This is a genomic window from Bradyrhizobium sp. JYMT SZCCT0428 (genome assembly GCF_018131075.1).
Classification (GTDB): domain Bacteria; phylum Pseudomonadota; class Alphaproteobacteria; order Rhizobiales; family Xanthobacteraceae; genus Bradyrhizobium.
Window position 1 is genome coordinate 150,172 of record NZ_JAFCLS010000011.1, and the last position, 54,107, is coordinate 204,278.

Annotated in this window: 55 protein-coding genes and 1 pseudogene (1 of these 56 running past the window's edge); 23 read left to right on the forward strand and 33 right to left on the reverse strand. The window is 61.1% G+C overall.

Going from position 1 to position 54,107, the window contains the following annotated elements; genetic code table 11:
• Together JQ575_RS13730 and JQ575_RS13735 are read right to left on the reverse strand one after the other, a co-directional pair.
• A protein-coding gene (locus JQ575_RS13730) for an AAA family ATPase (RefSeq protein ID WP_312015935.1) crosses the window boundary here: on the reverse strand, positions 1-117 show its 5' end (the start). 1,500 nt of this gene lie to the left of the window's left edge; the window shows 117 of its 1,617 coding nt (coding positions 1-117); its start codon is at positions 115-117; the stop codon falls past the left edge of the window.
• Positions 114-1,097, reverse strand: coding sequence for a zinc-dependent alcohol dehydrogenase family protein (locus tag JQ575_RS13735; protein WP_212033764.1), 984 nt, complete (start codon positions 1,095-1,097; stop codon positions 114-116). Before JQ575_RS13735 ends, JQ575_RS13730 begins: the two co-directional genes overlap by 4 nt.
• Before the next feature lie 132 nt (positions 1,098-1,229).
• On the opposite strand from JQ575_RS13735, the gene JQ575_RS13740 reads away from it, so the two are divergent.
• From JQ575_RS13740 to JQ575_RS13765, 6 genes are all read left to right on the forward strand, one after another.
• On the forward strand, positions 1,230-1,700 hold the full coding sequence (locus JQ575_RS13740) for an Hsp20/alpha crystallin family protein (protein WP_212033717.1): 471 nt from the start codon (positions 1,230-1,232) through the stop codon (positions 1,698-1,700).
• A gap of 73 nt (positions 1,701-1,773) precedes the next feature.
• Positions 1,774-2,523, forward strand: coding sequence for a CBS domain-containing protein (locus tag JQ575_RS13745; protein ID WP_212033718.1), 750 nt, complete (start codon positions 1,774-1,776; stop codon positions 2,521-2,523).
• 28 nt (positions 2,524-2,551) lie between these two features.
• Positions 2,552-2,719, forward strand: coding sequence for a hypothetical protein (locus tag JQ575_RS13750; RefSeq protein ID WP_212033719.1), 168 nt, complete (start codon positions 2,552-2,554; stop codon positions 2,717-2,719).
• A 127-nt stretch (positions 2,720-2,846) separates the two neighbouring features.
• Positions 2,847-5,264: a phosphoketolase gene (locus JQ575_RS13755; RefSeq protein ID WP_212033720.1), complete on the forward strand. Its 2,418-nt coding sequence runs from the start codon at positions 2,847-2,849 to the stop codon at positions 5,262-5,264.
• A 35-nt stretch (positions 5,265-5,299) separates the two neighbouring features.
• Positions 5,300-6,481 (forward strand): acetate/propionate family kinase, encoded by a 1,182-nt coding sequence (locus JQ575_RS13760; protein WP_212033721.1) that lies wholly within the window; start codon positions 5,300-5,302, stop codon positions 6,479-6,481.
• A 234-nt stretch (positions 6,482-6,715) separates the two neighbouring features.
• A complete protein-coding gene (locus JQ575_RS13765) occupies positions 6,716-7,921 on the forward strand; it encodes an OpgC domain-containing protein (RefSeq protein ID WP_212033722.1) in 1,206 nt (401 codons plus the stop codon).
• Positions 7,922-8,466: 545 nt separating this feature from the next.
• On the opposite strand, the gene JQ575_RS13770 is transcribed toward JQ575_RS13765, so the two are convergent.
• The gene (locus JQ575_RS13770) at positions 8,467-9,981 is read right to left on the reverse strand and encodes a hypothetical protein (RefSeq protein WP_249166640.1); all 1,515 of its coding nucleotides are present in this window, start codon (positions 9,979-9,981) and stop codon (positions 8,467-8,469) included.
• Between the two features lie 465 nt (positions 9,982-10,446).
• Positions 10,447-13,140, reverse strand: a complete 2,694-nt coding sequence (locus tag JQ575_RS13775; RefSeq protein ID WP_212033723.1) for a bifunctional acetate--CoA ligase family protein/GNAT family N-acetyltransferase — start codon at positions 13,138-13,140, stop codon at positions 10,447-10,449.
• A gap of 225 nt (positions 13,141-13,365) precedes the next feature.
• Here JQ575_RS13775 and JQ575_RS13780 point away from each other — a divergent pair, with 225 nt between their 5' ends.
• Positions 13,366-13,572 (forward strand): DUF2892 domain-containing protein, encoded by a 207-nt coding sequence (locus tag JQ575_RS13780; RefSeq protein WP_212033724.1) that lies wholly within the window; start codon positions 13,366-13,368, stop codon positions 13,570-13,572.
• Between the two features lie 54 nt (positions 13,573-13,626).
• Here JQ575_RS13780 and JQ575_RS13785 read toward each other — a convergent pair whose 3' ends face one another.
• Positions 13,627-13,998 carry a hypothetical protein gene (locus JQ575_RS13785; protein WP_249166641.1) on the reverse strand — a complete coding sequence of 124 codons (372 nt, stop codon included), beginning with the start codon at positions 13,996-13,998 and terminating at the stop codon, positions 13,627-13,629.
• A gap of 117 nt (positions 13,999-14,115) precedes the next feature.
• Entirely contained in the window at positions 14,116-14,952 is an 837-nt protein-coding gene (locus JQ575_RS13790) for a universal stress protein (protein WP_212033725.1), read from the reverse strand.
• A gap of 273 nt (positions 14,953-15,225) precedes the next feature.
• Between JQ575_RS13790 and JQ575_RS13795 the strand changes: the two genes are divergently transcribed.
• Positions 15,226-15,984, forward strand: coding sequence for a CBS domain-containing protein (locus tag JQ575_RS13795; protein ID WP_212033726.1), 759 nt, complete (start codon positions 15,226-15,228; stop codon positions 15,982-15,984).
• A 21-nt stretch (positions 15,985-16,005) separates the two neighbouring features.
• Here JQ575_RS13795 and JQ575_RS13800 read toward each other — a convergent pair whose 3' ends face one another.
• On the reverse strand, positions 16,006-16,434 hold the full coding sequence (locus JQ575_RS13800) for an HPP family protein (protein WP_212033727.1): 429 nt from the start codon (positions 16,432-16,434) through the stop codon (positions 16,006-16,008).
• A gap of 27 nt (positions 16,435-16,461) precedes the next feature.
• Complete coding sequence (locus JQ575_RS13805) at positions 16,462-17,289, reverse strand: universal stress protein (protein WP_212033728.1); 828 nt, start codon at positions 17,287-17,289, stop codon at positions 16,462-16,464.
• Between the two features lie 271 nt (positions 17,290-17,560).
• On the opposite strand from JQ575_RS13805, the gene fixL reads away from it, so the two are divergent.
• The 7 genes from fixL to JQ575_RS13840 all read left to right on the forward strand — a co-directional run bounded on the left by fixL (position 17,561) and on the right by JQ575_RS13840 (position 22,849).
• Positions 17,561-19,102, forward strand: coding sequence for a sensor protein FixL (gene fixL, locus JQ575_RS13810; RefSeq protein ID WP_212033729.1), 1,542 nt, complete (start codon positions 17,561-17,563; stop codon positions 19,100-19,102).
• Entirely contained in the window at positions 19,086-19,709 is a 624-nt protein-coding gene (fixJ, locus tag JQ575_RS13815) for a response regulator FixJ (RefSeq protein WP_212033730.1), read from the forward strand. Before fixL ends, fixJ begins: the two co-directional genes overlap by 17 nt.
• A 43-nt stretch (positions 19,710-19,752) precedes the next feature.
• On the forward strand, positions 19,753-20,187 hold the full coding sequence (locus JQ575_RS13820; RefSeq protein ID WP_212033731.1) for a response regulator: 435 nt from the start codon (positions 19,753-19,755) through the stop codon (positions 20,185-20,187).
• Between the two features lie 120 nt (positions 20,188-20,307).
• Positions 20,308-21,003 carry a helix-turn-helix domain-containing protein gene (locus tag JQ575_RS13825; protein ID WP_212033732.1) on the forward strand — a complete coding sequence of 232 codons (696 nt, stop codon included), beginning with the start codon at positions 20,308-20,310 and terminating at the stop codon, positions 21,001-21,003.
• Between the two features lie 69 nt (positions 21,004-21,072).
• Positions 21,073-21,330 carry a hypothetical protein gene (locus JQ575_RS13830; RefSeq protein ID WP_212033733.1) on the forward strand — a complete coding sequence of 86 codons (258 nt, stop codon included), beginning with the start codon at positions 21,073-21,075 and terminating at the stop codon, positions 21,328-21,330.
• A 12-nt stretch (positions 21,331-21,342) separates the two neighbouring features.
• Positions 21,343-22,191, forward strand: coding sequence for a LysE family translocator (locus JQ575_RS13835; RefSeq protein WP_212033734.1), 849 nt, complete (start codon positions 21,343-21,345; stop codon positions 22,189-22,191).
• Between the two features lie 250 nt (positions 22,192-22,441).
• Positions 22,442-22,849 carry a DUF6455 family protein gene (locus JQ575_RS13840; RefSeq protein WP_212033735.1) on the forward strand — a complete coding sequence of 136 codons (408 nt, stop codon included), beginning with the start codon at positions 22,442-22,444 and terminating at the stop codon, positions 22,847-22,849.
• A 592-nt stretch (positions 22,850-23,441) separates the two neighbouring features.
• Here JQ575_RS13840 and JQ575_RS13845 read toward each other — a convergent pair.
• A complete protein-coding gene (locus JQ575_RS13845; RefSeq protein WP_212033736.1) occupies positions 23,442-23,870 on the reverse strand; it encodes a hypothetical protein in 429 nt (142 codons plus the stop codon).
• 430 nt (positions 23,871-24,300) lie between these two features.
• Between JQ575_RS13845 and JQ575_RS13850 the strand changes: the two genes are divergently transcribed.
• Positions 24,301-24,906 carry a recombinase family protein gene (locus JQ575_RS13850; protein WP_212033737.1) on the forward strand — a complete coding sequence of 202 codons (606 nt, stop codon included), beginning with the start codon at positions 24,301-24,303 and terminating at the stop codon, positions 24,904-24,906.
• Here JQ575_RS13850 and JQ575_RS13855 read toward each other — a convergent pair.
• The gene (locus tag JQ575_RS13855; protein WP_212033738.1) at positions 24,903-25,391 is read right to left on the reverse strand and encodes a hypothetical protein; all 489 of its coding nucleotides are present in this window, start codon (positions 25,389-25,391) and stop codon (positions 24,903-24,905) included. The genes JQ575_RS13850 and JQ575_RS13855 overlap by 4 nt on opposite strands.
• 459 nt (positions 25,392-25,850) lie before the next feature.
• Positions 25,851-29,906 carry a hypothetical protein gene (locus tag JQ575_RS13860; protein WP_212033739.1) on the reverse strand — a complete coding sequence of 1,352 codons (4,056 nt, stop codon included), beginning with the start codon at positions 29,904-29,906 and terminating at the stop codon, positions 25,851-25,853.
• Positions 29,907-30,077: 171 nt separating this feature from the next.
• Between JQ575_RS13860 and JQ575_RS13865 the strand changes: the two genes are divergently transcribed.
• Positions 30,078-30,272, forward strand: coding sequence for a hypothetical protein (locus tag JQ575_RS13865; protein WP_212033740.1), 195 nt, complete (start codon positions 30,078-30,080; stop codon positions 30,270-30,272).
• A gap of 9 nt (positions 30,273-30,281) precedes the next feature.
• Entirely contained in the window at positions 30,282-30,866 is a 585-nt protein-coding gene (locus tag JQ575_RS13870) for a hypothetical protein (RefSeq protein ID WP_212033741.1), read from the forward strand.
• Positions 30,867-31,106: 240 nt separating this feature from the next.
• Here JQ575_RS13870 and JQ575_RS13875 read toward each other — a convergent pair whose 3' ends face one another.
• The 5 genes from JQ575_RS13875 to JQ575_RS13895 all read right to left on the reverse strand — a co-directional run bounded on the left by JQ575_RS13875 (position 31,107) and on the right by JQ575_RS13895 (position 35,629).
• Positions 31,107-31,337 (reverse strand): hypothetical protein, encoded by a 231-nt coding sequence (locus JQ575_RS13875; protein WP_212033742.1) that lies wholly within the window; start codon positions 31,335-31,337, stop codon positions 31,107-31,109.
• 157 nt (positions 31,338-31,494) lie between these two features.
• On the reverse strand, positions 31,495-32,058 hold the full coding sequence (locus JQ575_RS13880; protein WP_212033743.1) for a hypothetical protein: 564 nt from the start codon (positions 32,056-32,058) through the stop codon (positions 31,495-31,497).
• Between the two features lie 3 nt (positions 32,059-32,061).
• On the reverse strand, positions 32,062-33,309 hold the full coding sequence (locus JQ575_RS13885; RefSeq protein ID WP_212033744.1) for a site-specific integrase: 1,248 nt from the start codon (positions 33,307-33,309) through the stop codon (positions 32,062-32,064).
• 657 nt (positions 33,310-33,966) lie between these two features.
• Positions 33,967-34,377, reverse strand: coding sequence for a hypothetical protein (locus JQ575_RS13890; protein ID WP_192737180.1), 411 nt, complete (start codon positions 34,375-34,377; stop codon positions 33,967-33,969).
• A 79-nt stretch (positions 34,378-34,456) separates the two neighbouring features.
• Positions 34,457-35,629, reverse strand: a complete 1,173-nt coding sequence (locus tag JQ575_RS13895) for a hypothetical protein (protein ID WP_212033745.1) — start codon at positions 35,627-35,629, stop codon at positions 34,457-34,459.
• 153 nt (positions 35,630-35,782) lie between these two features.
• Here JQ575_RS13895 and JQ575_RS13900 point away from each other — a divergent pair, with 153 nt between their 5' ends.
• The 3 genes and pseudogenes from JQ575_RS13900 to JQ575_RS13910 form a co-directional block, all read left to right on the forward strand.
• Positions 35,783-36,829, forward strand: a complete 1,047-nt coding sequence (locus JQ575_RS13900) for a low specificity L-threonine aldolase (RefSeq protein WP_212033746.1) — start codon at positions 35,783-35,785, stop codon at positions 36,827-36,829.
• A gap of 224 nt (positions 36,830-37,053) precedes the next feature.
• Positions 37,054-37,371, forward strand: a complete 318-nt coding sequence (locus JQ575_RS46420; RefSeq protein ID WP_212033767.1) for an energy transducer TonB — start codon at positions 37,054-37,056, stop codon at positions 37,369-37,371.
• Between the two features lie 186 nt (positions 37,372-37,557).
• Positions 37,558-37,839: pseudogene (locus JQ575_RS13910) on the forward strand (energy transducer TonB); the annotation flags it as partial.
• A 112-nt stretch (positions 37,840-37,951) separates the two neighbouring features.
• Here JQ575_RS13910 and JQ575_RS13915 read toward each other — a convergent pair.
• Positions 37,952-38,758, reverse strand: a complete 807-nt coding sequence (locus JQ575_RS13915) for a response regulator (RefSeq protein WP_192737177.1) — start codon at positions 38,756-38,758, stop codon at positions 37,952-37,954.
• Between the two features lie 284 nt (positions 38,759-39,042).
• Here JQ575_RS13915 and JQ575_RS13920 point away from each other — a divergent pair, with 284 nt between their 5' ends.
• Positions 39,043-39,249, forward strand: coding sequence for a NepR family anti-sigma factor (locus JQ575_RS13920; RefSeq protein ID WP_212033769.1), 207 nt, complete (start codon positions 39,043-39,045; stop codon positions 39,247-39,249).
• Positions 39,249-39,794, forward strand: coding sequence for a sigma-70 family RNA polymerase sigma factor (locus JQ575_RS13925; RefSeq protein WP_211999750.1), 546 nt, complete (start codon positions 39,249-39,251; stop codon positions 39,792-39,794). The genes JQ575_RS13920 and JQ575_RS13925 overlap by 1 nt, the downstream gene beginning before the upstream one ends.
• 394 nt (positions 39,795-40,188) lie before the next feature.
• Here JQ575_RS13925 and JQ575_RS13930 read toward each other — a convergent pair whose 3' ends face one another.
• The 16 genes from JQ575_RS13930 to JQ575_RS14005 all read right to left on the reverse strand — a co-directional run.
• On the reverse strand, positions 40,189-41,847 hold the full coding sequence (locus tag JQ575_RS13930; RefSeq protein WP_212033747.1) for an HWE histidine kinase domain-containing protein: 1,659 nt from the start codon (positions 41,845-41,847) through the stop codon (positions 40,189-40,191).
• Positions 41,848-42,230: 383 nt separating this feature from the next.
• Complete coding sequence (gene ureG, locus JQ575_RS13935; RefSeq protein WP_212033748.1) at positions 42,231-42,869, reverse strand: urease accessory protein UreG; 639 nt, start codon at positions 42,867-42,869, stop codon at positions 42,231-42,233.
• A 171-nt stretch (positions 42,870-43,040) separates the two neighbouring features.
• Positions 43,041-43,769 carry an urease accessory protein UreF gene (locus tag JQ575_RS13940; protein WP_212033770.1) on the reverse strand — a complete coding sequence of 243 codons (729 nt, stop codon included), beginning with the start codon at positions 43,767-43,769 and terminating at the stop codon, positions 43,041-43,043.
• Entirely contained in the window at positions 43,750-44,376 is a 627-nt protein-coding gene (gene ureE / locus JQ575_RS13945; protein WP_212033749.1) for an urease accessory protein UreE, read from the reverse strand. Before ureE ends, JQ575_RS13940 begins: the two co-directional genes overlap by 20 nt.
• 5 nt (positions 44,377-44,381) lie before the next feature.
• Positions 44,382-44,681, reverse strand: a complete 300-nt coding sequence (locus JQ575_RS13950; protein ID WP_212033750.1) for a putative quinol monooxygenase — start codon at positions 44,679-44,681, stop codon at positions 44,382-44,384.
• Between the two features lie 25 nt (positions 44,682-44,706).
• Positions 44,707-45,006 (reverse strand): putative quinol monooxygenase, encoded by a 300-nt coding sequence (locus JQ575_RS13955; RefSeq protein WP_192737171.1) that lies wholly within the window; start codon positions 45,004-45,006, stop codon positions 44,707-44,709.
• 50 nt (positions 45,007-45,056) lie between these two features.
• A complete protein-coding gene (gene ureC, locus JQ575_RS13960) occupies positions 45,057-46,769 on the reverse strand; it encodes an urease subunit alpha (RefSeq protein ID WP_212033751.1) in 1,713 nt (570 codons plus the stop codon).
• Positions 46,770-46,898: 129 nt separating this feature from the next.
• On the reverse strand, positions 46,899-47,345 hold the full coding sequence (locus JQ575_RS13965; protein WP_212033752.1) for an endonuclease domain-containing protein: 447 nt from the start codon (positions 47,343-47,345) through the stop codon (positions 46,899-46,901).
• Positions 47,346-47,428: 83 nt separating this feature from the next.
• Positions 47,429-47,734, reverse strand: coding sequence for an urease subunit beta (locus JQ575_RS13970; protein WP_212033771.1), 306 nt, complete (start codon positions 47,732-47,734; stop codon positions 47,429-47,431).
• Positions 47,735-47,864: 130 nt separating this feature from the next.
• Entirely contained in the window at positions 47,865-48,167 is a 303-nt protein-coding gene (locus tag JQ575_RS13975) for an urease subunit gamma (protein ID WP_192737167.1), read from the reverse strand.
• 63 nt (positions 48,168-48,230) lie between these two features.
• Positions 48,231-49,067: an urease accessory protein UreD gene (locus JQ575_RS13980; protein ID WP_212033753.1), complete on the reverse strand. Its 837-nt coding sequence runs from the start codon at positions 49,065-49,067 to the stop codon at positions 48,231-48,233.
• 43 nt (positions 49,068-49,110) lie between these two features.
• Positions 49,111-49,806, reverse strand: coding sequence for an urea ABC transporter ATP-binding subunit UrtE (urtE, locus tag JQ575_RS13985; protein WP_212033754.1), 696 nt, complete (start codon positions 49,804-49,806; stop codon positions 49,111-49,113).
• A gap of 4 nt (positions 49,807-49,810) precedes the next feature.
• Positions 49,811-50,572 (reverse strand): urea ABC transporter ATP-binding protein UrtD, encoded by a 762-nt coding sequence (gene urtD / locus JQ575_RS13990; protein ID WP_192737164.1) that lies wholly within the window; start codon positions 50,570-50,572, stop codon positions 49,811-49,813.
• Between the two features lie 4 nt (positions 50,573-50,576).
• The gene (gene urtC / locus JQ575_RS13995) at positions 50,577-51,740 is read right to left on the reverse strand and encodes an urea ABC transporter permease subunit UrtC (protein WP_212033755.1); all 1,164 of its coding nucleotides are present in this window, start codon (positions 51,738-51,740) and stop codon (positions 50,577-50,579) included.
• The gene (gene urtB / locus JQ575_RS14000; protein WP_212033756.1) at positions 51,737-53,350 is read right to left on the reverse strand and encodes an urea ABC transporter permease subunit UrtB; all 1,614 of its coding nucleotides are present in this window, start codon (positions 53,348-53,350) and stop codon (positions 51,737-51,739) included. Before urtB ends, urtC begins: the two co-directional genes overlap by 4 nt.
• A 130-nt stretch (positions 53,351-53,480) precedes the next feature.
• Positions 53,481-54,107: transporter substrate-binding protein (locus JQ575_RS14005; RefSeq protein WP_212033757.1), on the reverse strand; the 627-nt coding region annotated here is incomplete at its 5' end.

The following is a 54,107-nucleotide window of genomic DNA, read 5'->3' on the forward strand; positions in this document are numbered from 1 at the left end:
GATACGCTTGCCACCCTTTACTGGGCCGAAGCTGGAGTTCTCGAGAAAATCCAGCACACGACCTTGGAGCTGGCTCTCGGAGTCCGTCGCGATATCGCTGGGTCGTATCAGAGTCACGGCTGTAGCACGGCAGCGCCAGTGATTTGTCCCGAGCGCAACTTCGACAGAACCTCATTGGCTTCCCGCAATGGAAATGCCGTCGTATGGGTCTTGATGCCCGCCTGGGCAGCGACCTTGAAGAACTCGATCCCGTCATTGCGCGTGAGATTGGCGACGGAGAGCAACTGCCGCTCTTCCCAGAGTATGCTGTAGGGAAACGAAGGAATATCCGACATGTGAATGCCGGCGCAGACCACCCGCCCGCCTTTGCCCACCGCGCGGAGTGCCAGTGGGACCAGCGCGCCTACCGGCGCATAGATGATGGCAGCATCGAGTGGCATCGGCGGCCTCTGCTCCGATTCCCCGACCCAGTCCACGCCGAGAGATTTCGCCAGCCCTTGCGCCTCGACATCGCCCGCACGCGTGAACGCGTAGACGGAACGTCCCTGCCAGCGGGCCACCTGCGCAATGATATGGCCGGCGGCGCCGAAGCCATAGATGCCGAGATGCCTTCCTTCGCCCGCGATCACCAGGGAGCGCCAACCGATCAGACCCGCGCACAGCAAAGGTGCAATGGCAACGTCGTTGCCGACCTCGCCGAGTGGAAAGCAATAACGCGCGTCTGCAACGAGATGCGTGGCAAAGCCTCCGTCACGGGTGTAGCCGGTGAAACCCGGACGATCGCACAGATTTTCTCGACCCTCCCGGCAATAGCTGCATTCCTGGCATGTGTAGCCGAGCCAGGGAACACCGACGCGCGCTCCGATTTCAAGCGCAGTTACGCCGTCGCCAAGTGCCTCCACCCGGCCGACCACCTCGTGGCCGGGGATGATGGGATAGGCAATATCCGGCAATTCTCGATCCACCACATGCAGATCCGTGCGGCACACGCCGCAAGCGCTAATCTTGACGCACACAGCGCCCGGCCCGGGAACCGGACCGTCCCTCTCTTGAAACTGGAGCGGCGCGCCGGGCGCCGTCAAAACCATCGCTCGCATCTCGTGGCCATCCTCGCATTGGCGTGTGTACCGTATCCAACGTTGCATGGTCGAAGTTTGATCCTCGTCAAAGGGTTCGTAGCCGCCCTCGCTAACATGGTCGTGCCAGTTTGGCTTAACCAGGAGGTCCATATGAATACGAAGTCCGTGATCCCGGTTGGAACCCAGCGTGCCGTCACCCGCCGCGATACCAACCCCTTCTCGTTCCTGCAGCAAGAAATCGACCGGCTGTTCGACGGTGTCTCGCGCAATATCCCAGGGCTCGCCAGCACTGTCCTGCCCAGCATGGACATCAGCGAGACCGACAAGGCGATCGAGATTACCGCCGAACTACCGGGGTTGGAGAAGAAAGATGTCGAGCTCAATGTCACCGACAATCTTCTGACCATTCGCGGCGAGAAGAAGAACGAGCGTGAAGAAAAGAACAAGGACTGTCACCTTGTTGAGCGCAGCTACGGCTCGTTCGCGCGATCGGTCGAACTGCCCTCCGGTGTCAAGATCGAAGACATTTCCGCCGAGATCGCCAATGGCGTGCTGAAGGTCACGATACCGAAGCCGGCACCGAAGCAAGCCAAGCAAATCGAAATCAAGACAGCCGCGTGAGGTGGCCAACAGAGCGCGGCGTCATTCCGCTGCGCTCTGCCCTTTCAGGAAGAATGGAGCAGGAGATCCAGAAATGCGCGCCCATCAGATCATGACAAAAGACGTTATGACCGTAACGCCTCATACATCGATTCAAGACGCGGCAAACATCATGCTGCGGTGTCATCTTAGTGGCCTACCCGTCGTAGATGACGATGGCTCCCTGATGGGAATAGTCTCCGAGAGTGATTTTCTGCGACGGGTCGAAACTGGCACCGCGCGCAAGCGATCGACCATCCTCCAGTTCTTTGCGAGCGCCGGAAAATTGGCCAACGAGTATGTCCACGAGCGGGGTCGCAAAGTGGAAGATGTCATGACACGAGATGCCATTACGGTGAGCGAGCAAACACCGCTGAGCGAGCTTGTAGAACTCATGGAAAAACACGGCATCAAGCGCTTGCCCGTTCTGAGTGGCAAGGTCTTGGTCGGGATTGTCACCCGTTCAAATCTCTTACAAGCCGTGGCCAGCATGGCGCACGACGTTCCTGACCCAACTGCGGACGACGACCACATCCGCAATCGTATTATGCGGGCGGTTCATGCGGCAGATTGGCGCCCTGCCGGATTTCAGGTTACCGTTCGGAACGGGATCGTTCACCTCCACGGAATCATCTTCGACGATCACGTACGCCATGCAACAATCGTCGCGGCCGAAAATATATCGAGCGTAAAAGAGGTCCACGATCACCTCTGCTACGTAGATACTTATTCAGGCTTCTACGTGGAATCCCCCGAAGACCGAAAAGCCGCAGAACCGCCAGAGGGAATGAAGGCCGCAAGCTGACGCCATTGCCTCACGGAAAGGCTTGCAAATGGCTTGGCTCCTTCGTCTCCTCTCGGTCGTTGCCGCGGCGATCACCTCGCTGTTCGTCGCGCGCGACGCTTTGAATTTTGGTATCATGCAAACCTTGCTGATGATGACGTTGATCATCGGTGCCGCAGCTATCGCTGTCGCATGGAAAGCGCGACGCGAGCTCTAGATGGAGCACGCCAACCACGTCCAGCTCTGCTCGCCGCACCGACCGTCAATGCGGATCTTTTGCCTGACGGGACGGATCGATCGGCCTTCGATCTGGTTGATATGCAGGCCGGCCCGGAGGGATCGAGATGGCGACGACAAGAGCGAATGATGAGCTGGCGAATACCGACGACCTGAACCTGGTAGACCGTTATTGGCGCGCGGCCAACTACCTGTCGGTCGGCCAGATTTATCTGCTCGATAATCCGCTGCTCCAGGAACCGCTACGGTCAGAGCACGTCAAACCGCGCCTGCTGGGACATTGGGGCACGACGCCCGGGCTCAACTTTATTTATGCTCACCTCAATCGGGCTATCCGGGCCCTGGATCTCAATGTCATTTACGTCTGCGGGCCCGGCCATGGCGGCCCCGGCGTCGTCGCCAATACCTATCTGGAAGGCTCCTACAGCGAGATCTATCCCGAGATCAGTCGGGATACCGATGGTCTGCGACGTTTGTTCCGGCAGTTCTCCTTCCCGGGCGGCATCCCCAGTCACGCCGCTCCGGAGACGCCGGGGTCGATCCACGAGGGCGGCGAACTCGGCTACGCGCTGGTGCACGCCTATGGTGCGGCTTTCGACAACCCTGACCTGATCGTTGCTTGCGTAATAGGCGACGGCGAGGCTGAGACCGGACCACTGGCGGCCTCATGGCATTCCAACAAGTTCCTGAGCCCCGTCCGTGACGGCGCGGTTCTCCCGATCCTTCATCTTAACGGCTACAAGATCGCCAACCCGACCGTGCTCGGCCGGATGAATGACGACGAGATCCGTCAGCTCTTTACCGGCTATGGTCACGAACCCCTGTTCGTTGAAGGTGACGACCCCAAGGTGATGCATCGGCAGATGGCCGACGTCTTGAAGCAGGCAATCGAGAGCATTCGTGCGATCCAGCGCACTGCGCGCGACGGTCGCAAGACGAGCGACCGCCCGAAATGGCCGATGATCGTGCTCCGCAGCCCCAAGGGGTGGACTGGCCCCAAGGAAGTCGATGGCTTAAAAGTCGAAGGCTTCTGGCGCGCGCATCAAGTCCCGATCGCGAATCCCCGCGGAAATCCCAAGCATCTTGAACTGCTCGAGCGGTGGATGCGCAGCTACCAACCCGAAACGCTGTTCGATGACACGGGCCGCCTGCTCCCGGAATTGCAGGCTCTCGCGCCAACCGGCGAGCGGCGAATGGGAGCCAATCCGCATGCCAACGGTGGATTGCTGAAACGCGACCTTAAACTGCCGAACCCTAACGATTATGCCATTGTTGTGCCCCAGCCCGGAGGCGTCAAAGCCGAGGCGACGCGCACGATGGGACGCTTCCTCCGCGACGTCTTCCGCCTGAACGCCGAGGCGCGGAACTTTCGGATCATGGGACCGGATGAAACCGCCTCAAACCGCCTTGACGCAGTGTTCGAGGCGACCGAACGGGTCTGGATGGAGAGCACCGAGCCTTACGATGTTCACTTGGCTCAGGATGGTCGTGTGATGGAGGTCTTGAGCGAGCATCTCTGCCAGGGTTGGCTGGAGGGATATTTGCTCACCGGCCGCCACGGCCTCTTCTCTTGCTACGAAGCCTTCATCCACATCGTGGATTCCATGTTCAACCAGCACGCCAAGTGGCTGAAGGTTTCGCGCAGCCTGCCCTGGCGACGTCCAATCGCCTCGCTCAACTATCTCCTTACCTCGCACGTCTGGCAGCAGGATCACAACGGCTTCAGCCACCAGGACCCGGGCTTCGTCGATCTTGTCGCCAACAAGAAGGCCGACATCGTGCGCATTTACCTCCCGCCTGACGCCAACACGTTGCTCTGGATCACCGATCATTGCCTGCGAACCTACGACAGGATCAATGTGATTGTCGCCGGCAAACAGGTCTCGCCGCAGTGGCTGACCATGCAGCAGGCGGCGACGCATTGCGCCGCGGGCATCGGAGTCTGGAGATGGGCCGGTAGCGAAACCGAAGACTCCGAACCGGATGTCGTGATGGCCTGTGCCGGCGACGTTCCGACGCTCGAAACCCTGGCTGCGGTAGACCTGCTTCGAAACTCCCTGCCCGAGCTTAAAATTCGCGTCGTCAACGTCGTCGATCTCATGACGTTGCAGCCGAAGGAACAGCATCCGCACGGCCTCAGCGAGCGCGATTTTGACGGTCTCTTCACCCGCGACCGGCCGGTGATTTTTGCCTATCACGGCTATCCCTACCTGATTCACCGCCTGACCTATAACCGGACCAACCACGCCGGAATGCACGTCCGCGGCTTTGAGGAAGAAGGCACCACAACGACCCCGTTCGACATGCTGGTGCTGAACGAGCTTGACCGGTTTCATCTGGCGATCGAGGTCATCGAACGCGTTCCCGGCCTCGGCGTCGCTGCCGCCCATTTCAAGCAGCAATTTCGCGATGCCTTGATCGAACATTCGCACTACGTCCGCGAACACGGCGAAGACATGCCGCAAGTTCGTAACTGGGTCTGGCCAAACAATCCTCGGCAAACTTCCGTCCCAGCCGTGGGCTGACGATTGTCTCGGCTGCCCTGTCAGGAACATCGATAATGTCCGACGCCGTCCTGGTCCTGAATGCAGGCTCCTCCAGCATCAAGTTCGGATTGTTCGATATTTCCGGGGCTGAGCCGCGCTTGCTCTGCAAAGGCCTGCTCGACGAACACGAGGCCAAGCCAGGCTTCACCGTGACCGACGCCGCCGGCAATCATTTGTCCGAGAAGCGACGCGCGACGGCCGACAATAACGGCGATGCCCTGCTCTCCGATATCCTGGATTGGAGCAATGACAATCTCGCCGGCGGCACGTTAGCCGCCATCGGGCATCGGGTCGTTCACGGCGGACGCGATTTTGACGGTCCAGCCGAAGTCACCGACAAAACCATCGACGCGATGGCCGCCCTGACGCCACTTGCACCTCTGCATCAGCCGCGCTGCCTGTCGCCGATACGGGCCATCAGGTCGCTGCGGCCCGATCTCACGCAAATTGCCTGCTTCGACACCGCCTTCCATCATGGCCTCGTACCCCCCGTCAGCCGCTTTGCGATCTCGCGACGATTCGAAGAGATGGGCATTAGACGCTACGGTTTTCACGGACTTTCCTTTGAGTTTATCGCCAACCACCTAGCCGAGATATCCCCGATCCTCTCAGGTAAGCGCACCGTGGCGGCGCATCTCGGCAACGGAGCCAGCCTTTGCGCGATGCGCAACGGCAGAAGCGTCGATACCACCATGGGCCTCACCCCGCTCGACGGATTGATGATGGGCACGCGCGGCGGCGCCATCGATCCTGGCGTGCTGATATACCTTCAGCAGCAGGGCATGTCCGTCGATGACCTCCAGCACATGCTGTACCAGGAATCCGGATTGCTTGGCATCTCCGGTCTTTCCGCCGACATGCGCGTCTTGCTCGCCAGCCACGATCCGCGAGCTGCCGAGGCGATCGAGCTGTTCACGTTTCGCGTCGCCAGGGAAGTTAGCGCGATGGCAAATACGCTGGGCGGCTTGGAATGTCTCGTCTTTACCGGCGGCATCGGCGAGCATAGCGCAGAGATAAGACAGCAAGTATGCGAATTGCTGCAATGGCTGGGAGTGCGGATCGATCATTCGGCAAATGATCAGGCGAGCGAATGCATCAACACTGAGAACAGCGGGGTTGACGTTCGTGTCATTCCTACAAGCGAGGAGACCATGATCGCCCGCCATTGCTCGGAGAAATTGCGATCACAGGGCTGAAACACTCCTGCTGTTGGCCAGAGCCTTGTTCATGGCGCGGCTCTCCGCCGCGGAGCTGACCCGGAAGCCCCCTTGGTCTTGACATAGCTCAACAAGGTCCCAAGGGTTGCACCCTACCCTTATATTGATTGTCGAAGGGCTCAACCCCGGATCCGGTGGTTCAACGCGTCTGCGCGGTCAGCCGGATGCGACGCACCCTAGGCTCTCCGGATTATCACATTGCGGATCAGGAAAATGAGCGTCGCCACGGCTCTTCCACCCTCAAAGCGGGATTTGCGTCTCGATCTCTTTCGTGGACTCGCAAACTGGGCTATGTTCCTGGGCCATATTCCCAGCACGGTGCTCGCCTGGCTGACGTTCCGAAACTACGGCTTCAGCGATGGCGCCGATCTATTCGTGTTCATTTCCGGCTACACGTCGGCTTCCGTGTACACGAGAAAAATGTCCGAGCGCGGCTTTGTTTTCGGAGCAACGCGGCTCTTGAAGCGCGTCTGGCAAATCTATGCCGCCCACGTTTTACTATTCGTGTTCTACATATCTTCCATCCATTTTCTGTCGCACAAATTCAACGCTCCTGATTTCATCGACCAATTCAATGTTGCTCCCCTGACCAATGCTCCAGTCGAGGCGCTGGTCGAAGGACTAGTATTGAAATACAAGCCGGTGAATCTCGATGTGCTACCGCTCTACGTCGTTCTAATGGGTAGCTTTCCGCCAATTCTTTGGCTGATGCTCAAGCATCGCAACTGGATCATGTTCGGATCCGTGTTGCTCTATTTCGCTGCCCGGCAATTTGGCTGGAATTTTCCCTCCTATCCATCGGGGGTTTGGTATTTCAACCCGTTCGCGTGGCAACTTCTCTTTGTGCTCGGCGCATGGTTGGCCTTGGGTGGAGCCGATACGCTGAATTTCCTGGTCCGCTCCCGGCTGGTCTTCTGCGTCGGTGTAACCTATTTGCTTTTTGCGACGATAATGACGTTCGCGGCGTTCCTGCCAGAGCTTCAGGCAGTGTTTCCGCGCTTTCTATTCGATGCATTTAACCCCAACGACAAAACCAATTTGGCGCCCTATCGCTTCCTGCATCTGGCGCTTCTAATCATCGTCGTAGCGCGAATCATACCGATCGATGCACCGGGACTGCGGGTGGCCATCTGGCGGCCGCTGGTCAAATGCGGGCAACAGTCCCTCGAGGTGTTTTGCGTTGGAATCTACCTCTCATTCATCGCATATTTTATTCTGGAAGCGACTTCCGACGGGGTTCTTGCTCAACTCCTCGTTGGAGCTGGCGGCCTCTCGATCATGACCGCGGTCGCCTACTACAGATCGTGGTCGAAGCGAGTGGAAAAGAGCGTCCATGCCGACTTACATCGTCCAATTGGGGAGGAAGGCCACCTGCCCATCGGCGGGCTCTGTAACAAGGGGGTCGCAAGTACCGTCTGATTCCACGACGAAAAACGCGGACCGCCAATATGAGCGACGTTCTCCGCATCTGCTCCCGGGCGCGAAGCTTAACTGATTCAAGTCTCCGACCGGCGGCTTCGGCCCCGCGTCATCCCCACAGCGACGAGATCATGATCGCCCGCCATTGCTCTGAAATGTTACGAGCACGGCGAGGAAATACTTCTTTTGACCGGCCGCACGATTTGCGGGTGCACTCGAACTCTCCGGGTTTGGAAGCATCCGCCAACCTTCCCTCTCATTTTCTATGCCGCTGATGCACACCTATTATTTTGACGTGAAGGGCGGGGTAACGATTAGGGATCGGGTGGGTCTTTCGCACGGACTCACAAGCGATCGAGTACAGTCTGCACCGAGCAGTCCCGGCACATCAGCGAGGACCGGACGTTCTGGCGCGGTCCAGCCACAGCCCTTCCAACCGCGTTCTATGCGTCCCGGACCGACTTGATCCGCCGGGACGCTACCGCTTGACCGTAGTCGCGCTGCTGTCACGCAGAGCGAACCCGCGCCGACGACAATGGAATTAATCACGTACGACGACCGAAGAAGAAGATGGCGCCGATCGGAAGGACGAAACCAAGCACCGCTGCTGTAATCAACAGCGGGCCCAGCTCTGAGTAGTCGCCACGCTGCACGACGAAGATTTGGTTGAGATACTTAGTCTGCAGTTGGCCTGCGACAAGTGCCAAATTCATCAGCGACGCCATGAGGGCGAACCAAGTCGCACGATGGCCCGCCGGCGCGTAAAATGCGATCAGAGTGAGTAGCGGGATCATACTGAGCTGCGCGAAGGGTGAGGCAGCAGCCGCGTCAATTACAGCGATGCTGCGCGCGCCAAACCCAAGTTTCGCCTCTGTCCATTGGTGAAGGCCAAAGAACAAGCCTATATTGGGCAGCGACAAGGTTGCTCCGGCGACGGCCAGCCAAAATAGTACCTTGGTAACGGAGTATTCCGTCAATTGCTTGCTGAATGTCCACATCGCAACAATGGCGATGATGGCGGCTGTCTGGCGAAGATTGCCATAGAAAGCCTCGTCGAACTTCAGCACGTCGAGCGTCCACCAAAAATAACCGTCTCCGGCGGATGGCGTGGCGCGGAAAGCGAAGATGATGATGCTTGCGAACAGAATCGAGCGCTGTGTCTTCGCGTCGAGTTCGCGGGTGACGAAGAAGAGCATCGCGCAGATTACCATCATCGAAAGAATGAAGACCAACTCTTGACCAAATGGCAAACCGCCAAGGGCGATCGCAAGGACAACGGCTCCAAAGCCAATGCCGCCGCCGAGAATGCGCCAGTCGATCGGCCGCCGCTCGTTCGATTCCCAGCGAATCAACAGCACGCTTATTGCGGAGATGGCAGGAATGATGAGGCCTAGCAGAAATACGGTCTCACGGGCGAGCGCCTCAGCGAGCCATCCGGAGAGCCCGGCCACTGAAAGAATTCCAATGCCCAGTGCCAGGCGGCCGAGAACCTGAACCATGCCCAACTCGGCTCGAATCTCGCCCTCCGGACGAGCATTTCCCGTCGAGTCGACGCGGGATACGACTTCGGTTGACATCGCATCCGCTACGACATCCTGAATTACGGTCCCCGCGACGATGAGCATGGCGCCGAGAATGTAGAGGTGATCAGTGGTACTGAACGTGATCCATCGACCGGCCGCTCCGGCCAGCGTGAGCATTCCGGAGGCCGTAAATGCGGTTCCGATTAGGATGTAGGACCGCCGTTGTGAACCGAAGATCGGAACGCTGTCGACGAGTTGGCCGAACACCATTTTCACCGTCCATGGCAGGCTTAACCAAACGCCGATTCCGGCGAGGTCCGCCGCGCTAAGGGACAGCCGCTCCTTGACCCACATGTCTCGGCTTACGTCGACTATCCCTAATGCGCCGTAGGCGAAATAGACCATCAGCAACGGTAGGTAGGTGCGCCGAAAGCCGAAAATTGGCCGTAGGAGGCTCGGCAACCAAGCCCTCGCACGCTCGATCATTGATTCCCGGGCTGTCCGACTCACCGACGGCGTCTCCCTGAACTGGCTCATGAAGTTGAGTTCCTTGCCGACCGGTGCGACTCACGGCCCGAGCGAGCGCAAGAATCGGCCCCCCAAACTTGCGTACCTCCTCGAAAACCAACACCGACGATGTTTGCCGCCAAACCCTATCGCGGAGACTAAGAACTGGTGACGTTGAAATCCCGCTGGCAGAGGATCGCACAACGGCTCTCCCAAAGCATCGGGTTATTGAAGAAGCGGCGATTGAAGGCAGCGCCCTTCTCAACACGCGCATTGAACGTGGTGACTCCGCCACGCCGACGCTACTCGGCAGCTCCCATCGCGGCCGGTTGGTACCGGAAGCCGTGGTCAGACTCGACTGGCATATTGAAGTATCGAAACTCGTCCTGGACCTGAACAAGGCGCATCGAGGCCACCGCGGACGACGCCGCGCACGAGATCGTCATTCGTAGCTGCGGCGCGGGCACTAACGGATGAGAGCGTCCCGATCTCAGGCTAGAGTGCAAGCTTGACGTTGCAGATATCGTGCTCGGTTGGGTCCGATTTTACTTCGAATCCGAGGCTGCGGCACATCGCCAGCATGACGGTGTTTTCGGTCAGCACATCGCCGGAGATCGCCTTGAGACCTTCGGACCTGGCATATTCGATGATCAACTGCATCAGGACCCAGCCGAGGCCCCTGCCCTTGAGGTCGGATCGCAGCAGGATCGCGTATTCGCCGCTCTCATAGATCGAATCGGAGTGAATCCTGACGACGCCGAGCAGTTCATTGGTGACCTCGTCGAAGGCGACAAAGGCCATCGCGCGCGCATAGTCGAGCTGGGTCAGCCGCGCGATGAACTCGTGGGAAAATTCCTTCATCGGCGCGAAGAAACGCAGCCGCAGATCGTGGCTGGTGACATGGCGCAGGAACCCGTGGATCAGCGGCTCATCCTCGGGGCGGATCGGGCGGACAAACACCCGCCAGCCATCCTTCACCCCGAGGTGCCGCTGCCATTGCGACGGATAGGGCCGCACGGCGAAGTTGGCCGGCCCGGAGCCGCGGAATTTCCGTTCCACCCGCCCGAGCGCGACGCGCGCATCGACCGCAAGCACGCCGGCCTGGTCGGCCAGCAGCGGATTGATGTCCAGTTCGCGGATCTCGGGAATATCCGCGGCCATCTGCGCCAGCTTGACCAGCACCATCGCGACGACATCTTCCTTTACTGCCGGCACGTCACGATAGGCGCGCAGCACCCGGGAGACCCGGGTGCGCTCGATCAGGCTGCGCGCCAGTTGCAGGTCCAGCGGCGGAAGCGCCAGCGCCTTGTCGTTGATGATCTCGACCGCCGTGCCGCCGCGGCCGAACACCACGACGGTGCCGAAGGTCGGATCGTCGGCGAGGCCGAGAATGAGCTCGCGCGCCTTCGGCCGCAGCACCATTGCCTGCACCATCACGCCGGATATCCGCGCCTCGGGCCGCAACGCCTTCGCCCGCGCCAGAATGTCCGACGTCGCCGCACGGACCGCCTCGACACTGGTGAGATTGAGCACGACGCCGCCGACATCGGATTTGTGCACGATGTCGCGCGACATGATCTTGAGCACGACGGTCGAGCCTTGCGCGAAAATCGCCCTGGCGTGAGCGACCGCTTCCTCTGCGTCGGCGGCGGCATAGGTTGGCACCATTGCGATGTCATAGGCGTCAAACAGCCGCTTGATTTCGATCGGATCGAGCCAACGGCGGCCGTCGGCCAGCGCGTCGGCGACGATCCGGCGGGAGACCTCGGTATCGGGCGCAAACGAAGTGGGCATCGCCGGCGGGACCTGCGCCAAGGCCTCTACCACCTCGCGGTGCCGCACCAGATGCATGAAGCCGCGCACGGCGTCGTCTTCGGTCGGATAGTTCGGAATCCCGGCGCCGCTCAGGATATCGCCGATCTTTTGATCCGCGCCGATCCAGGCCGCGAGTACCGGCTTGGGTGACATGCGCTGTTGCGCCAGATACTTCTGGATTACGCCGGTTACGGTCGCGGCGATCTCGTCGGCGCGTGCGATCGCGGTCTGGACGTTCATCACCAGAATGGCGTCATTGCCGGGATCGGCCAGCAACACTTCGAGCGCCGCCGCGTAACGCGCGGGGTCGGCATCGCCAATGATGTCGACGGGGTTTGAACCCGACCATGTCGGCGGCAGCACCGCATCCAGCTTCGCGCGGATCTCAGGTGCAATGGCGGCGGGAATGCCACCGAGTTCAGCCAGCCGGTCGACGGCGAGCACGCCGATGCCACCACCATTGGTCAGGATCGCCAGCCGCTTGCCCGGCGGCGATTTGAGGCGGCCCAGCGTCTCGGCGCAGTCAAACAGCTCGCGCAGGTCAGATACCCGCAGCACGCCAGCGCGCTGAAACGCGGCGTCGTAAACCGCGTCCGAGCCTGCCAGCGCCCCCGTATGGGTCGCGGCGGCCCTGGCGCCCTGCGCCATGCGGCCGGATTTGACGACGACGACCGGCTTGATCCTCGCGGCAGCGCGCGCCGCCGACATGAATTTCCGGGCATCCTTGATCGCTTCGATATAGAGCAGAATGGCTTGCGTCTTGTCGTCCAACGCGAAGTAATCAAGGAGATCGGCGATATCGACGTCGAGTTGGTCGCCGATCGACACGATCCCGGAAAAACCCACCGCGCGCTGCGCCGCCCAGTCCACCATGCCCGCTGCGATGGCGCCGGACTGCGAGATCAGCGCAAGGCTTCCCTTGCCCGGCATGTGCGCAGAAAAGCTCGCATTGAGATTGACGCAAGGCATCATGATGCCCAGGCAATTCGGGCCAATCAGCCGCATCCCGTATTTTTGCGCTGCGTGTTCGGCTTCTTCCGCCAGCGATCCCGGACCATGGCCGAGCCCGGCGCTGACAATCACCGCGCCCGCCGTGCCGCGGCGGCCCGCCTCGTCGATCAGGCCGGCGATCGATTTCGCCGGCGCCGTCAATACGACCAGTTCCGGCACAAAGGACAATTTGGAAAGCCTGCCGACCGTGGCGACGCCGTCGATCTCGGAATAGCGCGGATTCACCAGTCCGAATTCGCCGTTGAAGCTGGCTTTGCCGATATTGTTGAGAATGGCCCGGCCGACCGAGCCCTGGCGCGGACTGGCGCCGACGAGCGCGACCGAACGGGGTGCCAGTAGATTTTTCAGGCGATAGGTCGACATCGATCTCGATATCCGGCCGGTGCCGGCCCTTTATGACCCCACGCACGATTGTCGTGCAATGAGGCCTTGATGCGGCATTGTGGCCCGGCACGATCTCGGCCCGATGACAAATCCGGCCCGCGTTACTTACTTCCGACCGCAAATTCATGGTTGAGGCAGATCAAGGCTCATTCCGGCATCGCGTGCGACCCTTAGCAGTGTTCATGCACCAGAAGGAGAAGCTCCATGCCGGTAAATGTGGGAACGATTGATCAATATGTGCGGATTGTGGTCGGACTGGCTCTGGTCGCCTACGCGTTCCAGGACGGCCTCTCGATTCAGGGATGGCATTGGGCCGGACTGATTGGTCTGGTGCCGCTCGTTACGGCGTTCTTCAAGAGCTGCCCGCTCTACACCATCTTCGGCTATTCGAGCTGCAGCGTTCGTCAGTAGTTGGCAAGGCTGGGCTATTCAGCACTTTACATCGTGCCGAGGGCCGATCGCCGATCAGTTCAGCGGACGGCTCTTGAACAGGTTCGACGTCGCCTCGATCAGCCGCTCGCCGTGCCTGAACATTCGATCGCAATCGCGGCGGATGAAATCGAGCTGATGCTTGCTACATTCCTCGTACATCCCTCCGATGTCTTTGATAGAATGCGCCCCGGCCACCTTCGAGACGAACTCCGAGCACAGGTGCATTTCGGTTCGTGCCCGTTCAACGAACGAAGTACCTGCGAATATCAACTCTTCGAGCATCAACTTCTGGGCACCGACCACGAAGGTGGCGGCACGCTCATTGGCCGTTGCCACCTGCGTTTGGGTCTCGGTCGGCGCTTTCTCAACGGCAGTCACTGCAACCGCTTCAGAATGTTCTGGCATCACAATCTCCTATCTCACCTTACGAAACGCTACCGCGCTGCGACGAGCATGACTTTGAGCTAAATCAACTGTGTCCACCCGGACGGTTACGTTCACCCGCCAGGCAGCGTCGCGTGCTCAATGCGACATCAGCACCGGCACGGTCATCGACTCGAATATGCCTCGCGTGACTCCACCGAGAATTCGCTCCTGCAATCGTGAATGGCCGAACCCGCCCATCACCAGCAGGCCGATATTGCTCTCGGCCGCGATCGACAGAATGGAGCCATGCACAATGCCACGATCAGCGGTCAGCCGCTGGACGCGAGCCCGGATGCCGCGCCTCGCGAGATGGCGGACAAGCTGATCCGAAGATACCTCGCCCGCATCTTGCCGGTTGACAGCAATCACGGTCACGGCCTTCGCGGCGGTCAGAAACGGCATCGCGTCGCGCACCGCCCGGGCGGCCAGCCGACTGCCATCCCAGGCGATCCCGACGTGCTGCGTGTCGATCGGCCCCTTATGGATGTAGGGAACCATCAGCATGGGCCCGCCGGAATTGAACAGGATCTCTTGCGGGATGGCGTTGTCATAGCTGGAAAATGAGGATTCCGGCTGCAGCACGACGCTGAGATCGTAAAGCCGCGCCAGGGCGCTGATTGTCTCGCCCGCTTCGGCCGGGATTGCCGCAAGAGCCCTCGTGCGATAAGGAATTTCGGCAAGCTTGGCTTCGACTTCGAACACGGAGATCGCGGCGTTAGCCCTCTCCATCGCCCGTTCCTGTTCAGCTCCCACCATGGCGGCAACCGCTGCACCTACACCACCGACCATCATCCCGACGGCACCCATCGATTCATAGCCGATGGCGACCGCGTCGAGATGCGCACGGCGCGCCAGTGTTAGCGCGACGGCCACGTCAATCACCGGCCTGACAGGCCGCTCGGAGGGAATATGAACCATAATATTCCTGAACATCTCGCTCTCCCAAACCTTCGGGGCTCGGCCCGCGTCTCGTTGTAGTTTTGAGAATAATCGACAGATGGCGACTGAAGTTGATGCACATCAAACTCGGACGATGTCAGCACGCGCTGGCCGGCGGCGAAACGCTTGAGATCGCAATCGCCGTTACATGGCGAAAGTTTGATCTCCGTCAAAGAGGCGCGGTCCGCGCATCGCTAACTTGAGCCTGACCATTGCGGCGCGCCAGTCCGCAACGCACCTTCACAGAATTGAACAGGAGCCTGTCGCATGCGCGCCCATCAGATCATGACCAGATCCGTCATTTCCGTCACACCGGAGGCCACCATCCTCGAAGCCGCGAGTATCATGCTGCGGCGGCATGTCAGCGGACTTCCAGTGGTCGATACTGCCGGCAAACTCGTCGGTATCGTCTCGGAAGGTGATTTTCTTCGCCGCAGCGAAATAGGCACGCAGCGCAAGCGCAGCCGGTGGCTCAAATTCCTGACAGGCGATGGCGCAGCAGCGGCCGACTTCGTTCACGAAAACGGCCGCAAGATTTCTGAAGTGATGACCAGGGATCCGATTACCATCACCGAGGATACACCGCTCGAGAAAATCGTGCTCCTGATGGAAGAAAATCACGTCAAGCGGCTGCCGGTGATGCGCGGAGACACGCTCGTCGGGATCGTGTCGCGCGCCAATTTACTGCAGGCGGTAGCAAGCCTTGCCCGCGAAATCCCCGATCCGACTGCTGACGACGATCATATTCGCGGCCGCATCCTCAATATGCTCGAGAAGAAGGACTGGTGTCCATTCGGCGTCAACGTTGTGGTGCGCGATGGCACCGTTCATCTCAACGGACTCATCACTGAGGAGAAGTCGCGGCAGGCGGCCATTGTCGTTGCGGAGAACGTTGCCGGCGTAAAGAAGGTCCACGACCATCTGTGCTGGGTTGAGCCCATATCCGGGATGTATCTGGAATCGCCGGACGATGCCGATTCGGCAAAAGACCAACTGGTCCGGCCGATTGATGCAATGATGCGTTGAGGGGAGACTTTCGCGCGGCCGCTACCCGTGCGCGGTGCTGGCCGCCAGCGCCCGCATGACGTCCTCACGCGCAATGATTCCCACCAACCGCTGCCCGGCATCCAAAACGGGGATGCTTCGTATCCGATGATCCACCATCAACTGCAGCACGCGCGTCAGCTGGGTCGCCGGATCGACATAGATGAATTCCGGCGTCATGACGTCTGCGACCGTCCGCGACAGCAGTTCGTCATAGCCGGGAACCATCCGGCCGGGGTTAAAAGCGAAACACTTCAGAAAGTCGAACTTGGTCACCAGGCCGACGACGTCACCGCCTTCGCGGACCGGAAACGTATTGAAATCCGCGTCGTCAACCAGGTTCTTGAACTCACGCATGGTCGTATCGCGCGTGACGGTCTGCACCGCGCGCGTCATGTACTGTCCGGCGGTGGCCTCGAGGAATTTATGCACGGCGGTTCCCTGTCATGGATGGACGTCCTAGCGGGACAGAAAGGCACAGCGACCGGACTCGCTCGCCAGATGACGCGTGACGCCACCGAGTATCCATTCACGGAGCCGCGAGTGACCATAAGCGCCCGCGACCACCGGACCGGCACCGACATCAGCGGCGATCCTGTCAAGCTGTTCGGGTATCTCGGCTGCTGATTCCGGAACAAAGGTGCTCGCCACGATGCCGTGGCCGTGCAGCCACGACGCCACGTCCGCAACGTGCGACAAGGCATCTGCGCGACGGGTGCCCTGCTCGGCAATTTCCACGATGGTGACGTCCTTTGCCGCAGCAAGGATCGGCAGCGCGTCGAATACGGCCCTGCGGGCTTCCCGCACATCCTTCCAGGCCACCAGCACGCTTCTGAAATCGAACCATTCGACTGCAGGTGGCACGACGATGAGGGGACGGCCCGCCTGCATCACGAGATCACCGGGATCCGCGGCGGCGCATGGATCCACGATGGTCTCGCTGCGCGCGCCAACCACTAGAACATCAGCGGTCCTGGCCTGCTGCAACACGTAGGGCACCGGCAGCGTCTGGCCAGAACGCCACTCCACCGACTTGGTGCGTTTCTCGACGGCAGTGCGGAATTCCGCCTCAAGCTCGGACAACCGCCCTCGAACGGCCGTGGCCTCGTCATCGAGGAGTTTCTGCGCGTAGTCGCCGTCGGCAAAATACAATGGCGGCTTGACGTCCGAAGCGGCAATGCCGATCACTCGCGCTCCAAATCGCTCGGCGAGATCCCCCGCCACCGCGAGACAGGCACCATTGGGCCGGTCCAACGCCAGACTGACCATGACGGTTTTGTAGTCCATATCCTGCTCCAGCCTTGGGTCGAAATGCCGTATGGGCGGCCTGCCCGCAGAGCGGCACCTTAGGAGGCGATTCCGGATCGAACCTGACCTAGATCAAGACGGGACACTTTTCGCAGTTACGGGAAAATCCGAAATATGCGATACCTGGCACAATACAAATTCATGGATATTGTCTTTTCTCTCAATAAGATAAGCGCTAGTGATAACCCCGCCGCGCTCACAATGATCGGACACGACTTCTGGCGTGCATGGAAAGGCTCACAGGCGGAGCATGATTGACGTCGACCGACCCTTTCGCAGTCAGAATCCGCTCGACCAGAACGTGCGCAGCGGGGTCGAAGGATCCGGCGTCGGCACTTGGGATTTTGAATTTTCCACCCGGGAGTTGACCTGGTCCAACACCACGCGGAAGCTTTTCGGCGTCTCGCCGGACACACCGATCGATTACGACGTCTTTCTTTCGCTGCTCGACTTGCAGGATCGCGATCACACCGCGAAGGCCATGCAGCAGTCGATCGATACCGGGTGCAATTTCGACGTTCAATACCGCGTGCATCGGCATTCGGATGCAGGTCATTGGGTGCGGGCGCTCGGCGCCATCGTAACCGGCCCCGATGGCGGTCCTGCCCGGCTCAGCGGCGTCATGATCGACATCGATCATGAGAAGCGCCTCGAGGATGAGTTGAGGGCACGCGAGCGGATATTTCGCTCAATTCTGAACACGGTCCCGGACGCCATGATCGTGATTGACGAGCATGGCATCATCCAGTTTTTCTCAAGTGCCGCCGAACGGCAGTTTGGTTACACCGAACCGGAAGCGATCGGGAAAAATATCAGCGAATTAATGCCGGAGCCGGATCGCAGTCGCCATGACGGTTACCTCGCCCGCTATCTGAAGACGGGCGAGCGGCGCATCATCGGCATCGGCCGCATCGTGACCGGGAGGCGCAAGGACGGCACCACATTTCCGATGCATCTCACGATCGGCGAGATGCAATCGAGCGGCCAGCCCTACTTTACGGGTTTTGTGCGCGACCTCACCGAGCAGCAACAGACCCAGGCACGATTGCAGGACCTGCAATCCGAACTCGTTCACGTATCGCGACTCAGCGCGATGGGGGAAATGGCATCCGCACTGGCCCACGAACTCAATCAGCCGCTTTCGGCCATCAGCAATTACATGAAGGGATCACGCCGCTTGCTCGCTGATAGTACCGACGTCAACGCGCCGAAGATCGAGGCCGCGCTCGATCGCGCGGCCGAACAGGCCATCCGCGCCGGCGACATTATCAGACGATTACGCAATTTTGTCGCACGAGAAGCGTCGGAGAAGCACGTCGAAAGTCTATCGAAGCTGATCGAGGAAGCCGGCGCACTCGGGCTCACTGGGGCTCGCGAACAAGGGCTCATACTGCGCTTCAAGCTCAATCCGGCGTGCGACCTGGTACTTGCCGACAGGGTCCAGATCCAGCAGGTCCTCGTCAACCTTTTCCGCAATGCGCTGGAAGCGATGGCCAGTTCGACCCATCGCGAGTTGATCGTCACGAATGCCAAGGCAGCCGATGATATGATTGAAATTGCCGTGTCGGATACCGGCCATGGATTTGGCGCCGATACTCATGAGAACCTGTTTCAGCCATTCTTCACGACCAAGGAGGCCGGCATGGGCGTCGGCCTTTCGATCAGCCGGACCATCATCGAAACCCATGGCGGCCGGATGTGGGCCGAGACAAATCCATCCGGTGGCGCGACGTTCCGTTTCACCCTGCCCGCCGGATCTGCCAAGGATGTGACCGATGTCGCAGAACGGTAAAGTCTTTGTCATCGATGACGATCCAGCGATGCGCGACTCGCTGGATTTCCTGCTGGGGTCGGCCGGCTTCAGCGTGCGCCTGTTCGCTTCTGCGCAGGTTTTTCTGACCGAGCTGCCGAAGCTGGAGAGCGGATGCGTGGTCACGGATATTAGGATGCCGGGCATGGACGGCATGGAATTGCTGCGTCAGCTGAATTCAGTCACCGGCGCCCGGAAGCTTCCGGTCATCGTCATGACCGGGCATGGCGACGTCCCCCTTGCCGTCGAAGCCATGAAGCTTGGCGCGCTCGACTTCCTGGAAAAGCCATTCGAGGATGACCGGCTGATCGGCATGATCGAGACCGCCCTCTCGCAGAATGAAGGCGGCACGAAGAGCGAGGCGCTCACGGCCGACATGGCCGCGCGGGTCGCCTCCCTCACCCAACGGGAGCGACAGGTGATGAAGGGACTGGTGAGCGGCCAATCGAACAAGGTGATCGCGAGAGAATACGACATCAGCCCGCGTACGGTGGAGGTTTATCGGGCCAACGTCATGACCAAGATGCAGGCCGGTAACCTTTCGGAACTGGTCAGATTTGCGATCCGGGCCGGGATCATCGAGGATTGAGCCACGTCAATATGGGCATGGGTGAGTTGGCTATCCTGCACCCATGATAGATGCCCGTCACACATCCGGCCGCTCCGAGATCGGCCCGCCGCCCAGAAAATCGCTGATCTACGTCGTCGACGACGACTACGACGTCCTTCGGTCGTTGCGATTTCTCCTGGAGACGGAGGGCTTCGATGTCCGCACATTCCGCAGCGGCTCCGCATTGTTGGGGTCTTCGACCCGGCAAGCCGCGGATTGCCTCGTTGTGGACTACAAGATGGCGGGAATCGATGGGCTGGAGCTGGCGCACCGGCTGCGCGGTCTCGACGTCAGCACACCGATCATTCTGATTACGGGCTATCCGGACGAAACCATCGCTATGAAGGCGAACTCGGCAGGGGTGCTCCAGGTCCTCCTGAAGCCCAATCTCGAGGAGAACTTGGTGGAATGCGTGCAAAACGCCGTCAACTCAGGCGCCGCGACCGGACAGCCCTGAATAATCAGGCGAAATGCGCCCCCGTAAAACCCCGTAAGAAGACCCCCTTAGGATATCAACCGAAATATCGGGGAACAAATATCCTCGGTACACAAAGCCATCCACATAGGAGATGGCGACATGCACACCCAGACGATCACCGCCCCGGCAACCACGGTTCTCAACGCCCCGCGCGCCCCAGTCCCCTCGTCGGCCGATCAGTTCAGCATCATCGCCAGCTGTTCGGGCATCATCGCCACCGAATTTACCTACGGCAAGGACGAGGAAATCTACGGCGAAGGCGAGCCTTCCGAGTATGTCTATCAGGTGATCCAAGGGGCGGTTCGTACCTACAAGCTGTTGAGCGACGGACGCCGCCAGATCGGCGCGTTCCATCTGGCCGGCGACGTGTTCGGCCTCGATCCCGGCACCTCCCATCGCCTGACGGCCGAAGCGATCTCCGATACCACCGTCCGCCTGGTGAAACGGCGCAGCCTGGAGGCGGCAGCCGGATCGAATGTCAGGGTGGCCCATAATCTCTGGACCATGACCGCAGGCGATCTCAGGCACGCGGAAGATCATATGCTGCTGCTCGGCCGCAAGACCGCGATGGAAAAAGTTGCCACGTTCCTCCTGGAAATGGACCGCCGGCTCGCCAAGGCTGGTATGATGGCGCTGCCGATGTGCCGCCGCGATATCGGCGATTATCTCGGCATTACGCTGGAAACCGTGTCGCGCGCGCTTTCGCAGCTCAACGACCAGGGCGTACTGGTGTTTTCCAGTGCCCGCCAGATCGTACTCCGTAACCGCCAGCGTCTGGCTGACATGGACGCGTGAGCGGCTATCTGCCTGCTTACGGACCGGCCGCGCAACAATGCGCATTGTACAGTAGAACGGGAGTCTACAATGAACAGCTATCGCGTCTCCTTCTACAAAGATCTCCTCAATTCGGACGGCCATGGTTTCAAGTGCCTGCAGAGCCAGATCGACGTCGAATCGGACAGCCCGTCGCAGGCGGTGGTGCTGGCCGAACGTCTGGTCGACAATGAACGTCTCAATGCCGACTGCATCGAGGTAGTGCATCTGAGCGGTCATGATGAACTCGAACATCTACCGAACCAAACGTTCGCTCCCTGCAAACAGACCTGGAGCCGCGCCTCCTGACAACGCCATGACATGGACCGTTTCCTGGAACTTGCCGCCGGTTATTCTGTGGCATTCCAATCACCGCTCATCGCTTTTGTTCTGACCTCCCTCATCATCGAAATGACGCCGGGACCGAACATGGCCTACCTCGCCGTGCTGGGCGCGAGCCGGGGCCGCCTCGCCGGCTTCTCCGCCGTCCTTGGCGTCGCGCTGGGACTGGCCCTGCTCGGCATTGTGGTCGGGCTTGGCGGCGGATCGTTGATCCTCAACAACCCTGTCGTTTACGAATCCCTTCGCTGGGCGGGGGCGTTGTATCTTTGCTGGCTGGCGTATGACAGCTGGAGAGAAGCGCGGCTACCGGTCGCGGCCGCTCGGGTAAACCAGTCTATCTTCGTGCAATTCCGCCGCGGGTTCATCACCAACCTACTCAATCCGAAGGCCGCGCTGTTCTTCATCGCCGTCGTTCCGGAATTCATCAGCGGCCCTGCGCCTTCGGTGCGTGAACTTGCGACCCTGGTTTCCATCTATGTCGCCGTCGCCACTTTCGTGCATGGGCTGATCGTGTTGCTGGCGGGTGGGCTGCAGACTTTTTTCGCGGCCCCGCGACGGCGCCAAACGGCCGGCAATATTTTCGCAGCCGTTCTCTTTCTCGTGGCAGTGTGGCTGTTCGTGAGCGGCGGCCGGTCGGCCATTTCGGTGCCGCTAAACATGCGCGCGACTCATTCGTTCAGGTTGCTATTGGCGAAATTTGACCGAGATCAATACGACTTCGCCGCCGGCTTTGCATACCAGTCGGCATGTCCGAGACCCGTACTTCATCCCATCAGTGGCTCCCCATATCCATCGCGCCTGAAGACTGCGACCTCCAGCTCGGAGTGATCGACAAGGGCGGCGTGCGCCCCTGGGCTTTTCCCTGCCGAAAGCGCCATGCCGTGTGGTTCAATGTCTGGGCCGACCAGCCCGTGTTGATTCATCCCACACACTGGCGCGTGTGGCGCCAGTAAGGAATTGAGATGCCCCTGCGGAGAGCAGGCGAGCACTCACACGTTCATGGTGTTTGATCTACCGCAACGACGCGGCGCGCCCACACCGCCATGCTGGGCCAGTTTCAGCAGTTAGGGAACGCACCATGGCAACCCAGACCAAAACTCACGCGATCGTTGAAAGCGCCATCAATCTGTTCAGCGACTGGCTCAAGCACCGGCGCGAGATGCGCGAGCTCCGTGATATGAATAGCGGGGATTTCGCCCGCATCGCGCGGGACCTTTCCGTGACCCCTGCCGAACTTGATGCAGTCGTCCGCCAGGGACCGCACGCCAGCGATGAATTGCCACGACTATTGAAATCTCTCGGCATTGACGAAACGACTTTGTCCCGCACGCAGCCTTTCCTGCAGCGCGACATGATACGCGTCTGTGCCTCATGCCAACAGAAGACGCTGTGTAAGCACGATCTCGACGCCGGCACATCGGCTCAACACTATGACGAATATTGCCCCAATGCGTCGGCAATTGACGAATTGGGTCAGAGGCCGTGATGCGTACGTCAGTATCAACCGAATCTGACTATTAAACCGAGGCAAGCAGCGGCTCCCAGTGGCGTATTTAGCGACGGTCCGTAATGCGTCGGATCGACTGCTGCGCAAATCGGCCCAGCGCTGCTGCTGCGAAGCTCGCGGCACGGTGCAGTTACGTGGCGCCAGCAGGATCGGCTGGCGCGCGATCGGATCTGGGTGAGCCTGCCCAAGCCCATGCCTCCGGAAGCTCGTTGGACCGGCTCTGTTCGTGAACCAAAAGCCTGCGTGGCGGTTGCGGATCAAGAAAGATGCTTAAATTTCATAGCGTTGTGTTCACGATACGCTTCCTGTTGCCCTGCAGCGCGCACCGAGGACTGACCCCGGACCAATTCTGCGTCGCAGGAGTGGGATACTCGTGTTAAATTGATCGAGATCAAAGTGACCAGCGAGTCGAAGTTCGAGACTGATCGTAGGATGCTCAATGCACTTTTCGCTGACCGCCGAGCGCGCGAGCGACCGCCGCATTGAGAGCGCGAACGATGATATTCCGAGTCTCGCGTGCGGAAAGCACTTCGATCTCGCCGTTCGGTGGACCCGAAAACCGGCTGGTTGGTCACTCTTCTGTTTCGACATCTGCATCTTCTCCATGGTGTCGTCCATTTGCAGCAGCCGCGAGACCCGCCGCAGCGACGCGTGTGGGGAAATCCGGTGATGCGATTTCTTCAAGCGTTTCGCGAATCGCGCCGTCGAGTGTTTCGTAGACTTCCTCTTGTGGGCGGTGCGCCACCAGGTAGGCCACCTGCCCTGGGAAATTCAAAAGCCGGTCGCGCATCGCACGCAGGCTGCTCGCAACCACGCGCTCGATCGGCTCGATCGGCACCAATTTGCCCGCATCTTGACGCTCCTCGCGGCGACGTTTCGCAGCCAGGAGGCGCGTGCGTTTTTGAACGGCACCTTCAGAACATCCGCTGCAATTCATATCCGAACCCTCCAGCTGCGGCGTGGCTGAAGATGGAATCCCGATCAGCGGCGGTCCTGGCATGCGAATGGAATTCGGCGACGTTTGCGAGGAAGAAACCGGTTGGAGTCTCGAAAGCGACTTCGTTGAGAAAATTTTGGGTCGGGCCGTCAATGGCACACATGAGCTGAAAATGAGGTCGGCATTAGGAGGCCTTCAGCCCGACAAAAAAGTTCGAGTTCGATGTTTGACTACCCCCTCCCCCCTCCAGCAAAGTTGAAAGTATGCGATTGCTAATTAAGATCGCAGCAAGTTCTCAAACTGGAGCAAGCGCGCTGCAAAACCCCATACAATAGTTTCACAGAATACGGCATCGCGCCTGTTCCAAAAACCCCGGCGTCGGCTTCTTCGAAAACGTCTGCAAGTTCAAGGGCCACGATATGCAAATTTCGCTGTTCCAAAACTAGTTGTTTATGGTACACGGCCGGGACATTGAAACAGGAACAAGATCACCATGAACGCCGCGAAGCGAACCTTACGCGTTGCCCTTTATGTCCGTGTCTCGACGGATCATCAGACTGTGAAAAACCAGCAGCTCGAATTAGAAGCCGCCGCCCAGCGCCATGGATGGACCGTGGCGGGAGTCTTCCGGGACCAAGGCATTTCGGGTGCTAAGGGCCGCGACGAGCGCCCTGGGCTAGACAAGCTGTTGCGGGCAGTCGCCCGAAAGGAATTTGACCTTGTCGCGGCATGGTCTGTCGATCGTATCGGCCGCTCGCTGATTGATCTCGTCGGCACCTTGCAAGAATTGCATGCGAAGCACGTCGACCTTTACCTGCACCAGCAGGGCATCGATACCACGACGCCTTCCGGCAAAGCCATGTTTCAATTGATGGGCGTGTTTGCGGAATTCGAAAGGGCGATGCTTAGGGAACGCGTCAATGCCGGCCTGGCGCGGGCGCGTGCAGAGGGAATTCAGCTCGGCCGACCGGCGAAAGTTGCTGGTGATAAGGCCAAGGTGAGCAAGATCCGCGCCGATCGTGCCGCCGGCATGAGCGTTCGCGCCATTGCTGCGAAGCACGGCGTTAGTATTGGCTCGGTGCAGCGGGTAACCAGCTAGAAATCGTCCCGTTTTGGCCAGCGCTGCATGCGGCCTTGCGGGTCTATTGTCCACGCCACTTCATCGTCACCGTTACGACGCTCGCGCGCTTCCTTGAGCATTCGCTGATACGCGGTTTTTGGTTCCGGCTCGACTTCTATCGCCGGTTCGTCCGCGATTTGACCTTCGCCCGCCGGCTCGGCGATCTTTTCTTGCGAGCGATTCAATATCTCAACGTTATGCTCAGAGACATCATCGCCCCCTTCAACCGGCAAATGCTCAATCGTCAACGGAATGCCGCCACCCGTGACAGCTTCAACTTCCCGGTAGTAGTGGCCTGATGGCACCGAGACCAGGTTGATGTCCATCCTCTGCTCCGCAGCTGGCGGGATTGGAATGGCCTCCAGCGAGCACCTGATTTCCCGCAAACTGAACATGACCTTGGTCATTTCGCCGGCTTTGATGCGATCGTTCAAATACAGCCGATAAACTCTGCCCTGTTCCATGGCCACTCCGCGGACTGTATCCAGCTTGACCTGGTGCCGAGGGTGCAGTCGCGCGCGTTCTCTCTTTGGCAACGGGATGTCCTCGGTCTAGTGAGGCCAAATCGACGCCTTTTATCTACACCCGTTTTTATATTTGCGCAGCCCCGTCGCCTGGGCCCCCCAGAATGAATGCGGAATTAACCCAGCTATTGAGCTGGCCGAGAGGTGCCAACACTGCTTTGCGATGCGGATCAGAATTTCTCGGCGCACGCAGGTCTCGTCCGGGCGAGGCCCGGCCCGCAGGGTACATAGAGGGGATAGGGTACGTTTTTCATCTCTTCGCGCGAGCAATCACCTTTTATTTTCTTGGCCGAGCGCACTACGCCATGAAATCCGAGTGAGCATCTTTGGGCCGACCCGGCTGGTGGAAGTACCCCATGTACTTCATGTACCCTCGAACGCGACCCGGCCGGCAAAAGGTCACTCTTGCTCAACCCACCAAAGGGTTGCCGTCGAGCCAGTTGGATCTTTTTTGCAAAACCTTATCTTCCCAACCCGTCGCTCTTTAAAGGAGCGAAGCTTGATGCCAAGACTCTCGGCGTCCGGCTTAAGATGGTGATGCGGCGGCATCAACGACAGCACCGCGTTGCGCAGCCCTTTGTGGATGTAGTCCTTGCCCTCTGGTGTGGCCCTGTTGGCCTCGCAAAGGTTGACCACCTCGCGCGAGGCCTTCGCATTTCCATGACCAACCCCAATCACCAGTTTCCACTCGGTCAATAGGGTCCGCAGCGCACTTGTCTCGGGATCCTCCGCCTTCGAGGTATCCATTGAGGTCACCGGATCGGCTTCCCCGAACCATACCAGCGCCGATCTCACCGTGTCGGACCAGCCGCCGAACGATGCCAGCCGGTTCAGCTTCCCGGGCCTGCCGGCCGCGATGTAGGCCCGGCAGATCGTCAGGCAGGCGGCGATGTATTTCCCGCGATCGGCCATGACAGTGTCCTCGGGGCTCCCCTTGAACACCCGCAGTTCCGGCCGCTCCATCTGGGGATCGAGTCGCGAACGAATTACCCGTCGACAGAGATCGCCGACCACCACGACGTTATTGCCGTTGCCAAAATAGCTGGTGCTGCGGGCGTCGACCTCGATCATGGTAGATTGCCCGAGGATCCGGACGTTGGGCCGGGGCTGTTCCACCAGGCGGCACAGCGCGTCACCACCGATCTCGCCGACGATGTTGTCGACGCAGATCAGCGCCTGACCGTGAATGACGGCCGCGCCCAGGCGTTTCTCCAACTCCTCCTCGCTCTTGCCGGCCCCGAGCACCGGCATCGGGTGCCCGGTCGCAATCCGGCTGACGGTTGAAAGCAAATAGCTTTTGCCGCTGCCGGCGGTCGGTGCGTCGATGATGTGCATCGGCACGACAGCAAAGGCGCCCCGGCAAACGGTCGAAATAATCGCCGACAGCGCTACCGCGCGCGACACCCCGCCGTCATCGTCGAACATGAACTCAAACAGCAAGTCATTTTTGATCGAGTTGAGCGCGTTTACGGCTTCGTCCTTGGTCGGATGCTCAGGGATGTCGGGCATCATAGGCGGATCGATCAGCAGCAATTGCGTCGCCGGATCGTAGCCCTCGTCTTTCAAGACTGTCCCATCCGGCCGCAGCGTCGGCGTGCTGATGATCCCCGACAGCTCCGGAAAATCCCAATCGCCGAACCGCTTCAGCAGCACCTGCGCAGGATCGACGGGTGGGTGGATTGGCAACCACTTCATCGCCTTTTTGTTGAATTTGACCCAGATCGAGTTCTTGCATAGCGTGTCGCGCAGGTACGGCAGCTCGATATTGGCCAGCTGCGACGCCGACGTCATCTTGCCGTCAAAAGTCTGCACCTGCTTGACCACCGGACGTACCAGCGACCTGCCGCGCTGATAGAACGGCACCTCGGCTCCGATGAGTACCCTGGCAGCGGCGTCGGCCATGACCGACAACGGTCCATATCTGATGACCGGCTTATGCTTGCCGGCGAAGCCCGGTTGATTGCCGGGGCTCGGGCTTGCGGTGCCTGGGCCGCCACCGCCGCCACTACCACCTCCACCTCCAGCGCCCCCATCATCGCCACCGCGCCCACCAGCGAAGCCTTCGTCATCGAACAGCGGCAGGAAGTACGCATAACGGTCGCCGTGGGCGCGAGAATAGATCTCAACCCGCCCGCTCTGATGAAGGATGAACCCGCAATTGCGCGTCTGATAGTCCATGCCCTCAACCGGATCACAGCATTCCTTTCCGTGAAACGCTTTCGGGTCATCCACCATGTTGGCTGCGGTGAACGACGTGCCGTCGGGCCAGTACAATGTTTGATGTGGCGACAGTTCACGCCAGATCCGCCCGTCGATCGCCGAGGCCTTCGCGCGGGTCATCTCGTCAAACGAATTCTCGACCGCTTTTCGAGGCTCGCCACGGGCTACCGCCTTTTCGATAAATTCGGAACGATACGCCGCCTTTACCGCGGCCTGCTGGGTAAGGAATGCCGGCTCGTTCTTTGCCGCCGCGACGATTTCGTCAAACCGTCTCCCGGGCGCGTGCCGATCCGCAAAATCTAGCAACTCGGCAGCGCACAGCACGCGAGTGCCGCCCGAGACCATCGATCCACGCGGCAGTCGCTCAAGCCCTTTACCAATCGAGATCTGCCCCTCATAGACCAGGCGCTCGGGCGAACCGACGGTGACATCGATCGGCCCATAGACCAGCGGATCCCCGTCCCTCGCCAAAGCAAGCCAGCCCGCAGAACGCCCAACGCCAGCGCACCACGCCAGCCGCATGATCGCTGTCAGGCAATCCTTCGATTTCGTCGGCTCGTCGAGCAGCACGTAAAGATGCTCGCCGGTCTTCAAGCGTTCGCCGGTGTTGGGATCCTTCACCGAGGCCGAGGCCGACGGCCTCGTCAGCACGGCAACGTCGGCGAAGTCCGGGAACAATTCAACCAGGATATCGCGTAGGCCGTCAATTTCGTCACCATCAAACAGCAACAGACCGCAGCTATTCGAAGGCCAGCCAAAATGCGACAGTGCCCGCGGGATCGCAGTTGCACGCTTGCCGGCCGTGCGCCTCCCGTACTTCTCCTTGGTGGTGATGTCGCCCGATAACGGAAGACCGTCGCGGACGATGCCGAGGCCAATCGCCTCGCGGAAGTTCAAGGCGTCAATCCTGGTCTTGATGTCAACCAAAGCCGCTTGCGGGTCGGTAGAATCGATCGAGACGGTCTCATAACATCCGTTTGACAGCTGGGTGCCGCCGGACTTGATGACCTTGCCGTCGGCGCTAAGCTCATACAGCTTTGAGAGCCGCATCCCGCGAGATTTATACTTGGTAAACTTTACAACGGCGCCACCAACGGGATCATCAACCCCTATTGGCTGCGGATCAGGATCAGGGCCGTTGGCAGAGACCGAAGGCTGGTCAACAGTCCGGGCCTGCCCACAAATTCGCTTTTGCGAATTGTGCGATGCCGGCGGCACATCGTCGGAGGGCACGTCTCGTGTTGTGTCATTCATGACAACTGTCTTTCCGCCCGCGCCGGTGCGCTCTCCAATTCGGTCTCGCGAATTGTGCAATCCCGTCGCGGTGCCGTCACGCGCTTGAGGTTGCTCAGATGCCGCGGTTGCGCTTGGCTGGGCTGGTTTGTCGGGTTTACCGTAACGAGGCCCGCGCCACGCATTGGCTGCGATAGGCAAGTCAGCCACCCAGGACGGCCGCTGCGTCACCAGACTGATGAATTCCTGCTCGCTGCCGAAACTGATCGGCACTTCACAAACGATCTCGTCATGAATATGCATCACGATGGGATAGCCGGCGGCTTCAATCCGCAACATCCCTTCGACGAGAATATCGCGCGCGATTCCGCTAACGATGTTCTCGGTCCAAACGCCACCATAAGCGCCAAACCCTCCGCGGCAGGGGGTGAACCTGCCACCGGAATTATCGTCATACACAACGCGCGCCCGATCGCGATCGTCTGCAATAAGGCGAGGGGCAGGATAAGAGAGCTTGCGGCCGGACGGCAGCTTTATTCGTAGGAACTTCTCGTCACTTTCGAGAACGACCGGGCCACAGACAAATTCGACGCCGGCGTTATGAACGGCCTTCACGGCGGCGCGATCGATGTCATGCCAAAACTGAACGATCCGCGGGTGCGCCCCGCGCCACTCGGCTTTGAAGGCTTCAACCTGTTCGTCGGTGTCTCCGTCGGGCTTGAATTTACGCCACGCACAGAGACCGCCTGCGTATCCGAAAGCCAAATCGCCGGTTTTTCCGACCGCGCGCTCGGGTGCGTTCTTGGTGTAGGTGCCCGAAGGCACGCCAAAGATCCGGCACGCGGTTTCGCAATAAGGTTCGTCGCGTGGATCGTGTGTGGCGTCAAACTTTCTGTAGGCGTCGAGCTTCCATTCTTCGCCGGCAACCATCGCCAGCACCCGACTTTCGATCGAACTGAGATCAGCACCGATTAGTTCGTGGCCAGGCGCGGCTGTTATCATCGAACGGCTGCAATCGCCGACAATCGCGAGTGGCTTCGAGTAGAGCCGCTTGATGTGCTGATAGTCGCCGGTCGCGACCGCGGATATCGCGGCATCGAGATTTTTCGTCTCGGGCTTCTTTAGGTTTTGCGGCTGATAACCCGCGCCGGCCCAGCGCCCGGTGGAGGCGCCATGATAATTGAACGCGCCGCGAATGCGATCATCGGCGCCGGCGCGCGCCAGCAGCGCATCGATCTTCTTGACCGCGGCTTGTGCCCCGCCGAGCCTGAGTTCGAGGGCGTGACGCACCGAGACCGCAAGCTCGTCCTGTTCGAGCAGCTTCTCAATCGCCCTGCGCTCAAGCGTGGTTATCGCGCAGCCCTGTGATTGCAGCCATTGCACCAGTTTGGCGATCTGGTTGATTCCGCTGACTGCGCCGTCGGTGATTTCGGCCAGCTCGGCATCGATTTCGGGCGCCGCAGCTTTCGCTATCCGGCGTGCCGCTTCGGCAAACTGCCGGTCGACGTGGAAGCCGCGCGCGTTGATCTTGTTGGACAGCAGCCACAGCGAATGCTCGGGCCCCGACAGCCGCGACACGCGACCGTCGAGCTCGCGCTCGACTTCGACATCCCGCCGGCAATACTCGCCGAGCCGTCTCAACCGCCCTTCGTCTTCAAACCAATACACTCCGTCGGTGTCTTCATCCTTACGCGGCTTACGCGGCATCGCCATCTGGTGCATAAGTCGTTCGCCGGCGGCGTCTTTGCGGTTCACCATCTCGAGGGCATCGGCCACCATGCCAAGCTTGGCTGGCAACCCCAGAGCAAGGCACGCAGCCATAGTGCAGATGTGCCGTTCGGCTGGAACGAGCGGAAAACCGTAGCGCGGATGCAGGATGTACTGCTCGATGGCGGACTCGAAATTATCGTTATGTGCAGCCACCGCCCAGTCCGGGTTCTCCGCGGCTTCGAACCATTCTGACGGGACGGAAACGCCTGGGCTCCACAGCTGCACCGGCCCGTCGTCGACCGCCCAGGCGGCGCAAATGATTTCGGTCGTCGGATGCGTTGCGTAGATATGCGCACCGACTTTGCGTAGGTCAACACAGCTCCGAGTTTCGACGTCCCTGTGCAGGACGTGCGCAATGGCGGTACTGGTCTGCATCGCATTAACGCGGTGGTCCACGGGCTCATGCATGTTGAGCCCTCTCACCCAAAGCGTTCAAGAGTCTGACTTGGTTCTGGCCGCGCGCCACTCAGCGGCCGTCTCCCGCGTTATCAAAACGCGCGTCCCAACGTTGAACGTGGCCGGCATCTCGTGTTTGAATTTGTAAAAAAGCTGGGGGCTAAAGCCGTGGCGTCGACAGAACTTGTCAATGCTGTAGGCATCGAGGTCGTTGACGGCGCCGGCCAGTTTGCTCGCCTTCCTGCCAGTGACTTCCGGGCGGGCCATTCGACATCCTCCAAATGCATATCGATGCGCGGGAGGATCGGGGCGAACCGGGTCTCGAAGCAAAAGCTAAGGTGGATCAAAATAAGGAATCTTCAGTCAAAATAAGCGCGGGAGGCTAACAGTGAAGTTGCCAAGCTTATTTTGACTCAAGATTCTGTTATTTTGACCTACTAGATTTCTTGACACGGCTTTCGGGCAGGCGCGATCGGGCCGGTCTGATAATGTGCCGGTCCAGTGTAGGATCGCTGGCGTCGATGCCGGCACTGCGCAGCATTTTGCGCGCATCTTTGTTCGACATTTTTGGTAGCCTACTCGAGTCGTGCAGCACCTTGATGCCGTCATCGATCTGCTGTCGCGTGAGAACGTGATGACGGCCGCCGCCAGGCTTACGCTTTCGCTTGCTAGGTGGGGCTGGCGAGATGGGGCGCGGCGTCCCTAATACGCGCCCGGCGATATCGTTCTCCTGACGGCGGACCAGCTGGGCGAACATCTGCTCCGTCTTCGACAATGGTTTAGGTTTGGCTGCGGCGGCCATGGCCTGCTGCAGTGGCGATAACGTACTGCGGCCGAGGCGAGCGAGCATCTGCCTTTTGAGCGCTGCCGGCGACGACAGCTCGCGGAGCATGTCGGCAGTCGCCCGCTCCACCAATGATGACGGTTCGCGGCCCCGATAGCGGTCGCGATTCAGCTCGCGCCAAATCTGCAACAGCGGGCGCGCCATAGATCACCGCGCCAGCGCAACGACATTCTCCCCGCTCGGTGGCTCATGCTGTAGCAGCGCCTTGCGGGAGATGTCGTCGGTATGCTCGGTGATGTATTTCGAGTAAGTCCGCTCGATCATAGCAACGCTGGTGTTGTGGAGTGAAGCCACCAGCCGGATCGGGACATTGAGCAATAGCGCGCGTACGATACTCGAATGTCGCAAGGCATACATCGTCACTTCGCTAGGAAGCCCGATGGCGGTAACGACCTTGTCCACCCGGCGGTGATAGGCCTGCCCTGGATTGTCACCCCAAGGGCTGCCGTCACTTTGCAGCAGCAATGGCTCATTGTCGGCACGGCCTTTGGCTGCGGCTTTCAGTTTGGCCGCGAGTTGCACAGTGATCGGCACCGAATAGCGCTCGGCTTTTTTTGCGCTGCGACTCCGGCTGCCGCCCTTGCCGCTTTTCGGCATCGCTAGTTTCGGACGCACTGGATGATCGTGCAAATCCTCGACACGGAGCCGGGCGGCCTGACTTGGTCGTGCTCCGGTTATCGCCAACGTGTCCGTCAGCAGCCCGAACTCATGATCGAGGCCATAGGCGCTGCCGACGAATTCCCGCACCTTGTCGTCGGAGATGATGACGTTGCGTACTTCCTGCGCATCCGGCAAACCGGCAAGGCCAATTTCCCATGCGTTCCGGTTCTGAATCCTCTTGTCATGCTGCGATGCTTGCTCCAGCGCTGCGCACAAGCAGCCACAAAGCCGATTGATGGTCGACGGTGCCATCGCGCCCAGCAAGCCGTCGCGCCACTTCTTCAACTCGGTGGCCGTTAGCAATGCGACTGGCTTGGCCAAGAGCACGCTGGTGAGATGCAGGCGCGGCCAGTCGGCGTTGTATGGATTAGCAGCGCGCGCTTCCAGATCGCGCCTATAATCCTTCAGCGCGGTATCCACGGTGATCGGTGCACTACCGGTACTACCGTCGTCGCCGCGCGCCAGTTTCTTTGCCTGATCCTGCGCCTCGAAGAAAGTCAGAATGGTGCTGCCGTTGCTCTCGTCGAAGTCATCGCTCTGGCCGATTGCCTTCGTCCAATACTTGCCGTGGCCGTCCGATGCCTTCAACACCCACGAACCGTTGCCACGGTTGCGCCTGTACAGCAGCGCCACGCCGCGCGCGAGCGAAGGACCGCTGTACGGCTTGCGGCGAACGGCCAACTTTAAGCGCGCAGTGCGGCTTTCCAGGCTGCTGTCGCGGTGTTTGCGCGCCATCGTTGTGTCCCCGGTTTTGTCCCAATGGTGTGTGGGAATGCCGATAACTCTGTATGGCACCTTATGGGGATAATTCGCGGTTAATCAATGGCATAGAGTTTCCACAGGGGTCTCTAGAAATCCATACGGATCATTATTTTCCCTGCGCAATGGCTTTACGGCTTATGCCGTGCTCTCCCCGGAGACGAGTTCTGGGTTGACTCCGTCGCTGTCGTTTCCGCTCGCGCTTCTTCGACAGCTTGACGCCGGCAACGGGCGCCAGGACCACACGGTTTTGCCGTACGCTTTTGTCGCGTTACGTCTTCGCGACATCAGCGTCCACCGCAACCCGTCCAACGTCCGTGACGACGGCCGACGCCCTTCTGAGTAGGACGGGATGGCGATAGATGCGCACTGATTTGGGCCGGCCGACAACATAAATCTTTTTGATTTACAGAAATTTTCTACTTGACACGGTTTCCGAAAAACAGAATTGATTTGCCCGTCGGGTTGATTTGTCGCATCTCTCCCCGTCATTTCCCGATGTGCAATTGCACGTCAGGGAATCCATCGGGCGACAGCGCATGCGGCCTAATGGATTCCGGGCTCGCGCTACGCGCGCCCTCAGATGCGCAATTGCGCATCGGGGAATGACGAGGGGGACGACTCAGAACCCGCTTACGTCACGCACCGCCCGGGCTGGAGCAGCTTGGCCACATCGGTCAGGACGCTGACCGGCGGCTCGCAGGCGATGGCGATTTTCTTGGACGCGGGCTTGGTCGCCGGCGGTGTCGGCGCCGGGCCGTTGCGCGTTTCGTTGCGCACCGCTTTGGCGACAGGCACGCGGACCAGCACCGAGGTATCGGCGACGCCGTCGTGCCGCAGCACAATGGTCTGGGTCTGCCCGGCCGCCGCGGGAACCGATGCGCGGTCGGACTTGCCGGCGCGATTGACGCCGGTTTCGGGCGCCGCGGCCGTAGCCTGGCGGCTGCCGATCAGGTCGTGGGCGAATGCGAGCTGGACCGCGCCCGCGCCAAGGGTCAGGGCGATCGCGAGCGAGCCGAAAATTCCCTTATGAATCTGTGACATGTTGGTGTGTCCCTCGCCCCATGGCGATCATGAACACAACACGAACTAGGCCGTGCGGGTTCGGCGGACAATCGATCACTTAACCGTGTACGAAAAGATTTGAAGGCGGCTGGAACGACTCCCCGGCTTGTGAGTCTTTCCAAAAGCCGGTCATTCCCCCTGCCCCATAGACCGGTGATGTGGGGCGCGACCGTGGTGATGCCGGTCGCGCCCCGCTTTTTTTTGAAAATTCAGGAACATCGGCGCGAGCCGAGCCACCCACGTCAATAAAGCTGCACAGGGAGCGGGGTGCCGTCCTTGCCGACCACGAGGCCCCAGGTCTCGCCGGCAGCGAACTCGAACTCCCGGTTGTGCGCCGTGCCGCTCGCGAGCTTGAGGCTGACCTTGTATTTGCCGGGCGGCAGATTGACTTCCTACCATTGGGCGATTTGCGTCCGCTATGGGCATCGTCAGTCAAACTTTCTCCGGCGCCAGCGGCCAAATTGATGGTCTGCTGGTTGACGGTGATGACGGCCGCTTCCTTCGCGCCGTTGCCAAGCCGCAGCCGCATTTGCCCTGGCATCGGCAGGATGTCGCCATCCGCGTCCGCAGGCTTGCGCTGCGACAAATCGGCGATCGTCCTGTCGCCCTGGCGGGTGAGCCGAAGCTGCGCCGGTCCATCCTTGGTGGCGAACGTGATCGTGGCCTTGTCTCGCTCGATGACCGCGCCTTCATTTTCCGTCCAGCCGCGCTTGGCGAGTGCCTCGCGATAGAAGCGGAGTGTGCCTGCGAGATCGAGCGGCGTTTCGACGTGAACCGCGTCAATGAACCGTGAACTCTTGCCCGTCGTGACAACCCAGGGCTTGGGCCGCGGCAAGCCGGAGACTAGATCGTCGCTCGCGGCCTCTGCGGGCTTGGCGTCCGAGCTGACGCTGCAGAGCAGCCGCCTGCCGATGGCATTCTGCGGACAGTCAGCAATGGCCCATGCCGTCTTGTCGGTATAGCTCCCCTGGAATTTGGGCGGCGTGTTCGACGGGATTGCCGGAGTCCCCTGAGTGGTGGTCTGCGATGACCAATGAAGGGCGCACGGGACGACCAGCGGTGAATAGCCGGTCGCGCAATAATCATAGGGATCCAGCACTTTCGCGAGCGCCACCGTCAGCACGCCTGCCGTGGAAGCGGCCGCCGCAACCAGCAGGCCGCTGACCAGCAAAACAACTTTCGTTCGACGCTTCATTGGATAAATTTCCGGTGTTGAGAGGGCTGGGCTCAAGTGCCCGTCCTGAGCTTAGTGGCGCCAGCCATGCAAAGCGTTCATCGCCTGCGAGTCGTTGTTTTCTCTAGCGATTTTCGGGGGGGCAAACCTCGCGCCTGTTGCGGCCTCATGCTAGCGATGGCGCCCATGACATCAGGAAAGCGACCCGCCATGCCCCCCAACCCCCAGCAGTTTGCGAGCGACAATTATGCCGGCATTTGCCCGGAGGCGTGGGCGGCGATGGCGGAGGCCAATCAGGGGCACGCGGCCGCCTATGGCGACGATCCCTGGACCCAGCGCGCATCGGACGCGTTCCGGGAGCTGTTCGAAAAGCCGGACGCCGAAGTGTTTTTTGCCTTCAACGGCACCGCCGCCAATTCGCTGGCGTTGGCGTCGCTGTGCCAGTCCTATCACAGCGTGATCTGCTCCTCATCGGCGCATGTCGAAACCGACGAATGCGGCGCGCCGGAATTCTTTTCCAACGGCTCAAAACTTCTGATCGCGGCGAGCGAGGACGGCAAGCTGACGCCGGACCTCGTGCGCGGCCTGGCCACCGGCCGATCCGACATCCATTTTCCGAAGCCGCGCGTGGTCACGATCACGCAGCCGACCGAGACCGGCCAGGTGTATTCGCTGGGTGAAATCCGCGCGCTGGCGGCGACCTGCCGAGAAATCGGCCTGCGGCTGCACATGGACGGCGCCCGCTTTGCCAACGCCTGCGCGTCGCTGAATTGCTCGCCGGCGGAGATGACCTGGAAGGCCGGCGTCGATCTGCTGTGTTTCGGCGGCACCAAGAACGGCATGGCGGTCGGCGAAGCGATTTTGTTCTTCGACCCACGTCTCGCCGAGGATTTTGACTATCGTTGCAAGCAGGCGGGGCAGCTTGCCTCGAAGATGCGCTTCCTCGCCGCCCCCTGGGTCGGCATGCTGCAGGACGGCGCGTGGCTGCGCAATGCACGGCATGCCAACGCCGGCGCCGCGCGGCTCGCCGCCGCGGTGGCCGACTTGCCGGATTTCAAGCTGATGTTTCCGGTGGAGGCCAACGCGGTCTTCCTGCACGCCTCCGCCGACCGCCTGGAAGCGCTGCGCCAGCGCGGCTGGCAATTTTATACCTTCATCGGCGGCGCCGCGCGTTTCATGTTCGCCTGGGATGCCGATCCGACACGGGTCGATGCGCTGGCGCGGGATATCAGGGAGGTGTGTGGGGCGCACCGGTAGATTTCGATTGACGCGGTTAATTCGCCTTGCGATCAACTGGAGGGTGCGCGCGGCGAAATGCGAAAGCGGTAAGATCATCGATGTGGTTGCGGCTAGGCTGCCTGATTTTTCTGATTTGCGTTGCAGTGCCTGGTTACGCCGAGACTGAAGCTGCCGTTCAATGGACGAAGCAAATCCGTGATCGTCTGATGGCGAACAGGCGATAGCCGCCTGAGGCGCGGAAGCTGGCCGGTTCTGCGGTAGTCGGCTTCGTCCTCGACCGCTCGGGCACGCTGGTTTCGAGTTGGCTCAAGGAAAGTACCGGCTCGGCGATACTGGATGCCGACGCTCTAGCGATGGTCGACCGGGCGCGACCTTTTCCGGCGGCGCCGCCCGAAACAGATGACCTGACTTTTTTCTTGCCGGTAATTTTTTCTACTCAACGGCCACCGACGCCCCTCGACCCCATCAAGGAGGCCGAAATCCGCAAGCAAGACGCCGCTATCCGCGAGGAAAATTCGGCGATCAACGCCAAACTGCGGGGTCTGTGTCGGGGCTGTTGATTTGACGACCCTGGCAGGGCTCGACATTAAACGAATACTTCAAACGGTTGGATCATTCCATGTGGCTAAGACTTGGTTTGCTGATTTTCGCGATAGGCTTCGCCGTCCCCGGTTACGCTGCCCAGACCGACCTTGTCGCTCAGTGGATGAAAGAGGTCCGCGAGCGGACGCTTTCCGACCGAAGCGCAGGGGCAGATCGGTAATGTGACAGTGGGCTTCGTCGTGGATCGCTCGGGCAAGCTGGTTTCAAGCTGGCTTTACGAATGCACTGGCGTCCCGGCGCTGGATGCAGAGGCGCTGGCCGTGATCGGCCGTGCCCAACCATTTCCGGCACCACCTCCCAAAGCAGCCGACCATCAGTTGAGGTTCAAGATACAGTTCGTTTTCTCCAACGGACCGCACCCCGACCGCATCAGGGAAGAGGCCGCCATCGCCGCCAAAATGCGGAGCATCTGTCGCGGCTGTTGAGATGAGGCCGTGCTCTCATATCCGTCGTCCCGGCGAACGCAGACGGAAGAGCGCGCAAGAAAACGGCGCGCCGTGAAGCGCGCCGTTTCGATTCAACAATGGCTATCCCAGCCTAGCCCGTCGCCGCCCTCGGCGCGCGGTTGCGGGAGTTGCGCTGGAAGAACAGCGCCTGGCTCGCCACGGCCGAGACCATCGCGGGCTGGAACGGCTTTGAGATCAGGAACGCCGGCTCCGGGCGTTCGCCGGTGAGGAAGCGCTCGGGATAGGCGGTGATGAACACCACGGGGACCTCGAACACCTTCAAGAGCTCGTTGACCGCATCGAGGCCGGAAGAGCCGTCGGCGAGCTGGATGTCGGCGAGGATCAGGCCGGGCTTCTTGTTCTTGGCCAGCGCGACCGCGTCCGCATGGGTGCGGGCGACGCCGATGACGTTGTGGCCGAGGTTCTTCACCAGGCTCTCGAGGTCCATCGCGATGAAGGTCTCGTCCTCAATAATGAGAACGTCGGTGGCGATTTCCGCCGCCATCTCGCGGCCGGCGGCGTCCGCGAGCTTGCGGGTCTCGGCGATGTCGGTGCCGAGAATGTAACCCACTTCCTCCTCGGAAAAGCCTTCCAGCGACAGCAGCAGGAAGGCCTGGCGCGGCAACGGCGTGATGTTCGAGAGCCGGCGCTCCGACGGCAGAGCCAGCGTCGCAACATCCGGGTTCTCGTTGACCGAGACTGAATTCCAGATCTGCGTGAACAGCCGGAACAGTCCGGCGCGCGGACCGTGCTTTTCGTCGAGCAGCGAGCCATCCTGCAGCAGGGCCTCCAGCATGGCCCCGACATAAGCGTCACCTGACGACTGGTTTCCGGTCAGCGCGCGGGCGTAGCGCCGCAACAGCGGCAAATGTTCAGCAACGAGCTGTGATCGGGACATCCCCACTCCATCCTTGTCTGAGGCCCTGTGCGGGCCACATCTGGGTCGAACCTGAACGCCTGGTCCGGCGTAGCGTATCCTGAAACGGGGCGACCCGGTTCCCCTGTCATCCCGGAATACGTCTGAGGGGCGAAAAAGTTCCTTCAAACAGTTCCCTAATTTCGGAACTTTTCTGGACCCATCGCATTAGGCTTTCACCAAGAGCGCGGGCGGCCAAGGCCTAATTTCGAGGAAAAGTCTTGAAATACAAGGTACTTAACACTCGGGGAAGCGTGGATGACATCATGAAAGAAGTAAAGAAGCAGGGCGGTCTCAATGCCGAGATCCAGTCTAGAATCGGCCACCAGCTGCGCGCCATGTATGACGACGTGGTGCGCCAAGGGGTACCAGACCGCTTTGCGGAGCTGATCCGGAAGCTCGACGGGCCCGAAGCGGCGGTGGCTCAAGCGGCCCAAACGGACCAAGCTGCAAAAACTGACGGGAGGGACTAATGCCTCTCACAGACTCTCTTCGCGACGACATCCTGGCGTCGGTACCGTCCTTGCGCGCGTTCGCGATCTCGCTCAGCGGCAATGGCGACCGTGCGGACGATCTGGTGCAGGAAACGTTGCTGCGCGCGATCGCCAACATCGACTCGTTCCAGCCCGGATCGAACCTGCCGGCCTGGCTGTTCACGATCCTGCGCAACCTGTTCCGCTCCGACTATCGCAAGCGGCGGCGCGAGGTCGAGGACGCCGAGGGCAATTACGCCAAAACCCTGAAGACCCAGCCGGCGCAGAACGCGCATCTGGAGTTCGAGGAGTTTCGCGTTGCGCTCGACAAGCTACCGCAGGACCAGCGCGAAGCGTTGATCCTGGTCGGCGCCTCCGGCTTCTCCTATGAGGACGCCGCGGCCATCTGCGGCTGCGCGGTCGGCACCATCAAGAGCCGCGTCAACCGCGCGCGCTCGAAGCTTTCCGCCCTGCTCTATGTCGACGGCGCCGAGGATTTCGGCCCCGACAACACGGTGCGCGCGGTGATCGGCGGCAACAGCTGACATGCACCGGTTGGCATGACGAAAAGGCGGCCCGACCGGGCCGCCTTTTTTGTTGTCGGGAAAGTTCTAGGTTTCTAGTTCAGGCCGCCGAAGGCGTAGATCAGCACGAGAATCGGCAAGGGTATGCCGAGCAGCCATAACAGCAGATAGCGTCCCATGGTGCGTCTCCGTCATTGCGATGATACGGATAAATGCGTGGGGGACGCGGGTGGTTCCTAGATAACGCGTTGGAACGAGACAACATTCACCGTCATTGCCAGCGACAAACGCGAAGCGTTTGCGCAAGGGAGCGTAGCGACGAAGCAATCCAACTTTGCATTGCGGCGCTATAGATTGCTTCGCTTCGCTCGCAATGACGGGGAGAATTCCTGCGTACCCCAACGCAAAGGGAGCGCTACTTCACCGGCCGTACCGGGGCGGAGAGCTGTTCGGTGCGGTCGCGTTCAGTCATGTCGACGACGGTGACCATGGGCGCGGTCAGCTCATAGACGTAGCTGACGTCGGTGAAGAAGCGCTTGGCGGTGCCGCCGAGCGCTTCCGGCGCCACGCGGTCGAGCAGGATCAGGCCGAAATCACTGTCCTCGCGCCGGGTCGCCGCTGACGTGTTGAACTCCTCCCAGCGGAAATGGAAAACCGTATCCGGCTCCTCGCCCGATATTTCCCAGTTCGCGACGATATGCGGATGCTTGCCGACCAGCGACAGGCCCTCGTCGGAATGCGACGCCAGTTCGAAGAACAACAGCGACAGCGATTGCGCGGCGCGCGCGCTGACCGCGATATCAGGACCGTTGACCGCGATGCGATCGGCATGCGGTATCGCGCGCGCCTCGAACAGCCCCTTCAGCTTGACGCCCTGCCACTGACTCTCGCTCAGCAGCGTGACCACGTTCGACATCGCATGGATGCGCCCGATCAAAAGTTCGCGCGAGACGTCGATGTCGGAGCCGTGGCGCAGCGTTCGCGTCACGATCGACTGGATCACCGCGAGGATGTTCTTGACCCGGTGGTTGAGCTCGTCGATCACGGCCGTCAGCCGCCGCTCGAAGCCGATGCGCACCTGGATCTCGCGGCTGAGCCGCAAATTGTTGTAGGCGACATAGCCGAACAGGCCGCAGACGATGCCGGTCAGCGCCAGCCCGATCGCCGCCACGATCACCGCCGTCTGCTGCGCCCGCACGGCCACGTTGGACTTGGCGTAATAGCCGAGCGACCAGTCGCGGCCGCCGAAGGTCACGGTGCGAACCATCGACGGCGCCGGGCCCTCCGGCTTGACCGGCTGCAGGGTGATGGCACCCTGGTCGTTGGCAACGAATTCGTCATTGGCGTCACTCGGGTCCTTCAGCACCACCGCAAACAGCGACCGGTCGTCATTGGTCAGCATCAGCGTCGCCAGTTCGTAGGAAAACGTGACGAAGCCTGCGGCCTCGCTGGAGCCTTCCTGATAGACCGGCGCCGCGAGCACGATTCCGACCGGACCATCCTTGCGCAACAGCGGGATCGGGTCCGACGCGACAGGCTTGCCGCCCTCCATCACCTGCGTCAGCACCGGCCCGATGATCGAGTGGCGGTCGTAAGCGCGGCCTGGAAAGCTCAGCGTATCCGCGCTGCGCGGCTCGAGGTCCATCAGCACGTTGATCGGCTTGTCGATCGCCTTCATATCCAGCGGCTGGTCGTCGAAATCGCGAATCGTCGGATCGGTGAATCCCGAGCTCTTCAGCACCGCGCGCGCCGCTTCCAGTTCGTCCGGCTTGAGCCGCGCGATCCAGTTGGCGACCACGAAATCGGTCTTGAAGGCGTAGATCGACGCACGCAGCGGCTGCAGCATGTTGGCCTTGAGCACCGACGGTGCGCGAAACAGGCCGGAGGCGACGCGTGCCAGCAGCTCGCGCTCGGTCAACCGGTCTTGCACCAGGCTGGCGTGGACGTCGATGGCGCGCGCCAGCGCGATGCCGTCAAGGGTCACTTCCTGTTCATGAACGCGATAGGCCGCAAGACCGGAGAGCAAAACTCCGATCAGCGCGATAAAGCCGATAATGAAACCCAGCCGGACCACTCGCTTACTCGGGAATGAAGTGTTGGCGCAAACGTGAAGAAAACATTCGAGGTCTGCCGGGGCGGCAACAAATGTAAACCGGACGACGGCCGATCGCGGGCGAATATGAATGAGCGAGCATCAGCACGCAACTAACTGGTTGGCAGCGGGCAACAGGTGGCCGCCGTTAACGCTGATTTCGCGGGGCCAGAAGATGCTAATGAAGCCGGACCGGTTTGGTTCCAGGCATCCCGGCAATATCTTGCGAAGCGACATCCTGTCACCGTCGCGCCACGGCATGGCGGATTTAAGAAGGCGCGCCGACGCTGGGGCCGTGGGCCGCGGCCGTTAACCAAATCCGGCGGCGTTAACCCGGCTCTAACCTGCCTCTACCCAACCTTGCTCTACCCAGTCTTGGCCTTCGGCGCCGGGCGCAGGCCGCCCTTGGTCTCGATGAAGCCGATGATGCGCTCGAGCCCCTCGCTCTTCTTCAGGTTGGTCATCACGAAGGGGCGCTCGCCCCGCATCCTCCTGGCGTCGGTATCCATCTTTTCAAGGGACGCGCCGACATGTGGCGCGAGGTCGATCTTGTTGATGACCAGCAGGTCCGAGCGGGTGATGCCCGGCCCGCCCTTGGACGGGATCTTGTCGCCGGCGGCGACGTCGATGACGTAGATCGTGAGATCGGCGAGTTCGGGCGAGAAGGTGGCGGCCAGATTGTCGCCGCCCGACTCGATCAGCACCAGATCGAGATTGGGGAATTTGGCGCGCATGTCGGCGACGGCCGCGAGATTCATCGAGGCGTCCTCGCGGATCGCGGTGTGCGGGCAGCCGCCGGTCTCGACGCCGGCGATGCGGTCCGCCGTCAGCGAGCCCGAGCGCACCAGGAACTCGGCGTCCCATTTGGTGTAGATGTCGTTGGTGATCGCGGCGATGTCGTAACGCTCGCGCATCGATTTGCAGAGCAGGTCCATCAGCGCGGTCTTGCCGGAGCCGACGGGACCGCCGACGCCGACACGCAGGGGGCCGTGAGATTTGGACATGTCAGTTGCTCTTTCTCTTTCGTCGTCCCTGCGAACGCAGGGACCCATAACCCCGGTCGCCAATGATGAAGCGAGACGTCTGCCTTCGCGCCTCAACGATAAGCCGCGGCGTATGGGTCCCGGCGTTCGCCGGGACGACGCGTTGATAGATCGAGCGCGCGACAAACATCATCATGACCGGAACAGCCTCGTATATTGCGTCTCATGCCGAAGACTGGCGAGATCGGCGCGAAACGTCGCGCTGCCGAGATCGTCGAGCGAGGCCTGCAGCGCGCGCGACGCGGTCGCGACCACCACCGGCTCCAACGCTGCCAGAATGCGCTGGCTGTCGGTCTGCCCCAATGGCACCAGCCGCGCGCCTGCGGAAATCCAGTTCGAGACCACCGCATGCAGGAACGCATGCATTGCCGGCGCCAGCGGAATTTTATGCGCAGCACTGACGAGGCCGACCGCGACGGGATACATCAGCGGGCCGCCACAAGCTGAAACCAGCTCGTCGAGGCCGTCGCAGGTCCAGGCCGCGCGCGCGATGTCGATGAAGGCGCGGCCCTGGGTCGAGGTTTCGAGCTGACGTTCGCGCGACGGCACGAAGGCCGCGGCAAGCTCCGCGATCTCGCGCAGCACGGCTTTGTCGTTTGCAATGGCCGCCCGGTGCGCCTGCGCCAGAAACACGCCGTCGCAAAAGCCCGGGCCGTCCGCCAGCATCGCTGTCAGCCACGCGCGCAAGGCGGCGGCATCGGTGATGTCACCGGCCTCCACCGCCCATTCGATGCCGCTGGAATAGGAAAACGCGCCAACCGGAAAGGCCGGCGAGAGCCACGTCATCAGCCGGTACAGCGCCGCTCCCTCGTCTGCCGTCATCCCGTCAACCGGGATGGGCTCACTTGTGGTCATGAGCATGGGAATGATCGTGGTGGTGATGATCGTGGTCGCAATGCTCATCATGATGATGGTGGTGGTGGTCGTCATGATGGTGATGGTGGCCATGACCGTGCGACGCATGATCATGTGAAGGGTGGTCATGCGAAGAATGGTCGTGGCCGGTATGTCCATGCGCGGCTTCCGGTGCGTGGGCATGGCCGGCATAGGCGCCGCCTTCGGGATCGAACGGCGCCTCGATCTCGATGATGCGCGCGCCGAGGCCCTTCACCATCGCCTCGATGACGTGATCCCGGCGGATGCGCAGGCCCTTCGGCATGATCTGGGTCGGCAGATGGCGGTTGCCGAGATGCCAGGCGACGCGAACCAGGTGCAGCGGATCGGTGCCGCGGATCTCGATCAGCGGCTCGGGGGCGGCGACCACCTCGATCAGGCGGCCGTCTTCCAGCACCAGCGCGTCGCCGCCGCGAAGCGCGATGGCGTTTTCCAGGTCGAGCAGGAATTCGAGCCCGCGCGTGCCCGTCATCGCCATCCGCCGCCGGTGCCGATCATCGAAATCGAGCACCACGGTATCGGCGGCGGCTTCCGTCCAGCGATGCTGGCCCTGAACGCGTGTTGCGCGGATCATCTGAGTTACAGTTTCTCCACCTTGCCGTCGCTGATGATCTCGATCACCGTCGGTGCGGTCTTCATCTGCGACGAATACTCCCGCCACACCTTCATGTGCGGCGCACGGCCATGCGCATTGAGGTCTTCGCGGGTCTCCCAGCGCTCCACCACCACATAGAGATTGGGATTGTTGACGCTGACATGGCCGTCATAGGAGAGGCAGCCCTTCTCCTTCAGCGTTTCGGCGGTGCAGGCCTTGTGCCCCTTGATGAAGTCGTCCTTGTTTTCCGGCTTCATCGGCGTGGTGGCGATCACGTAGATCATGGATTTTCTCCCTCGTTCTTCTTGATTAGCGGGTTTCGACTTTTTCGGGGGTGATGTATTCGATCTTCGGCGGCGCGCTCATGCATTTCACCGCGACGCGGCCGAAGGTTTTCATGTGCTCTGCGGTCCGGTGCGGCCCCAGCGCCTCCATGTTTTCCCACTGCTCGACGAACACCATCTTGGAATGGTCGGTGACGCTTTCATGCAGATCATAGGCGATGTTGCCCGGCTCTTTGCGGGTTTCCATGATGCAGGCGGTGGCCGCCGCGATGAAATCGGCGCGCGTTTCAGGCTTGATGGTCAGCGTGGCAACGACGTAAATCACGAAGAATCCTCCCGGACTTTTGTTCTGGCTTTGATCGCCCGGGAACGACCCTAGTACATGAAATAGCGCTGTGCCAGCGGCAGGACCTCGGCCGGCGCGCAGGTCAGAAGCTCGCCGTCTGCGCGTACCTCATAGGTCTCGGCATCGACCTCGATCTTGGGGGTGGCGCCGTTGTGGATCATGCTCTTCTTGGAAATGCCGTCCCGGGTATTTTTGACCGGATAGAGTTTTTTGGCGATGCCGAGCTTGCGCGCCAGCCCGCCTGTGATCGCGGCCCTGGAGGTAAACACCACGGATGAAGCGGTCAGCGACTTGCCGTAGGCCGCGAACATCGGCTGGTAATGCACGGGCTGCGGCGTCGGGATCGACGCGTTGGGATCGCCCATCGGCGCTGCAACGATCGAGCCGCCCTTGATGATGCAATCCGGCTTGACGCCGAAGAACGCCGGCGACCACAGCACGAGATCCGCCATCTTGCCCTTCTCCACCGAGCCGATCAGCTTCGACACGCCATGCGCGATCGCGGGGTTGATGGTGTATTTGGAGATGTAGCGCTTGACGCGGAAATTGTCGTTGTTGCCCTTGTCCTCGGGCAGCGAGCCGCGCTGCTTCTTCATCTTGTCGGCGGTCTGCCAGGTGCGGATGATGACCTCGCCGAGCCGGCCCATGGCCTGCGAGTCCGACGACATCATCGAGAGCGCGCCGAGATCGTGCAGAATGTCTTCCGCCGCGATGGTCTCTTTCCGGATGCGGCTTTCGGCAAACGCGAGATCTTCGGCGATCGACGGGTCGAGATGGTGGCACACCATCAGCATGTCGAGATGCTCGTCGATGGTGTTGCGCGTAAACGGCCGCGTCGGGTTGGTCGAGGACGGCAGCACGTTCTTCAGGCCGGCAATTTTGATGATATCCGGCGCGTGGCCGCCGCCGGCGCCTTCGGTGTGGAAGGCGTGGATGGTGCGGCCCTTGAAGGCCTTCACCGTGTCTTCGACAAAGCCGGACTCGTTCAGCGTGTCGGAATGCAGCATCACCTGGACGTCGTAATCGTCGGCCACCGACAGGCAGTTGTCGATCGCGGCCGGCGTGGTGCCCCAATCCTCGTGCAGCTTGAGCGCACAGGCGCCGCCCTTGATCATCTCCACCAGCGCCGCCGGGCGCGCCGCATTGCCCTTGCCGGATATGCCGAGATTGACCGGGAAGGCGTCGAACGACTGGATCATCCGCCCCATGTGCCACGGGCCGGGCGTACAGGTGGTGGCAAAGGTGCCGTGCGACGGGCCGGTGCCGCCGCCCAGCATCGAGGTGACGCCAGACATCAGCGCGTGTTCGATCTGCTGCGGGCAGATGAAATGGATGTGGCTGTCAAAACCGCCGGCGGTGAGGATCTTGCCTTCGCCCGCGATGATGTCGGTGCCGGGCCCGATCACGATGGTCACACCGGGCTGGATGTCGGGATTGCCGGCCTTGCCGATCGCGGCGATCATACCCTCCTTGATCGCGACGTCGGCTTTCACGATGCCCCAGTGATCGACGATCAGCGCGTTGGTGATGACAGTATCGGCCGCGCCCTGCCGGTTGGTGACCTGCGACTGGCCCATGCCGTCGCGGATCACCTTGCCGCCGCCGAACTTCACCTCCTCGCCATAGATGGTGAAATCCTTCTCGACCTCGATGATGAGGTCGGTATCGGCCAGCCGCACCCGGTCGCCGGTGGTGGGCCCGAACATGTCGGCATAGACGGAACGTTTGATTTTTACGGACATGAACTTAGCTCCAGCCTTCAGATCGGCGATTTGAAATCACGAACATGGGGACTCGTGGCTTACCCCTCTCCCCAACCCTCCCCCGCAAGGGGGGAGGGAGTCTGCGAAGCGTGCTCACCTCACGGTGGTTCATGGCTTGTCTTTCGCATCTGTGAGGGACGCATCGGCGGTAGGGTTCCCTCCCCCCTTGCGGGGGAGGGTTAGGGAGAGGGGTGACGCTTGCTCCGCTGCTTCCGCGATCGTGAGGACGACACCCTCGAGATTTTTCATGACGTCGTCATTGGTGAAACGAAGCACGCGATAACCGCGCGAAGAGAACCACTCATCGCGCCTGGCGTCGTGACGGATACTTTCTTCGAAGTTATGGCTCTCGCCGTCGAGTTCGACGACAAGCTTGCATGAATGGGCGACGAAGTCCGCGATGTAGTTGCCGATAGGGGTCTGGCGTCGGAAGGCCAAGCCTGCGAGACGATCGGCCTTGAGGTGACGCCACAGCAGGGTTTCAGCGCGCGTCATCGCGCGCCGAAGCTGTTTGGCGCGGGTTCGCTGAACTTCGCTCACCGGAGTGTGTGGCATACCCCTCTCCCCAACCCTCCCCCGCAAGGGGGGAGGGAGCCCGACTTGCGTGCACACCTCACTTGAACTGACAAAACCAGAGGTCACAGCTTGCCCTGTACCTCGCCGCGGAAACCGTAGATCACGCGCTTGCCGGCGAGAGCGACGAGTTGCACGTCGCGGGTCTGGCCGGGCTCGAAACGCACCGCGGTGCCGGCGGCGATGTCGAGGCGCATGCCGCGGGCTTTCTTGCGGTCGAATTTCAGCGCCGGATTGGTTTCGAAGAAATGGTAGTGCGAGCCGACCTGGATCGGACGGTCGCCGCTGTTGGCGACCGTCAGCGTCACGGTCTTGCGGCCGGCATTGAGTTCGATTTCGCCGTCCTGGATGAAGCGTTCACCGGGGATCATGTTTGGCACCTCGTAACATTTTGCTGCGTCATGGCCGGGCTTGACCCGGCCATCCACGTCTTACTCTTGCGTCAAGAAAGACGTGGATGCCCGGCACAAGGCCGGGCATGACGGATATGGAGAACGCTTGTCATCGTATCGGCTCATGCACCGTGACGAGCTTTGTCCCGTCCGGAAACGTCGCCTCGACCTGGATATCGTGGATCATCTCGGGAATCCCATCCATGCACTGCGCCCGCGTAATCACCTGCGCGCCGGCCTGCATCAGATCGGCAACCGTGCGGCCGTCGCGCGCGCCCTCGACGATGAAGTCGGAAATGATCGCGATCGCTTCGGGGTGGTTGAGCTTGACGCCGCGCTCCAGCCTGCGGCGCGCCACCATCGCGGCCATCGAGATCAGGAGCTTGTCTTTTTCGCGGGGGGAGAGATTCATGCGGGCACTCGAGTAATTGGATCGATCTTAGTTGAGCCAGAAACGTTAGTTGAGCCAGAGACGTTAATTAAGCCAGAGTCTTGGCAGCGGCACGCCGGCGGCGCGGCCGAGCACGGTCATCATGTCGGCGCGGAGCCGCGCCGCATCTTGGGCACAGAAGCGCGCCATTGCAAATCCATTCCATGCGGAGATTCCGACCTCGCCACCAAAGGTGTCGGCAGCTTCGCGGATCCGCTCCACCACGGCTTCGTCACCCGGCACGATCAGCGCGGTGCCGATCGCGACGCCGCCTTTGGCGATGGCCGGTTGCGCGAGCTTTGCGCCGATATCGCCGTCGAGACGGATGGCTTCGGCAAACACCAGCCGGCCACCACGGCGCAGCCGCCAGCGATCGATGAACTCGCCATGCAGCATCTTTTCACCCATCGCGGCGCGGCCGAACACCACGATTTCGCACAGCAAAAGCGAGGCGTCATCCGCCAGGTCGATATCGATTCGCCGTGAGATCCGCGCGCGGTCGAACAGGATGGTCTCCTGCGGCAGCCACGCGAGGTGCGCGCCCGCCTCGACCCTGAGCGCAATGTTGAGCTGGGCCGCAGGTCCTGGCGCGCGATAGACCTTCTCGGCGGCCGCCGTCGTCAGCGTCAGCCGCGTGCCCTCACCGACCGCAATGTCGATGTCGAAACGGTCGCCGCCGGCGATGCCACCGGCGGTGTTGACGAACACGCCGGAGAGACCTTGGTCCTCGGGCGAGGGAAACCTTACGCGGAGCGAGCCGGATTCATGCAAAGTCCCGCGGCGGGTGACACCATCCTGCAGCCGCACGTCGAACTTCACCGCGCCACGGGCCCGGTTGTCAGCGAAAGTCGATGAAGCTGCGCCCGTCGTTTCGGTCCGCATCCGTTCCCCAAAACCGGCCGCCGCGGCTCAATCCGTTTTAAAGTTACAGCGCCATCTGGCGGCTGATCTCGGCGGGATCCATCGCACTCCGGTCGCACGCATATTTCACCGCGCCCCGGTCCATGACCGCGAAATTGTCGCCGAGCTCGCAGGCAAAGTCGAGATATTGTTCGACGAGGACGATCGCCATCGTGCCGAGGCTGCGCAGATAGGATATGGCGCGGCCGATATCCTTGATGATCGAGGGCTGAATGCCTTCGGTCGGCTCGTCGAGCAGCAGCAGTTTCGGCCGCATCACCAGCGCCCGGCCGATCGCGAGCTGCTGCTGCTGGCCGCCGGAGAGGTCGCCGCCGCGCCGGCCGAGCATCGAGTTCAGTACCGGAAACAGCGAGAACACGTCGTCGGGAATATTGCGGTCGTCACGTTTCAAAGGTCCAAAGCCGGTCTTGAGATTTTCCTCCACCGTCAGCAGCGGAAAAATCTCGCGGCCCTGCGGCACGAAGCCGATGCCTTTTCGGGCCCGCTCGTACGGCTTGAGGCCCGTGATATCGTCGCCGTTGAGCGTGATCGAACCCGAGGCAATCGGGTATTGGCCGACCATGGCGCGCAGCAGCGAGGTTTTGCCGACGCCGTTGCGGCCGAGCACGCAGGTCACCTTGCCGGGGTCGGCCTTGATCGAAACGCCGCGCAGCGCCTGCGCCGCGCCGTAATAGAGGCTGATATTATCGACGTTCAGCATTGGATCACCGCCCCAGATAGACTTCGACCACGCGGTCATTGGTTGAAACCTGGTCGATCGATCCTTCGGCCAGCACGGTGCCTTCGTGGAGGCAGGTCACCTTGACGCCGAGTTCGCGCACGAAGGTCATGTCGTGCTCGACCACCATGATGGTCTTGTCCTTGTTGATTTCCTTGAGCAGCTCGGCGGTCTGATGGGTCTCGACGTCGGTCATGCCGGCAACGGGCTCGTCGACCAGCAGCAGTTTCGGATCCTGCGCCAGCAGCATTCCGATCTCGAGCCATTGTTTCTGGCCGTGCGACAGGCTCCCGGCGAGCTTGGTCCGCGAATCCTTCAGCCGGATGGTTTCCAGCACGCGCTCGATGCGCTCAGCGTCGGGCTTGCTGCCGCGCCAGAACAGCGTGCCCTTGACGCTGTGATCGACATTGAGCGCCAGCAGCAGATTGTCCTCGATGGTCTGGCTCTCGAACACCGTCGGCTTCTGGAACTTGCGGCCGATGCCGAGTTCGGCAATGCGGGTTTCATCCAGCCGCGTCAGGTCGGTGACGCCGTCGAACAGCACCACCCCCTCGTCCGGCTTGGTCTTGCCGGTGATGATGTCCATCATCGTGGTCTTGCCGGCGCCGTTGGGGCCGATGATGGCGCGCATCTCGCCCGGCTCCAGCGTCAGCGACAGGTTGTTGATGGCGTGGAAGCCGTCGAACGAGACGTGCACGCCGTCGAGATAGAGCAGCGCGGACGTCGTCCTGGTACCGATGACGTTCATGCGCTCACTCCGCCGGGTTCGGTTCGTTGACGCCGTCTTCGCGCGCCGGACTTTCGGCCATCAGCCGCTTCGCACTCCACGGCTCATACCAGGCATTGAAGGTGCCGATGATGCCCTTCGGCAGCAGCAGCGTCACCAGGATGAACAGCGCACCCAGCATGAACAGCCAATACGGCGCCAGCGGACCCGACGTGAATACGGTTTTCGCGTAATTGACCACGATGGCGCCGAGCGCAGCCCCGATCAGCGTGCCGCGGCCGCCGACCGCCACCCAGATCACCGCCTCGATCGAATTGCCCGGCGCGAACTCGCCGGGATTGATGATGCCGACCTGCGGCACGTAGAGCGCACCGGCGACGCCGGCCATGCAGGCCGACAGCGTAAACACGAACAGCTTGTAGGATTCGACGCGGTAGCCCAGAAATCGCGTGCGTGACTCGGCGTCGCGGATCGCGATCAACACCTTGCCGAGTTTCGATGTCACCACCGCACGGCAGATCAGGAAAGCAATGATCAGCGCCAGGCAGCTCAGGATGAACAAAGCGGCGCGGGTGCCGTCGGCCTGGACGTTGAAGCCCAGAATGTCCTTGAAGTCGGTCAGGCCGTTGTTGCCGCCAAAACCGAAATCGTTGCGGAAGAACGCCAGCAGCAGCGCGTAGGTCATCGCCTGCGTGATGATCGACAGATAAACGCCGGTGACGCGGGAGCGGAACGCCAGCCAGCCGAAGCAGAAGGCGAGCAGGCCCGGCACCACCAGCACCATCAAGGCTGCGAACCAGAACATGTCGAAGCCGTACCAGTACCAGGGCAGCGACGGATAGTTCAGGAACACCATGAAGTCGGGCAGGATCGGATTGCCGTAAACGCCGCGGCTGCCGATCTGCCGCATCAGGTACATGCCCATGGCGTAGCCGCCGAGCGCGAAGAACGCGCCATGGCCGAGCGAGAGAATGCCGCAATAGCCCCAGATCAGATCGATCGAGAGCGCCAGAATGGCGTAGCAGACATATTTGCCGAACAGCGCGACCAGATAGGTCGGCACCTGGAACATCGAACCTGATGGCAGCAGCAGGTTCGACAGCGGGATCAGCACGCCGAGACCGGCGACGATCAGCAGGAAGACGGTCGCGCTGCGATCCAGCGAGCGGGTGAGGACATGCGGCGTCATGCTTCGATCGCCCGTCCCTTGAGCGCGAACAGGCCGCGCGGCCGCTTCTGGATGAACAGGATGATCAGCACCAGGATCGCGATCTTGCCGAGCACGGCGCCCGCCACCGGCTCCAGGAACTTGTTGGCGATGCCGAGCGTGAAGGCGCCGACCAGCGTACCCCAGAGATTACCGACGCCGCCGAACACCACCACCATGAAGCTGTCGATGATGTAGCTCTGGCCGAGGTTGGGGCTGACATTGTCGATCTGCGACAGCGCCACGCCGGCGATCCCGGCGATGCCGGAGCCGAGGCCGAAGGTGAGCGCGTCGACGCGCGAGGTGGCGATGCCCATCGAGGCCGCCATCCGGCGGTTCTGCGTCACCGCGCGCATCTCGAGCCCGAGCGCCGTGTAGCGCAGCATCGCGAGCAGGATCGCGAACACCGCCAGCGTGAAGCACAGGATCCAGAGCCGGTTATAGGTGATGGTGATCTGACCGAGTTCGAATGCGCCGCTCATCCAGCTGGGATTGCCGACCTCGCGGTTGGTGGGGCCGAACGCGGTACGCACCGCCTGTTGCAGCACCAGCGACAGACCCCAGGTCGCGAGCAGGGTTTCCAGCGGACGGCCGTAGAGGAAGCGGATGATGCTGCGCTCGATCAATACGCCGAGTGCGCCGGCAACGAGGAAGGCCAGCGGGACGGCCATCAGCAGCGAATAGTCGAACAATTCGGGATAGCGGGTGCGGATGACCTCCTGCACCACGAAGGTGGTATAGGCGCCGATCATCACCATTTCGCCATGGGCCATGTTGATGACGCCCATCACGCCGAAGGTGATCGCAAGCCCGATCGCGGCGAGCAGCAGCACCGAGCCCAGCGACAGGCCGTACCAGGCGTTCTGCACCATCGACCACAGCGCAAGATTGCTCTGAATCGCGGAGATCGCGCTGCTAGCAGCCTGCGCCACCGGCGGCGACGCGTCGCTGCCGAGGCCCGTCAACAGCACCAGCGCCTCCTGATCGCCGCGCGCCTTGATGATGGCGATGGACTCCAGCTTCTCGGCGTCAGTGGCATCCGCCTTGTAGAGCAGGATGGCGGCGCGGGCCTCGGCAAAAGCCGATTTCGCAGCCTTGTTGGTCTCTTTCGCCAGCGCGCCGTCGATCACCGGAAGCGCAGCCTCGTCATGGCTCTTGAACACCTGTTGCGCCGCCGCGATCCGCTTGGCGGGATCGGGGGACAGCAGGGTCAGGCTGCCAAGGGCGGCCTCCACGGTACGGCGCAGGCGATTGTTGAGGCGCACGGCGGACGCACCGGCAGGCAGGCTGGCCACCGCAGCCCCGGTCGCGGCATCGATGATCTTGCCGTCGGCCCCCGTGACGAAAACTTTCTTGGATTCCGGATCGGCCGACAGCCGGCCATCCTGGAGCGCGCTGATGATCGGAAAGGCAAGCGCGTTGCCCGACGATGCGACCAGGCCGACGGCCTCGTCGGTGTCGGAGAATTCGTCATTGGCGAATTTGGCGACCGCGTCCTCGAACGGACCGGCCAATGCCGGCACGGCGAAGGCTGCGATCAGGAAGGCGGAAAGAACAAGCGCGCGAAGGCGGTCAAAGACATTGGCAGGCACTATGCGACCCCGGCGGAAGTAAAAGGAAGGCGGCGACATCGCCGCCTTCCGGTCTTCTCTTGGAAGTTTCTTCTTGCAGTCAGATTATGATCCTTCGGATCGGGACATAATCCTTCGGATTAGTCCGGGATCAGGAGCCCTGACCGCCGCACTTGTTGGTCTTGGTGTTGTAGTTGCCGCACTTCTTGCCAACCCAGTCGCCGATCAGGTCCTTGGAGCCGTCGAGTTCCTTCGACCATGCATCGCCGGCCACCAGGCCCGGGGTCTTCCACACCACGTCGAACTGGCCATTGGCTTTGATTTCGCCAATGAACACCGGCTTGGTGATGTGATGGTTCGGAAGCATCTTCGAGGTGCCGCCGGTCAGGTTCTTGGCTTCGATGCCGGGCAGTGCGTCGATCACCTTGTCGGCGTCGGTCGACTTCACCTTCTCGACCGCCTTGACCCACATCTCGAAACCGATGACGTGTGCTTCCATCGGATCGTTGGTCACGCGCTTCGGATTCTTGGTGTAGGCCTGCCAGGCCTTGATGAACTTCTCGTTGCCCGGATCCTTGATCGACTGGAAGTAGTTCCAGGCGGCCAGATGGCCGAGCAGCGGCTTGGTGTCGATGCCGGCGAGCTCTTCTTCACCGACCGAGAACGCGACAACCGGAATGTCGGTCGCCTTGATGCCCTGGTTGCCGAGCTCCTTGTAGAAGGGAACGTTGGCGTCGCCGTTGATGGTGGAGACAACAGCGGTCTTCTTGCCGGCCGA

Bases quoted from the DNA above. Each gene is read 5' to 3' on its own strand.
- ureG (WP_212033748.1), bottom strand. From the start codon at position 42,869: ATGTCCAAATCTCACGGCCCCCTGCGTGTCGGCGTCGGCGGTCCCGTC.
- JQ575_RS13975 (WP_192737167.1), bottom strand. From the start codon at position 48,167: ATGAATCTCTCCCCCCGCGAAAAAGACAAGCTCCTGATCTCGATGGCC.
- JQ575_RS13745 (WP_212033718.1), top strand. From the start codon at position 1,774: ATGCGCGCCCATCAGATCATGACAAAAGACGTTATGACCGTAACGCCT.
- JQ575_RS13900 (WP_212033746.1), top strand. From the start codon at position 35,783: ATGCCCCCCAACCCCCAGCAGTTTGCGAGCGACAATTATGCCGGCATT.
- urtD (WP_192737164.1), bottom strand. From the start codon at position 50,572: ATGAACGTCATCGGTACCAGGACGACGTCCGCGCTGCTCTATCTCGAC.
- JQ575_RS13915 (WP_192737177.1), bottom strand. From the start codon at position 38,758: ATGTCCCGATCACAGCTCGTTGCTGAACATTTGCCGCTGTTGCGGCGC.
- JQ575_RS13775 (WP_212033723.1), bottom strand. From the start codon at position 13,140: ATGTCGACCTATCGCCTGAAAAATCTACTGGCACCCCGTTCGGTCGCG.
- JQ575_RS13855 (WP_212033738.1), bottom strand. From the start codon at position 25,391: ATGGAACAGGGCAGAGTTTATCGGCTGTATTTGAACGATCGCATCAAA.
- JQ575_RS13835 (WP_212033734.1), top strand. From the start codon at position 21,343: ATGGACCGTTTCCTGGAACTTGCCGCCGGTTATTCTGTGGCATTCCAA.
- JQ575_RS13805 (WP_212033728.1), bottom strand. From the start codon at position 17,289: ATGGACTACAAAACCGTCATGGTCAGTCTGGCGTTGGACCGGCCCAAT.
- JQ575_RS13950 (WP_212033750.1), bottom strand. From the start codon at position 44,681: ATGATCTACGTGATCGCCACCACGCCGATGAAGCCGGAAAACAAGGAC.
- JQ575_RS13925 (WP_211999750.1), top strand. From the start codon at position 39,249: ATGCCTCTCACAGACTCTCTTCGCGACGACATCCTGGCGTCGGTACCG.
- JQ575_RS13765 (WP_212033722.1), top strand. From the start codon at position 6,716: ATGAGCGTCGCCACGGCTCTTCCACCCTCAAAGCGGGATTTGCGTCTC.
- JQ575_RS13770 (WP_249166640.1), bottom strand. From the start codon at position 9,981: ATGAGCCAGTTCAGGGAGACGCCGTCGGTGAGTCGGACAGCCCGGGAA.
- JQ575_RS13735 (WP_212033764.1), bottom strand. From the start codon at position 1,097: ATGCGAGCGATGGTTTTGACGGCGCCCGGCGCGCCGCTCCAGTTTCAA.
- JQ575_RS13865 (WP_212033740.1), top strand. From the start codon at position 30,078: ATGATAATTGAACGCGCCGCGAATGCGATCATCGGCGCCGGCGCGCGC.
- JQ575_RS13820 (WP_212033731.1), top strand. From the start codon at position 19,753: ATGATAGATGCCCGTCACACATCCGGCCGCTCCGAGATCGGCCCGCCG.
- JQ575_RS13795 (WP_212033726.1), top strand. From the start codon at position 15,226: ATGCGCGCCCATCAGATCATGACCAGATCCGTCATTTCCGTCACACCG.
- JQ575_RS13790 (WP_212033725.1), bottom strand. From the start codon at position 14,952: ATGTTCAGGAATATTATGGTTCATATTCCCTCCGAGCGGCCTGTCAGG.
- fixL (WP_212033729.1), top strand. From the start codon at position 17,561: ATGATTGACGTCGACCGACCCTTTCGCAGTCAGAATCCGCTCGACCAG.
- JQ575_RS13845 (WP_212033736.1), bottom strand. From the start codon at position 23,870: ATGCCAGGACCGCCGCTGATCGGGATTCCATCTTCAGCCACGCCGCAG.
- JQ575_RS13880 (WP_212033743.1), bottom strand. From the start codon at position 32,058: ATGGCGCGCCCGCTGTTGCAGATTTGGCGCGAGCTGAATCGCGACCGC.
- JQ575_RS13940 (WP_212033770.1), bottom strand. From the start codon at position 43,769: ATGCTCATGACCACAAGTGAGCCCATCCCGGTTGACGGGATGACGGCA.
- JQ575_RS13785 (WP_249166641.1), bottom strand. From the start codon at position 13,998: ATGCCAGAACATTCTGAAGCGGTTGCAGTGACTGCCGTTGAGAAAGCG.
- JQ575_RS13740 (WP_212033717.1), top strand. From the start codon at position 1,230: ATGAATACGAAGTCCGTGATCCCGGTTGGAACCCAGCGTGCCGTCACC.
- JQ575_RS13825 (WP_212033732.1), top strand. From the start codon at position 20,308: ATGCACACCCAGACGATCACCGCCCCGGCAACCACGGTTCTCAACGCC.
- JQ575_RS13890 (WP_192737180.1), bottom strand. From the start codon at position 34,377: ATGTCACAGATTCATAAGGGAATTTTCGGCTCGCTCGCGATCGCCCTG.
- JQ575_RS13980 (WP_212033753.1), bottom strand. From the start codon at position 49,067: ATGCGGACCGAAACGACGGGCGCAGCTTCATCGACTTTCGCTGACAAC.
- JQ575_RS13860 (WP_212033739.1), bottom strand. From the start codon at position 29,906: ATGATAACAGCCGCGCCTGGCCACGAACTAATCGGTGCTGATCTCAGT.
- JQ575_RS13920 (WP_212033769.1), top strand. From the start codon at position 39,043: ATGAAAGAAGTAAAGAAGCAGGGCGGTCTCAATGCCGAGATCCAGTCT.
- ureC (WP_212033751.1), bottom strand. From the start codon at position 46,769: ATGTCCGTAAAAATCAAACGTTCCGTCTATGCCGACATGTTCGGGCCC.
- JQ575_RS13875 (WP_212033742.1), bottom strand. From the start codon at position 31,337: ATGGCCCGCCCGGAAGTCACTGGCAGGAAGGCGAGCAAACTGGCCGGC.
- JQ575_RS13755 (WP_212033720.1), top strand. From the start codon at position 2,847: ATGGCGACGACAAGAGCGAATGATGAGCTGGCGAATACCGACGACCTG.
- JQ575_RS13830 (WP_212033733.1), top strand. From the start codon at position 21,073: ATGAACAGCTATCGCGTCTCCTTCTACAAAGATCTCCTCAATTCGGAC.
- fixJ (WP_212033730.1), top strand. From the start codon at position 19,086: ATGTCGCAGAACGGTAAAGTCTTTGTCATCGATGACGATCCAGCGATG.
- JQ575_RS13760 (WP_212033721.1), top strand. From the start codon at position 5,300: ATGTCCGACGCCGTCCTGGTCCTGAATGCAGGCTCCTCCAGCATCAAG.
- JQ575_RS13970 (WP_212033771.1), bottom strand. From the start codon at position 47,734: ATGATCCCCGGTGAACGCTTCATCCAGGACGGCGAAATCGAACTCAAT.
- JQ575_RS13965 (WP_212033752.1), bottom strand. From the start codon at position 47,345: ATGCCACACACTCCGGTGAGCGAAGTTCAGCGAACCCGCGCCAAACAG.
- JQ575_RS13750 (WP_212033719.1), top strand. From the start codon at position 2,552: ATGGCTTGGCTCCTTCGTCTCCTCTCGGTCGTTGCCGCGGCGATCACC.
- JQ575_RS13780 (WP_212033724.1), top strand. From the start codon at position 13,366: ATGCCGGTAAATGTGGGAACGATTGATCAATATGTGCGGATTGTGGTC.
- ureE (WP_212033749.1), bottom strand. From the start codon at position 44,376: ATGATCCGCGCAACACGCGTTCAGGGCCAGCATCGCTGGACGGAAGCC.
- JQ575_RS13885 (WP_212033744.1), bottom strand. From the start codon at position 33,309: ATGGCGCGCAAACACCGCGACAGCAGCCTGGAAAGCCGCACTGCGCGC.
- JQ575_RS13850 (WP_212033737.1), top strand. From the start codon at position 24,301: ATGAACGCCGCGAAGCGAACCTTACGCGTTGCCCTTTATGTCCGTGTC.
- urtE (WP_212033754.1), bottom strand. From the start codon at position 49,806: ATGCTGAACGTCGATAATATCAGCCTCTATTACGGCGCGGCGCAGGCG.
- urtC (WP_212033755.1), bottom strand. From the start codon at position 51,740: ATGACGCCGCATGTCCTCACCCGCTCGCTGGATCGCAGCGCGACCGTC.
- JQ575_RS13840 (WP_212033735.1), top strand. From the start codon at position 22,442: ATGGCAACCCAGACCAAAACTCACGCGATCGTTGAAAGCGCCATCAAT.